The following is a 55,645-nucleotide window of genomic DNA, read 5'->3' as shown; positions in this document are numbered from 1 at the left end:
TTGATGTCCGCCAGCACCACCTGCCCCTGCTCGCCCACCATGCGGGAGAACTTGGCGGCCAGGTCGCCGGTACCGCCGGCCAGATCCAGCACGCGCTGCCCGCGGCGCACGCCGCTGCAGTCAATGGTGAAACGCTTCCAGATGCGGTGAATACCGAACGACATCAGGTCGTTCATCACGTCATACTTTGCCGCTACCGAATGGAAAACGTCCGCCACCATGGCCTGTTTTTCGTCTCTAGCGACGGTGCGAAAACCGAAATCGGTGGTTTCCTGCGATTGATCTGCCATTGTCCTGCCTGCTATTCAGTCAATTTTGTGTGGATGAGTGTACCAGAAGCCCGGTGAATACCCCACCTCGCCACGGCCTCAGCCGTGCGAAACAAAGCCCGATTCCCCGGCGGTATCGTCATCGTCGTTCGTCTGCGGCAGCGCGGCGACATCATCGTCGTTCGCCTCTTCCGCTTCATCGTGTTGCGCGCCGGCTTGCTGCGCCAGCAGCGGGTTTATCGGCCGTTTGACCTCAACCCCCAACGCGCGGAAACCTTCAATTTGGCCGATAAGATTACCACGGCCTTCGCTCAGTTTGTTCATCGCCTGACGATAACTGCCCTGCGCCTTGTCCAGGCTCTGCCCCAGAGCGGACATATCGTCCACGAACAGCCGCATCTTGTCATACAGTTTCGCCGCGCGATCGGCGATGCGCTGGGCGTTCTGGCTCTGATGCTCATAGCGCCACAGGTTGGTGATGGTACGCAGCGCCACCAGCAACGTAGTCGGGCTGACCAGCATGATGTTGTGCTTAAGCGCTTCGCTGATCAGCTCCGGCTCGCGATCGATAGCCAGCAGGAAGGCGGGCTCGACCGGAATGAACATCAGCACATAATCCAGCGAACGCAGCCCCGGCAGCTGCTGATAGTCCTTGCGGCCCAGCATGCGGATGTGGCCGCGCAGCGAGGCGATATGCTCGCTCAGCGCCGCTTCGCGCTCCGCCTCATCCTCGCCGTTGAAATAGCGCTCGTAGGCGATCAGCGACATCTTGGCGTCGATCACTACATCCTTACCCTGCGGCAGGCGCACGATCACATCGGGCTGCATGCGACTCTGATGATCCACCCGCACGTTAACCTGCGTTTCATACTCATGCCCTTCGCGCAGGCCGGAAGCCTCCAGCACCCGGCTCAGCACCACCTCGCCCCAGTTGCCTTGCGTTTTGTTGTCGCCTTTCAGCGCCTTGGTGAGGTTGATCGCCTCGCGCGCCATCTGCGCGTTCAACTGCTGCAGATTGCGTATCTCGTGCGTCAGCGTATGGCGCTCCCGCGCTTCCTGGCCAAAGCTGTCCTGCACCTGACGGCGGAAACCGTCCAGCTGTTCGCGCAGCGGCAGCAGTAAACGATCCAAACTTTGCTTATTTTGCTCGTCAACCTTGCGGCCGCTGTGTTCAAAAATGCGGTTGGCGAGGTTTTCAAACTGGGTGGTGAGACGTTGTTCGCTGTTGATCAGCAGGCGCTGCTTCTCTTCCGCCGCCATACGCGTCTCTTCCAGACGGATGGTGACTTCGCGCAGTTCGGCTTCCTGCGCGCTGTTAACCTCGCGCTGGGCGCGCAGCTCCTGATTGAGCAGTTCGCATTCGTTGCGCCAATGGTTGAGCTGTTGCAGCTTCTCATGTCCGGCCGCCAGTTGGCTGTGCAGATTGCGCAGCTCCAGCTCGCTCTGGCGCAACTGCTGCTCGTGGCGCTGCAGCGTTTCCTGCCGCGCCGCCGTTTCCTGCTGCGCCTGCTGCAACGCTTGCTCCAGCAACCGCAGCTCGGTTTCATGTTGCGCATGCGTCTGCTGCACCCGCAGACTGGCGATCAGCCACCCCAACAGCATGCCGATCGCTACGCCGCCAATCCCATAAATCAGACTGGTATCCACCCTGCCTCCTGTTGCACCTTGCCGTTGCGGCGTTTTACACGCCCATTGCCCGTCACGTTAAGGGGAGGCTGTATGGATGTCCAGCCTGATTTTGCCGGCCGCGCACAATATTGCGCGGCGCTGCGCAATTTAGCGAGAAATCAACCCAGCCACTGGCTGAGCCACTTGATGCCGAACGCCCCCGGCGCCAGAATGCCGAACGCCCAGATCATCGCCGACGTGACGTTGGCCAGTTGGAAGTAGCGCTGCGGCATGCCGCAAATGCCGCCCACCAACGGCACCACGGCGCGCAGCGGGCCGAAGAAGCGGCCGATGAAAATGCCCAGCACGCCCCAGCGTTCAAAGAAGGCGTGGCCGCGCGCCAGCAGCTGCGGATTGCGCGACAGCGGCCACATATGGGCCACACGATCCTGATAGTGATAGCCGATCCAGTAAGAGAGCCAGTCGCCGAAAAACGCCCCGGCGGCGGCGGCGGCCCAAATCGGCCAAAAGGCGATGCCGCTTTCGCCGATCAGCGCGCCCAGCGCCAGCAGGATCACCGTGGCCGGCAGCAGCAGCGACAAAAACGCCAGCGACTCGCCGAACGCCAGGAAGAAGATGATGGGAATGGCCCAGCCTTCGTGCTGACGCACGACGTCGCTGACCCAGTTGATAACGTCATTGAGGCTCAATACGGGGCTCCTGATACGCGATGGTTCGCCGCCTAGGATAAGCCGGGGCGAGTTAAACCCCGGTTAAACACGCGGCGATTTACTCGAGATAGAACGCCTGCAGCGCTTCGCGCTGGGCCACGCCCAGACCGTATTCCGCTTCCAGCCAGCGGTCGGTGGAGCCGTATTGTTGGCGGATGCAGCCCAGCGCCGTCATCAGGAACTCCTCGCGCGCGCTGAGCACGTAGGCGAATTGCTCCAGCGCCGCCGCATTCAGCTTGATAGAGAGCTGATCCAGCATCTGCTCGCGGAAAGTGGCCAGCGTGGTTTCAGTCAGCAGATAATCTTCCAGCACCGTCGCTTCGTCGGCACCCAGCGCGAACAGCACCAGCGCCGAGCCGACCCCGGTGCGATCCTTGCCGACCGCGCAGTGCTGCACGATTGCGCCGCCGCCGGGATTGCTCAGCAACTGCGCCAACCGCTGATAGGCTGCATTGCCGAACGGCAGGCGGCGATACAGTTCCAGCATGAACGCGCGGGCGTCGAAAGCGGCCAACGTTTCGTTGGTGAGCTTCTCCAGGTTGGCGTTGACTTCGCTGCTCAGCGGGTTGGCCGGCACGTGATGATAGTCGGCACCATTCCACAGAATATCCGGTTTGGCCTGCACTTCGTCGGCATCGCGGTAGTCCAGCACCGAACGCACCGGCACGCCGGCGAGAAAGGCGCAGTCGTTTTCCGTCAGCCGCTCGAGGGAACCGGAGCGAAACAGCAGGCCGCGCTTGATGCGGCGCCCGTCGGCCACGCCGTTGCCGCCGAAGTCACGGAAATTAATGCCGCCGTCGAGCGGCGCAAGCGAAGGATGAAGCAGGATCTGGGCGGTCATAAACGTCCTCGTTGTTATTGTTCTGACAACGCGCGGCGGCCATCGGCGCAGCGCTGAGGAGTATCACCGTAACAGATTAGTCGCGAATGGAAAAACGGGCCGCGTCGGCGGCCCGTTCAGTCCGTTGACAAAGGAGGAAAAAGCGTGGTTTTTCCTCCTTTGTGGTTATCAGCCGAAAATCAATAAATTGATTTTCCCTGTTTGTTATCCGCTGCTTTCTGCAAACCGGGCAATGGCATGAGGTTTGTCATCAATCTCAACGGATCGCGTCGGCGGCCCGTTGAGGGAAGGCGATTACAGCAGACGGCGGGCGGCGTCCACCACGATCTGCACCGCTTTGCTTTCGGTGTTTTTCATGGTCTCGGCGTTCGGGATCTCTTGCTGGGTGCGGTTGACGATCACCCCAGCCACCATGCCGGCACGCAGGCCCTGGCTGGCGCACATGGTCAGCAGCGTAGCGGACTCCATTTCATAGTTCATCACGCCCATCGCCTGCCACTCTTCCATCGAGCCTTTAAAACGGCTAACCACACGGCCGGAGTAGGTGTCGTAACGTTCCTGGCCCGGGTAGAAAGTATCGGAAGAAGCGGTTACGCCAATGTGGGTGGTCGCGCCGCTGGCTTTGGCCGCTTCCACCAGCGCGGTGGTGCAGGTGAAGTCCGCAACCGCCGGGAACTCCATCGGCGCAAAGTGCAGGCTGGCGCCGTCGAGGCGTACCGCCGCCGTAGTCACCAGCACGTCACCGACGTTGATATTGGCCTGAATGGCGCCGGTGGTGCCGATGCGCAGGAAGGTGCGAATACCCAGCTGCGCCAGCTCTTCCACCGCGATAGAGGTAGACGGGCCGCCAATACCGGTGGAGCAGACGATCACCGCCTTGCCGTCCAGCTCTGCGCGCCAGGTGGTGAATTCACGATGGGAGGCCAGATGCACCGGATTTTCCATCAGCTTGGCAATCTTCTCTACGCGCTGCGGATCGCCCGGCACGATGGCAAGCTGGGCCCCTTGTAAATCGTTCTTGGTGAGGCCGAGATGAAAAACGTCAGACTGAGACATACGAGACTCCTCATGGATCATGTTTATTGGGAGGAACAAAAAAGCACTCTACTGAAAATCGCCGCTTAATTTCGTGACGACAGTCACTATGAAAAGAGAAACAAATTACATGCTACATATTTTTTGTGATTTTTATCACAAAAAATCACTATAAGGCATCCAGAACGCAACGCTAAACCTCAGTCTAGCCGACAAACCTTGCAGCTCCCTGCCCGTTGGTTGCCGACTGAAACTATTTAGCTCATCAATCCGAAATAACTCCATCTTATCGGTTGCTTAGGGGCAAAAAAGCCCTCTAACGCACCTTATGGCACTTACGCGGGCCAAAACGCGTAATAACATGATAAAAAGCGCTTAAAAATGCCGCAAAGCCAGATAATTAGCCGTTTTTTATCGACTTGTCCGAAAGTGCGCCACGCAGCGCCAATAATGGGTAATCTTTCCTATAGTTAATCTCAGCGCTTTTTTCTATTGCACGGAGACCGCAATGAAAACCGAACATGTGATGACATTAGAACAGGCTCAGGGGGGATTCGCCCCGGCCGCCGCGCCGTTGGCCGCCTCCGCGATTATCACCGACGAACAGGGCATTCATGCCGGGCAAACGACCATCCCTTCTCAGGGCGACGCGCTGCCGGCCTACGTCGCCAAACCCGCCGATCAGAGCGGCCCCTTTCCCATCGTGCTGGTGGTGCAGGAAATCTTCGGCGTCCATGCGCACATTCAGGATCTGTGCCGTCGCCTGGCCAAGCAGGGCTATCTAGCGATCGCGCCCGAGCTCTATTTTCGCCAGGGCGATGCCAACGACTACAGCGATATCGGCGAGCTGTTCCAGCAGTTGGTGACCAGGGTGCCGGATCGTCAGGTGCTGTCGGATCTGGATCACGCCGCGCACTGGGCTATCCGCCACGGCGGCGACGCCGGCAAGCTGGCGATCACCGGCTTCTGCTGGGGCGGCCGCATTACCTGGCTGTACGCGGCGCACAACCCGCAGTTGAAGGCGGCGGTCGCCTGGTACGGCAAACTGGTCGGCGAGAAAACGCTGAATTCACCGAAGCATCCGGTCGATGTCGCCACCCACCTGTCGGCGCCGGTACTGGGGCTGTATGGCGGGCAGGACAGCGGCATTCCGCTGGAGACGGTGGAAACCATGCGCCAAGCGATACGCGCCGCCAACGCCGAGGCCGAAATCGTGGTGTACCCCGAGGTCGGGCATGCGTTCAACGCCGATTATCGTCCCAGTTACAACGCCGAAGCGGCGCAAGACGGCTGGCAACGTATGCTGGCGTGGTTCGCCCAGCACGGCGTCAAGTAACCTCCCTCGCATAAAAAAGGGCGCCGAAGCGCCCAATCATCACACCAGTCAATCTGTAAGCGGCGGAGCTCATCCGCCGCACGCCATCACGCCTGCTCGCGCAGGCGCTGCGCCGCCAATACCATGTTGGCCAGCGACTGCCGGGTTTCCGGCCAGCCGCGGGTTTTCAGGCCGCAGTCCGGGTTAACCCACAGGCGTTCCGCCGGGATGTTCTGCGCCGCTTTACGCAGCAGCGCTTCGATCCATTCCACGCTCGGCACGTTCGGCGAGTGGATATCGTAGACGCCCGGCCCGATTTCGTTCGGGTATTCGAACTCTTTGAAGGCTTCCAGCAGATCCATATCGGAACGCGAGGTCTCGATGGTGATCACGTCGGCGTCCAGCGCGGCGATGGAGTCCATGATGTCGTTGAACTCGCAGTAACACATGTGGGTGTGGATCTGGGTGTCATCCTGCGCCACGGCGGCGTTCAGTTTGAAGGCGTCCACCGCCCAGTTCAGGTAGGCGGCCCAGTCGGATTGGCGCAGCGGCAGCCCCTCGCGCAGGGCGGGTTCGTCGATCTGAATGATGCCGATACCGGCTTTTTCCAGATCTTCCACCTCGTCGCGCAGCGCCAGCGCAATCTGCTTGGCAATCACTTCGCGGGTCACGTCTTCACGCGGGAACGACCAGCACAGGATGGTCACCGGCCCGGTCAACATGCCTTTCACCGGCTTGTCGGTCAACGACTGGGCGAATTTGGCCCATTCGACGGTAATGGCTTCCGGGCGGCTGACGTCACCGATGATCACCGGCGGCTTCACGCAGCGGGAACCGTAGCTCTGCACCCAGCCGTTCTGGGTAAACACAAAACCGTCGAGGTTCTCGCCGAAATATTCCACCATGTCGTTGCGCTCGGCTTCACCGTGTACCAGCACGTCCAGCCCGAGGCGCTCCTGCTCGACGATCGCCTGTTTGATGTGCTCTCCAATGCTGGTGCGGTAGTTGCTGCCGTCCAAACGGCCCTGTTTGAAGTCCAGACGCAGGCCGCGGATCTCGGTGGTCTGGGGGAACGAACCGATGGTGGTGGTCGGCCAGGCCGGCAGGTTGAAACGCTCGCGCTGCGCCCTGGCGCGCTCGGCGTAAGCGCTGTGGCGCTCGCTGTCCTGCGCGGTGATAGCGGCCAGACGGCGCTCAACCTGTGGGTTATGCACACGGCTCGACTGACGGCGGGCGCGGATCGGTGCGCTGTAGGCGTCCAGTTCGGCTTGCTTCGCCGCGTCAGGCGCGTTCAGCGCCGCAGCCAGCAGCGCCAACTCGGCGCATTTTTGCAGAGCGAAGGCGAACCAGCTTTTCACTTCTTCATCCAGACGGCTTTCCACGCTCAGGTCGATCGGGCTGTGCAGCAGTGAACAGGAGCTGCCGATCCACAGTGGGCGGGTGCCCACCAGCGGCTGAAGACGTTCAAACCAGCGGCTCAGATCGGCGCGCCAAACGTTGCGGCCGTTGATCACGCCCAGCGACAGCAGCCAGTCTTGCGGCAATGCGGCGCTCAGCGCGGCGATATCGTCGTGACCGGCGACCAGATCGACGTGCAGCCCCTGCACCGGCAGCGTGCGAACCGTATCGAGGTTGTGGCCGACGCTGTCGAAATACGTGGTCAACAACAGCTTAACCTGCCCCTGCAGCGCGTCGTAAGCCGGTTTAAAGGCGTCCAGCCAGGCCTGCGGCAGCTCCAGCACCAGCGCAGGCTCGTCAATTTGCACCCACTCGACGCCGCGTTTCGCCAGTTCGGCCAGCACCTGCTGGTAAACCGGCAGAATGTCTTTCAGCAGCGACAGGCGATCGAACGGCTCGCCCTTCACTTTACCCAGCCACAGATAGGTCACCGGGCCCAGCAGCACCGGTTTGATGCGGTGACCAAGCGCCAGCGCTTCGTCCACTTCATCCAGAAGTTGGGTCCAGCCCAGCTTGAACTGCTGGCCTTGTTGGAACTCGGGCACCATGTAGTGGTAGTTGGTGTTGAACCATTTGGTCATTTCCGCCGCGGCCGCCGGCTCGCCGGTCGGTGCGCGGCCACGGCCGATGCGGAACAGCGTGTCCAGATCGATCGAGCCATCCGCATTCTGATGACGCGCCGGCACGTTGCCCAGCAGCAGGCTGGTGGTCAACACATGATCGTACCAGGCGAAATCGCCGACCGGCACCAAATCCACCCCGGCCTGCTGTTGCTGTTGCCAATGGCGAGCGCGCAGCTCGCGGCCAACCGCCAACAGCTCTTCCTGCGTTGAGTTGCCAGCCCAGTAGCTTTCCTGAGCTTTTTTCAGCTCACGTCGTAGCCCAACGCGAGGAAAACCCAGTGTGTGATTCAAAATTGCCATCGTCTTATTCCCCATTTAGCCGTCCAGATGTTTACACATCCATAATCAGCAGGTACTGTATTAACCACAAGCGCAATTTATTCACTGTCAATGTGAAGGACTCTCATGATCGAACTGAAACATTTACGGACGCTGCAGGCCCTGCGCAGCAGCGGTTCGCTGGCGGGGGCGGCGGCCCAACTTCATCAGACGCAGTCTGCCCTGTCGCACCAGTTCAGCGATCTTGAGCAACGTCTGGGCTTCAAGCTGTTCGTGCGCAAGAGCCAACCGCTGCGCTTCACCGCCCAGGGCGAGATCCTGCTGCAGCTGGCGGAACAGGTGCTGCCGCAAATCTCACAGGCGCTGCAGGCCTGCCACGAGCCGCACCAGACCACGCTGCGCATCGCCATCGAATGCCACAGCTGCATTCAGTGGCTGACGCCGGCGCTGGACAACTTCCGCCAGCGTTTCCCGCAGGTGGTGATGGACTTCACCTCCGGCGTGACTTTCGATCCGCAGCCGGCCCTGCAACAGGGCGAGCTGGATCTGGTGATGACGTCGGATATTCTGCCGCGCAGCGGCCTGCACTATTCGCCGATGTTCGATTTCGAGGTGCGTCTGGTGCTGGCGCCGGATCATCCGCTGGCCGGCAAGCCGCACATCGAGCCGGCAGACTTGAGCGATGAAACGCTGTTGATTTACCCGGTGCAGCGCCAGCGGCTGGATATATGGCGGCATTTCCTGCAGCCGGCGGGCGTCAACCCGGCATTGAAGAACGTCGATAACACGCTGCTGCTGATCCAGATGGTGTCGGCGCGGATGGGGATTGCGGCGCTGCCGCATTGGGTGGTGGAGAGTTTCGAACGGCAGGGGCTGGTGGTGACCAAAACCCTGGGTGACGGCCTGTGGAGCCGCCTGTACGCCGCCGTGCGCGACGGCGAACAGCGCCAGGCGGTGACCGAAGCCTTTATCCGCTCGGCCCGCCAGCACGCCTGCGATCATCTGCCGTTCGTGCGCGACGCGGCACGCCCCGGCGCGACCGGCGCCAAAGCGTTGGCGGCCGGCGTATAAACTGTCGGCCTCCCGTTTAGCCGAGCTGTTTCGGCGCCACCCAGCGGCGGTGCACCCACAGCGAAGCGACGATCACCGCTCCGCCGATGATAAAGCTCGGCCAGTGCGGCTGTTGCTGCCAGATGGCCAGGTTGACCAACAAGCCGGCCGGCACATGCATGTTGTTCATGATGCCGAGCGTGCCGGCATCCACCTGCGTCGCGCCGTAGTTCCACATGAAATAGCCCAGCCCCGACGCCACCACGCCCAGCCAAACCAGCACGCCCCACTGCAGGTTGGTCGTCGGCAGCTGCTGCGGATTGCCCCACAGGAACCAGGCCACCACCGCCACCGCCGCCGCCCCCAGGTAGAACCAGGAAAAGGCGGTGTGTTGCGGCAAGGGGTGCACTTCCATCAGGCGCTTATAGCCGACCATGCCGATGGCGAAGCTGATGTTCGCCGCCTGCACCAACAGCAGCCCCCACCAGAAGTGTTCGCTCAGTTGGTGATAGCGAATGATCGCCGCGCCCAGCACCGCCAGCAGCGCGCTGAACACATAGCCCCAGCGTAAACGTCGGCCGCTCAGTAAGTCGTAGATCAGCGTGATGTACAGCGGCGTCAACACGGTGAACAGCAGGAATTCGGGTACCGTCAGGTAGAGATAGGCGCGGAAGCTGAACAGATACATGATGCCCAGTTGGAAGGCGCCCACCAGCATATACAGCAGGATCACCCTGGGCTTGATATTGCGCCAACGCAGGAACGGCAGGAACACCAGCGCCGCCAGCCCGATGCGCACCAGCGCCGAAAACCCGCTGTCGACCTGACCCGCCAAATACTCGCCGATCAGGCTGAAAGAAAACGCCCACAGAATGGTGGTTATAACCAAAAGCAGCACGATGGGTTCACCCTAAAAAGACCGAAAGGGCGATTGTAACGGAAGATGGGCACCGCGTTGGCGAAAAGGCGGTTTACATTTGAACAAAATACAAACTACCAGCAAAATTTCACCGCTGGGTTAGGCTTAATAAAAAAGCGAGGTAACCATCATGAAAACGTCTCACATCCTGTTCGCTCTGCTGTTGCTGCCCGGCCTGGCTGCAGCGGCCAACGGCGTAACCGATCTGCGTTCACAGCAGCAGCTTCTCAACCAAAACAGCCAACAGGCGCAGCAACAGCGCTTGTTGAACAACCGGCAGATGGATCAACGCCGCCTGCAACAGCAGCGCCAGTTCGACAATCAACGGCAACAGCTGTTGCAAACCACGCCGAACGGCGGCCAGCTGCTGCCTAACGGCAACCAGCCGCGCGATCCGTTCAACCGCACCGCGCCGGCGGTGCCGCAGGCCCCGCTGCCGGCTACGCCCGCACGCCCATAACGGTGAGGATCAGCGGCGTAGTGATCGCCGCCAGCACGGTGGACATCACCAGGCTGGTGGCGGCCGGGCCGGTGAGCGTATTGAACTGGCGCGACATCAGGTAGACATTTACCCCCACCGCCATTGAGCCCAACAGCACCACCACGCGGGTCTCCATCGGCGGCAGATCCATCATCCAGGCCAGCAGCCAAATCACCAACGGCTGCACCAGCAACTTCAGCACGCAGATGGCGCTGCTCAGCTGCCAGCCTTCGCTGATGCGATACTCCGCCAGGCCCATGCCGAGCACCACCAGCGACAGCGGCGCCGCCACCTGGCCGAGCATGCTGACCGGCCGATCGACGAAGTCCGGCAGCGGCAAGCCGGTCAGGCTAAACAGCGTGCCGGACAAAATGCCGACGATCAGCGGGTTGGTCAGCACGCTGCGCGCGGTTTTAGCAAAGCCCCCCAGCGTCGGCGAGCCGTTGCGCGCCCATTCGATCGACACCGTGACCAGCGTCCACAGGATCAGGCCGTTGAACACCAGCACCAGCGCCACCGACGGGATCGCCGCCTGCCCCAGCATCACGCTGGCGATCGGTAAACCGAGCATCACGTTATTGGAGAAAATACCGCCCAGCGCAAACACCGATCCGGCGACACCATCCAGCCGGAAAAGGTGCCGGGCAACCAGGCGGCCGAGTACGAACACGATCAGGCAACTGCCGAAGAACGCGATCAACAGCCGGGCATCGACCGCCGGGCGCTGCGAGAAGTCGCACATCATGCGAAACAGCATGGCGGGCAAGGCGAGGGAAAACACAAAGCGCGTCAGGCCATCGGTGATGCTGGAAGGCCATTTCCCCCAGCGAATCAGCCCATAACCCAACGCGATCAGGACGAACAGCGGTAATGACAGCACCATCTGGTGCCACAGTGACAGGATAAAGCCAGGCATCGCATTCCTTCCGGTGGTGCGGCGGCAAGGCTTGTCGTCGCAGGATTCATCAGCGCCGGATTAGAACTCCGAGCCAATCAAATCTATCCGGTCGGTGCAAATGCAGTCAACGCCCCAGTCGAGCAGCAGGCGCGCGCGATCCGGCTGGTTAACGGTATACACCAGAATGCGCAGCCCGGCGTCTTTCAACGCTGTCACCCGCTCGGCGGTCAGCGCCTTGTGGTCGATATGCAGCGAGACGCAGTCCAGGCGTTCCGTCAGCTCGCGCCAGTTGTCGTCCCAGTCCTCCAGCAGCAAGCCGCGCGGCAAATCCGGCACGGTGCGCTGCGCCGCCGCCAGCGCTTCCACCGAGAAGGAGGAGAGCAGCGGGTCGGTCTGCCCTTGCCACAGCAGCCGCGCCGCCAGCGCCACCACCCGGCCGGTTTCGTCGTCGCTGCCGGTGGTCGGTTTGATCTCGATATTGGCCATCAGGCCGTGTTCCCGGCAGCGTTCCGCCACCTCCGACAGCAGCGGCAGCCGCTCGCCCTTGAAGGCCGAGCTGTACCAGTTGCCGGCGTCCAACTGCACCAGCTTATCCCACGGCAGCTCGCCCGCCACGCCCCAGCCGTTGCTGGTGCGATCGAGCGTATCATCATGCAGCAGGAAAATTTGCCCGTCCTGCGCCAGCTTGGCGTCGAACTCGATCATCTTGTGGCCGTGGCGCGCGCCGACGTCGATCGCAGCCAGGGTGTTTTCCGGCGCCAGAGAACCGCCGCCGCGATGGGCGACAATATGAGGGTAAGGCCAGGGTCTCGTCATCAATCCATCCGTAATCCGCTGTGGGTGTCAAAGAAGTGCAGCGCCTGAGCAGGCAGCTGCAAATATAGCGTACTGCCCGCCGCCGGCAAGGTTTCATGCGACAGCCGCGCGATCACCCCGTGGCCGCCCCACTGGCCGTGCGCCAGATTGTCGGCCCCCAGCAGTTCCAGCGTCTGCAGCTGCAGCGGCACGCCCTGGCCTTGCGCCACCAGTTGAATATGCTCCGGCCGAATGCCCAGCGTCAACGGCCGCCCCGCCCACTGCGGCTTGGCCGCCGGCAACGGCAGCGCCATGCCGTCCGCCAGCAGCAGCTGGCCGCCGTCGGCGCTCAGGGTGCCGGGCAGCAGGTTCATCGCCGGCGAGCCGATAAAGCCGGCGACGAACAGCGAAGCCGGCCGTTGGTACACTTCGCTCGGGGTGCCGATCTGCTCCGCCACGCCCTTATTCATCACGATCACCCGCTGCGCCAACGTCATCGCCTCCACCTGGTCGTGGGTCACGTACAAGCTGGTGGTTTTCAGGCGTCGGTGCAGCTGTTGCAGCTCCAGGCGCATCTGCACCCGCAGTTTGGCGTCCAGGTTGGACAGCGGCTCGTCGAACAGGAATACCGCCGGTTCGCGCACGATGGCGCGCCCCATCGCCACGCGCTGGCGCTGGCCGCCGGATAGCTCGCGCGGTTTGCGCTTGAGCAGCGGCTCCAGCTCCAGGATGCGCGCCGCTTCCTCCACCCGCTGGCGGATATGCTCCTTGCCGAAACCGCGGATCTTGAGGCCGTAAGCCATGTTGTCGTACACGCTCATGTGCGGATAGAGCGCGTAGTTCTGGAACACCATCGCGATGCCGCGATCCTTGGGCTCCAGATCGGTCACGCGCCGGGTATCGATATAAATATCACCGCTGGTGGTGCGTTCCAGCCCGGCCACCATGCGCAGCAGCGTGGACTTGCCGCAGCCGGACGGGCCGACCATCACGATGAACTCACCGTCCGCCACATCGAGATCGATCTGTTTGATCACCGGCGTTTTACCGTCGTAAGACTTGGTGACCGCCTGTAGTTTTAATCCTGCCATCGTCGTTATTTCTCGCTATCAACCAGACCGCGCACAAACCAGCGCTGCATCAGAAGCACCACCGCCAACGGTGGCAATAAAGTCAGAATCATCGCCGCCATCACCTGGTTCCACTGGGTCGGCGCGCCGGAAGTGGAGATCATGCTCTTGATGCCCGCCACCGCGGTGCCCATCGAGGCGTCGCTGGTGATCAGGATCGGCCACAGGTATTGGTTCCAGCCGTAGATAAAGGTGATGACGAACAGCGCCGCCAGATTGGTTTTCGACAGCGGTAGCACGATGTCCCAGAAGAAACGCATCGGCCCGGCGCCGTCGATGCGCGCCGCCTCCAGCAGCTCATCCGGCAACGTCATGAAGAACTGGCGCAGCAGGAAGGTGGCGGTGGCCGAGGCCATCAGCGGCAGCGTCAGGCCGGTGTAACTGTCCAGCAGGTTGAGGTTGGAGATCACCTCCACCGTCGGGAAAATGCGCACCTCCACCGGCAGCATCAGGGTGAGGAAAATCAGCCAGAAGAACAGGCTGCGCAGCGGGAAACGGAAATATACGATGGCGTAAGCCGACAGCACCGACACCGCGATCTTGCCGCAGGTGATCGCCAGCGCCATGATCACGCTGTTCAGCAGCAGCAACGAGAACGGCACTTTGAGGTTGCCCACGCCGCCCTGCCAGATATTGCGGATGTTCTCCCACAGGTGGCCGCCGGGCACCAGCGTCATCGGCACCTGAAACACCTGTTTGTCGTCCAGCGTGGCGGCGACAAAGGCCACGTACAGCGGGAACAGCACCACCAGCACGCCGATAATCAGCATCACATGGCTGAAGACATCCAGCCCGCGTCGATTCTCAATCATTGGTAGCGCACCTTACGTTCAACGAAGCGGAACTGGATCACCGTCAGGCCGATCACCAGCAGCATCAGGATCACCGACTGCGCGGCGGAGCTGGAGAGATCCAACCCGGCGAAGCCTTCGCGGTAGATCTTGTAGATCAACGTGGTGGTGGACTGCACCGGCCCGCCGCCGGTGGCGGCGTCGATCACCGGGAAGGTATCGAAGAAGGCGTACACCAGATTGACCACCAGCAGGAAGAAGCTCACCGGCGCGATCAGCGGCAGCACCAGATGGAAGAAGCGGCGTACCGGGCCGGCGCCGTCGATGGCCGCCGCCTCCACCAGCGAACGCGGGATCGACTGCAGCGCCGCGAGGAAAAACAGGAAGTTATAGCTTATCTGCTGCCATACCGAGGCCAGCACCACCAGGAACATCGCCTGGCCGCTGTTTTGCGCATGGTTCCAGTTATAGCCCAGCCCATTGAGGAAGTGGGTGATCAACCCGAGACCGGGGTTGAACAGAAAGATCCACAGCACCGCCGCCACCGCCGGCGCCACCGCGTAGGGCAGGATCATCAGCGTGCGATAGAGGCGGCTGCCGCGCAGCACGTAGTCCACCAGCGCAGCGAAGAACAGCGAGACCGCCAGCCCGATGCCCGCCACCAGGAAGCTGAAGATCAGCGTGGTGTAGAACGAGTCGAGGTAGTAAGGATCCTGGAACAGCTGCTTAAAGTTATCCAGCCCGACAAACTGGCTGGACAGGCCGAACGGATCGAGACTCTGCACCGAATACCACAGCGCCTCGCCGGCGGGCCATAAAAAGAACACGGCGGTAATCAGCAGCTGCGGCAGCACCAATGCATAGGGCAACCAGCTGCAGCCGAAACCGGGACGGGAAGATGACATAGCAGTTAAACCATTAATCGGGCACGGAAGGATCGGCGTGAAGACGCGGGCCCGGTCCGCCGGGCCCGCGACGCAGGGTTATTTGGTTGATGCTTCGAAGCGACGCAGCAGTACGTCACCGCGCTGCACGGCCGCGTCCAACGCCTGCTGAGGCGTTTTCTTGCCGGTCCACACGCCTTCCAGCTCCTCATCCACCACGCTGCGGATCTGCGGCATGTTGCCCAGGCGCAGGCCCTTGGTGAACGGCAACGGCGGCTTGTTCAGCATCTGGCGAGTGGCGACGTCGGCGCCCGGGTTCTTGTCATAGAAGCCCTGCTGCTTGGTCAGGTCGTAAGCCGCGGTGGTGATCGGCAGATAGCCGGTCTTCTGGTGCCATTCGGCGGCGATTTCCGGCTGCGCCAGGTACTGCAGGAATTCGGCTACGCCCTTGTAGGTGGCGGCGTCTTTGCCGTTCATCACCCACAGGCTGGCCCCGCCAATGATGGCGTTCTGCGGCGCGTTTTTCGCGTCAGCGTCGTACGGCATCATGCCGACGCCGTAGTTGAATTTGGCGTAGTGCTTGATGTCCGCCAGCGAACCGGAAGAGGCGGTGGTGATGGCGCAATCGCCGTTGTAGAACTTCTCGGTGGATTCGTCTTTGCGGCCGAAGTAGGTGAAATCCCCCTTCTTGTTCATCGCTTCGAGCAGCGCGATATGCTTGACCTGCAGCGGTTGGTTGAACTCCAGCTTGGCACTGGTGCCGCCGAAACCGTTGTTTTCACTGGCGAACGGCACGCCGTGCCAGGCGCTGAAGTTCTCTAGTTGGATCCAACCTTGCCAGCCGCTGGCGTAACCGCACTTCATGCCGGCTTCGCGCAGCTTGGCGGTATCCGCCGCCAGTTCCTGCCAGGTTTTCGGCGGTTGATCCGGGTTCAGGCCGGCCTTTTTGAAGGCGTCTTTGTTGTAGTACAGCACCGGCGTGGAGCTGTTGAACGGCTGCGACAGCAGATGCCCGCTCTTGTTGTCGGTGTAATAGCCGGCCACCGTCGGCACGAACACCGATTCGTCAAAGTTGATACCGGCCTCTTTAAACACTTCGTAGACCGGCTTGATGGCTTTGCTGGCCATCATGGTGGCGGTGCCCACTTCGTAAACCTGCAAGATCGCCGGCGCCTTGCCGGAGCGGTAAGCGGCGATACCCGCCGCCAGGCTCTGTTCGTAGTTGCCTTTATAAACCGGCACAATCTTGACGTCGCTGTGCGACTGGTTGAAGCGATCCGCCAGAGAGTCCACTTCTTTACCCAGTTCGCCTTCCATCGAATGCCAGAACGGGATTTCTGCCGCCGCCAGCGCCTGGGCGCTGACCGCCAGGGTCAATGCGACGCACAGCGTGGTTTTGCGAATAGCGTAGGTGAGCATGCCTAACTCCTGAAAAAGCTGGTGTAAAAGCGCGTGAGCGAAAAGAATCAGTTTTTTGTTCGGAAGCTAACATGCCATGCGCGGATGACAGAAAAATAACCGTTAGATGACAGCCACATGACGGCAAGGTGAAGTGAAGATGGCGGTTTGATGTCGGCGGCGGACATCGGCTCCGCCGCCGCGAGGCTTATAGCGAACGGCGCAGGCGCGCGACCGCTTCTTGCATCTGCTGCTCGGTGGCGGTGGCGAACGACAGGCGGAAGGTCGAACGATCCGGGTTGTCGGAGAAGAAGTATTCCCCCGGCACGAACACCACGCCCTGCTGCAGCGTGGTGTTCAGCCATTCGGTGGCGTTGAACGGCTGGCGGAAACGCGCCCACAGGAACATGCCGCCCTTCGGTTTATCGAAGGTGATGTAGTCGCCCAGCTCCTGCTCCACCAAACCGGCCAGGATCTCGCCCTTCTGTTTGTAGGCGGCGCGGATCTTGTCGATCTGGGCCGGCAGGCGATCCAGACCGAGGTAGCATTCGACGATGCTCTGCGACAGGGCGCTGGCGTGCAGATCCGCCGCCTGTTTGATGATCGCCACTTTATGCAGCAGGAACGGCGGCAGGATCGCCCATCCCAGGCGCAGGCCCGGCGCCAGGATCTTGGAGAAGGTCGAGGTATAGATGATGTGGTCGGTATTGCCCAGCACCCGCTGCGACACCTGATGCAGCGTCGGGTGGCGCTCTTCGGTGAAACGCAGCTCGCCGTACGGATCGTCTTCGATGATCAGGAAGTTATGTTCGGCGGCCAGCTTCACCAGCAGTTCGCGGCGCGCGGCGCTGAGGGTGATGCCGCTCGGGTTGCCGAAGTTCGGCACCACGTACACGCCCTTGATACGCTGGGTTTTCAGCAGCTCGGCCAGCTCTTCCACCACCATGCCGTCGCTGTCGGACGAGACCGACATGATGTTGGCTTCCGCCAGTTCCAGCGTTTGCAGCGCCGCCAGGTAGGTCGGGCGCTCCACCACGAACACGTCGCCCGGGTTGACGATGGCGCGCATCACCAAATCCAGTGCCTGCTGAGAACCGGCGGTCACCATCACCTCTTCCGCGCGAGCGGTGACGCCGCGCTCGGCGCACAGCGCGCAAATGCGCTCACGCAGCAGCGGGCTGCCCTCGGTCAGGCCATACTGGAACGCGCTTTTCGGCTGTTCGGTGATCGCCTGCTGGGTGGCAATGCTCAATCCTTCGAAATCGAACAGCGCATCAGAGGGGATGCCGCCCGCCAGCGAAATGACGTGTTCCATCTTGCTGTGCTTAAGCAATTCACGGATGGCCGAACTTTTTACGTTAACGATGCGCTGCGCGAGTAACCCTTCTGTCTTCATTTCTTCTTCTCGTACCTGATTATTTTAATTCGTAGGGGGGCGGATTAACCGCCCAGATACGCCGACCTCACTGCTTCGTTGGCTAACAATGCAGCCCCCGTATCTTCCAACACCACGCGGCCGTTTTCCAGCACATAACCGCGGTCCGCCAATTTCAGCGCCTGATTGGCGTTTTGCTCCACCAGGAAGATGGTCATGCCCTCTTCCCGCAGTTGCTGAATGATGTCGAAAATCTGCTGGATGATGATGGGCGCCAGCCCAAGCGAAGGTTCGTCGAGCAGCAGCAGCTTCGGCTGGCTCATCAGCGCGCGGCCGATGGCCAGCATTTGCTGTTCGCCGCCGGACATGGTGCCGGCGCGCTGGTTTCGGCGCTCCAGCAGGCGCGGGAACAGCGTGAACACCCGTTCGATGCGCTGTTGATACTGCTGGCGATCGGCGAAGAAGCCGCCCATCGCCAGGTTTTCTTCCACCGTCATGCGCGAGAAGACGCGCCGCCCTTCCGGTACGATCGCCACCGCTTCACGCATGATGCGCGAGGTTTGCCACTGGGTGATGTCCTGGCCCTGAAAGACGATGCTGCCTTCGCTGGCGCGCGGTTCGCCGCACAGGGTGCCGAGCAGCGTGGTTTTACCGGCGCCGTTGGCGCCGATTAACGTCACGATTTCGCCCTGACTTATCGTGAGACTGACCTGATGCAGCGCCTGAATTTTGCCGTAATGGGCGGATACCTGATTGAATGACAACATATTATTCTTCGCCCAAATAAGCCCGGATCACGTCCGGGTTGTTGCGGATCTCCGCCGGTGTGCCCTGCGCCAGCGGCGTGCCCTGATTCACCACGTAAATGCGATCGGAAATGCCCATCACCAGCTTCATGTCGTGCTCGATCAGCAGCACCGAGACCTTATGCCGATCGCGCAGCTCGACGATCAGATGATCCAGCTCGTCGGTCTCTTTCGGGTTGAGGCCGGCGGCCGGTTCGTCCAGCATCAGCAGCTCCGGCCGGGTCACCATGCAGCGGGCGATCTCCAGCCGACGCTGCTGCCCGTAGGCCAGGTTGCCCGCCGAACGGTTGGCCATCGATAGCAGGCCGACGCGCTCCAGCCACTCCGCCGCGCGCGCCAGCGCTTCGGCTTCGGCGCGGCGGAAGGCCGGGGTTTTCAGCAACCCGGCGAACACGCCGCTTTTCAGGTGCTGATGCTGCGCCACCAGCAGGTTCTCAATCACCGTCATTTCACGGAACAGCCGCACATGCTGGAAGGTGCGCACCACGCCCATACGGGCAATGGCCTGCCCCGCCAGCCCTTCCAGATGGCGATCGCGCAATTTGATGGTGCCGCCGCTCGGACGGTAAAAACCGGTCAGGCAGTTGAATACCGTGGTTTTACCGGCGCCGTTGGGGCCGATCAGCGACACGATTTCGCCTTCATTGAGCGTCAACGCCACATTGTTGACCGCCAGCAACCCGCCGAAACGCATCGACAGGCCTTCCACCTGAAGTAAAGGTTGAACGCTCATGCCTGTTCCCCCTTGCCCGCGTGAATGTCCGCCGCCTGCAGCTTCAGCTGCGGCCGTTTCATCGGCAACAGCCCCTGCGGCCGCCAAATCATCATCAGCACCATCAGCGCACCCAGCAGCAACATGCTGTATTCATTCAGATCGCGCATCAGCTCGCGCGACACCACCAGCAGGATCGCCGCCAGAATGACCGCGAACTGCGAGCCCATGCCCCCCAACACCACGATCGCCAATACGAAGGCCGACTCGACGAAGGTGAAGGATTCCGGGCTGACGAAACCCTGGCGCGCGGCGAACAGCGTGCCGGCAAACCCGGCGAAGGCGGCGCTGATGGTAAAGGCGGTCAGCTTGATGCGCGTCGGGCTGAGGCCCAGCGAGCGGCAGGCGATCTCGTCTTCACGCAGCGCTTCCCAGGCGCGCCCGAGCGGCATGCGCAGCAGGCGGTTGATGACGAACAGCGTCAGCACCACCAGCAGCAGCGCCACCAGGTACAGGAACACGATGCGATCGCTCGGATCGTATTTCAGGCCGAAGAAGTTATGGAAGGTATCCCAACCGCCGTCGCGCACGCTGCGGTTGAACTCCAGGCCGAAAAAGGTCGGTTTCGGGATCTGGCTGATGCCGTTCGGCCCGCCGGTGATCTCGGTATTGTTCAGCAGCAGGATGCGCACGATCTCGCCGAAGCCGAGCGTCACGATCGCCAGATAGTCGCCGCGCAGCCGCAGCACCGGGAAACCGAGCAGGAAGCCGAAGGCGGCGGTGACGATACCCGCCAGCGGCAGGCTCTCCCAAAAGCCGAAACCGTAATAGTGATTCAGCAGCGCGTAGGTGTAGGCGCCGATGGCGTAGAAACCGCCGTAGCCCAGCACCAGCAGACCGGACAAACCCACCACCACGTTGAGGCCGAGACCCAGCATCACGTAGATCAGCGTCAGGGTGGCGATATCCACCGTGCCGCGCGACACCAGGAACGGCCAGGCGACCGCCGCGACGATGAGCAGAGCCGCCAGCAGCTTTTGCCGCGGCGTGGTGCCGTCGAAGCTCGGCAGCACGAACGCCGGGCCGGAGACCTTTTTCAGGCCCTGCTGCAGCAGCGGGCGCAACAGCTGGAAGAAAAAGACGATGACGCAGCCGATGCCGATCCACATCCAGCGCACTTCCGCCGCGCCGTGCACCACCAGTTTGGTGCCGTCCAGGCTGAGCTGCATGCCCATCAGGAACGACGCCATCACGAACAGCACCGCCGTGGCGATCAGCGCATTAAGCAGATTGAGTTTCATACTTTCTCAACCTCCGGACGCCCAAGAATGCCGGTCGGCATGATCAGCAGCACCACGATCAGCAACGCGAACGACACCACGTCTTTGTATTCGGTGCTCAAATAAGCGGAGGTCAGCGCTTCCGCCACGCCCAGCACCAGGCCGCCGATCATCGCGCCGGGAATGCTGCCGATGCCGCCCAGGACCGCAGCGGTAAAGGCTTTCATACCGGCCATAAAGCCGATGTAAGGGTTGATGACGCCGTAGAACTGGCCGAGCAACACCCCGGCCACCGCCGCCATCACCGCACCGATGACGAAAGTCAGCGAGATCACCCGGTCGGTGTTGATGCCCAGCAGGCTGGCCATCTTCAGATCTTCCGCGCAGGCGCGGCAGGCGCGGCCCATGCGTGAATAGCGGATAAACAGCGTCAGCGCCAGCATCGCCAGGAAGGTCACGAGCCAGATGGTCAGCTGCATGGTGCTGATGGTGGCGGCGAAGCCGTTGCTTTCCCCCAGCACCCACTGGCCGGTCACCAGGCTGGGCAGCGCCAGATCGCGCGAACCCTGCGTCAGGCTGACGTAGTTTTGCAGGAATATCGACATGCCGATGGCCGAGATCAGCGCAATCAGGCGCTTGGAGTTGCGCACCGGTTTGTAGGCCACCCGCTCGATACTCCAGCCGTAGGCGCTGGCGATGACGATCGAGACCAGGAACGCGGCGCCGATCAGCAACCAGCCGACGTCGATGCCGAGCATCATCAGGGCGGCGATAACGATAAAGGAGACATAGCTGCCGATCATGTACACCTCGCCGTGGGCGAAGTTGATCATGCCGATGATGCCGTAAACCATGGTGTAACCGATGGCGATCAATGCATAGGTGCTGCCCAACGTTAAGCCGTTGAACATCTGCTGCAGAAAATAGAGGAGCTGCTCTGACATACTCTGAACCCTTGGCTGCGAAACCCGCCGGCGGAGAACCGGCGGGTAAAGGGAGACGGGGCCGGCAAGCCGACCCGCCGGGCGCAGCGGGCTGCGCCCCACCCTAATCATTATGGCTTATTTGATCGGTGTGGACGTGCCGTTGGCATGCCATTCGAACACGCCGAACTCGAAGCCTTTCAGATCGCCCTTGTCATCCCAGGTCAGCGGCCCCATCACGGTGTCCACCGGCTTGCCGGTTTTCAGATCCTTGACGATGTCCGCCGGCTCCTGGCTGCCGCTGCGCTCCATCCCGGTGGTCAGCGACTGCAGCGCGGCATAGGTGGTCCAGACGAACGGGCCGGTCGGATCCAGCTTCTTGGCCTTCAGCGCATCGACGATCGGCTGGTTGGCGGGCACCTGATCGTAGCGTTTCGGCAGCGTCACCAGCATGCCTTCCGAGGCGGCGCCGGCGATGTTGGACAGCGAGGAGTTGCCCACGCCTTCCGGCCCCATGAAGCGGGTGGTCAACCCGGCCTGTTTGGCCTGACGCAGGATCTGGCCCATTTCCGGGTAGTAACCGCCGAAATACACGAAATCGATATTCTCTTTCTTCAGGCGCGCCACCAGGGTGGAGAAGTCTTTGTCGCCGGCGGTGATGCCTTCGAACATCGCCACTTCGGTACCCTGTTTTTTCAGGCTGTCGCGCACCGAGCGCGCCAGGCCTTCGCCGTATTGCTGCTTATCGTGCACCACGGCGATGCGCTTCGGCTTGATGTCGCTGAGGATGTATTTGGCGGCGGTCGGGCCCTGATCCGAATCCAGACCGGTGGTGCGCAGGATCATCTTGTAGCCGCGAGTGGTCAGATCGGCGTTGGTGGCCGCCGGGGTAATCATGATCACGCCTTCGTCTTCATAGATATCGGACGCCGGCTGGGTGGAAGAGGAACACAGGTGGCCAATCACGTAGCGAATGCCGTCGTTGATCACCTTGTTGGCGACCGCAACCGCCTGTTTCGGATCGCAGGCGTCGTCGTATTCCACGCCGACCAGCTTGTCGCCCTTGATGCCGCCCTTGGCGTTGATGTCGGCAATCGCCTGGCGCGCGCCGGTAAACTCCATGTCGCCATACTGCGCGACCGGGCCGGACATCGCCCCGACGATCGCCACCTTGATGTCTTTCGCCATAGCCGCCTGGCTCATGGCCATCGCAATGCAACCCGCCAGCAGTGCCTTACCTGTTGTTAATTTCATCCGCAAATCCCCATCTGTCGTTGTGAACGTACCTGTTGTGTTTACCTGCGCCCGATCGTTATTGACCGCTTTTGTTATAAGTAATAATGATTTAGGCGCTTTGTCGGCATTATTTTCTAATAAGACTTTATTTTTCATGCCATTAAACAGGAATTTTCTGCTGCAAATCAACTTCATCAGGCAGAAACAAGCGGTGTAAACAGGATAAAATTCGAATTAAATCTGCGCCGTTTACCTTGAGGCGTAGCGCGTTGTGCTGGTTAACAATCCCTTTACTAACTATTTACTCGGAAAATGCCCCATGCAAAAAACATATTGCACAGTAATCGTACAGAAAAACTTACACAACGCTCTGCACAAGATCTATTACACTGTCGGCATCATTTAGCTGCGCGGAAATTCTGCATGAAACTGACCATCGAGCGCCTGACCGCGCTGTCCCCGCAAGACCTTATCGATCTCGGTAAAATTTGGCCGCATCAGCAGCCGGAACAGTGGCAGAGCTGGTTGAGCGGCGGCAAGGCGCTGTTTGCCGCCCGCTTCAACGAGCGTCTGCTGGGCGCGGTGAAAATTGCGCTGCAGGATGACCGCGCCGAGCTGCAGGACTTGCTGGTGCGCGAAGTGACGCGCCGCCGCGGCGTCGGTCTTTACCTGGTGCAGGATGCGCAGCGTCAGCTGCCGCAGGTCGCTCACTGGCAGCTGTCGACCGCCGGCCTGGCGCCGCGCGAACGCGGGGAAGTCGATAACTTCATGCGCGCCTGCGGCTTCGCACCGCAGGGCGATCTCTGGCAAAAATGAAACGCCGGTTGGCGGCGCTGGTCTTGATTGCACTGGGGCTGGCGGCCGCGTTCCTCGGGCGCCAGCAGGCGCTGCGCCTGGCCTCAGACTGGGATCAGCAGGTTTATGTCTGGCAGCGGGTCTGGACGCCGCAGCACGCCGATGCGCTGGCGCACAGCCGCGATCTGTTCGCCGGGCTGCGGGTGCTGGCGCTGCAGGTGCATCCACGCGAGGGCTGGCGAGAAATCCCGGCCGATCTCAGCCTGCTGAAGCAGGACGGCCGCCCGCTCTGGCTGGTAGCACGCCTCGACGGCCAGCTGCCGCAGCTGGACCAAGAAGCCATTATCCAGCGGCTGCTGGCGCTCGCCCAGCGCTGGCAGGCGGCCGGGCTGCCCGTCACCGGCGTCGAGATCGATCATGACGCCGCCACGGCCCGCCTGCCGGACTACCAACGCTTTCTGCAGCGGCTACGTCAACGGCTGCCCGCCGCTTTGCAACTCGGCATCACCGCCCTGCCCGCCTGGATCGGTTCACCCGGCCTGCCCGGCGTACTGCAACAGGCCGACAGTTCCGTCCTGCAGGTGCATGCGGTGCTCTCGCCGCAGCAGGGGCTGTTTGACGGCTCCTTAGCGCTACGCTGGGTGCGGCAGTACGCCGCCGTCACACCGAAGCCGTTTCGCGTCGCGCTGCCGGCTTATGGCATGGCACTGCTGGGGTTTGATGCACAGGGCGCGCAGGTGGAGAGCGAATCCTCGCTGCGCATGGCGGGCAACGGCCGCGAACTGACGGTCGCGCCGCAGCAGATCGCCGATTTTCTGCAAACGCTGGCGCAGCAAACGCCGCCCCGGCTGCGCGGCATTATCTGGTTCCGCTTGCCGCTGGCGGACGATCGGCGCGCCTGGTCGCTCGCCACGCTGCGAGCGGTGATCGAACGGCGGCCGCTGAATGTCGACTGGCAGGTAAAATTTAGGCCTCAGCCACAGCAAAACGGGCTGTATGATCTGATAATTCATAACAACGGGCCGGTGGACGCCCCGCTGCCGCAAGAAGTCATCATCCGCGCCGACGACTGCCTGGCGGCGGACGCGGTCGGCAACTACCGGCTGGAATCCGCACCGCAACGGCAACGCTTTATTCGCATCAGCGGCGATCAGCTGCGCGCCGGGCAATCCCGGCCGCTGGGCTGGCTGCGCTGCCAACAACTGACGCCAGGAGGCACCCTTGTCACACCTTGATACGCGCGCGGCACGGAACACCCGCCGCCTTCTTCCGCTGGCCATGCTGATCGGCGCCGCGCTGGCGCTGCCGCTGAACGGCTATGCCTGCGGCCCGGATTTTCCTAACCGGCTGCTGATCGACCGCAACGGCACCCTGCTGTATATGCCGGAGGGCAATTTCGCCTTCGAAGCCGGCCGGCTGGTGCCGGCGGACAGTCAGTTGCCGCACTGGCAGGCCCCGCCGCCGCCGATGCCGCCGAAACCGATGCCGCAATCGCCGGAAACGATAGCGATCGGCAAAATGCGCGCCGCCAAAACGGTAGAAGAGGCTGACGCCGTCAATACGCAAGGGTTGTCCAACGCTGCGCGTCTCTATCAACTGGGCGCCGTGGCTTTCGCCAGCCACGATCCGCGCGCCGCAGACTATTTCCAGCAGGTGCTGAAGCTACCGGCCGCCGAGCAGGGCGATTGGGGGCTGCGGGCGCAGTATTCGCTGGGGCGGGTACTGATGGCGGACCACGGAACGCCGGTGAACGAATCCGGTGAAACAGCCCCCGCCGCCGAGCATCCGCCAAAAGCCGCGCTCGAACAGGCGCTGGCAGCATTCCAGCAGGTGATCGATCGGGTGAAAAACGGCGCCGCCGATCCCGATCAGCTGGCGCTGAGCAGCCTTGGGCAGCAGGCGCGCATCCACCTGTGGCTGGGTGACGTCGCCCCCGCCGCCCACCTGTACGCACAGCAGGCGGCGCAGGGCGATCCGAGCGGCGGGCAGTCGCTGCAGTACGTCTCCAGCTTCCTGGTCAATCCCGACCATTTGGACACGCTGAAACAGGTTATCGGCGATCCGTTGATCCAGCAGCTGGTGACCATTGAGCTGTTCGCCCGCAGCGGCAACCTGCAAATGGCGGATACCGATGGCAACGGCCGCTCCGCGCAAATCATCAGCCAGATCCTGACGCTGCTGGACGGCTCAGTGAAAAGCGGCTTCGCCGGCAGCGATCGGCTGGCGGCGCTGGCTTACCGTTCGGGGCAGTACCCGATGGCGGCGAGCCTGCTGAAAAACGCCGGCGACAGCGGCCTGGCGTGGTGGCTGCGCGCCAAAATGGCGCTGCGCGACGGCGATGTGAAAGCCGCCACCGCCGCCTACGCCAAGGCGGCAAGCGCGTTCCCCGCCGACGAAAGCTGGGGCGAACAGCGCAACGCCGACTTCGTTGCGGAAACCATCGTGCCCGAATGCCGGGTGGCTGGCGAACAGGCCATCCTGGCGCTGAACCGCGGCGACTATCTACAGGCGATGGACCTGCTGTATCGCGGCAAGGCGCTCTATTGGGCCGACGTGGCCGATGTGGCGGAGCGGGTGCTGACCGTCGATGAGTTGAAAGGCTTTGTCGATAAGCACGCCCCGGCGCCGACAACACCGCTCAAGCCGGTAAACCCGGACGACTACGGCGGCCAGCAGATCACGCCGGAGGTGCAGCTGCGCGAACTGCTGGCGCGGCGTCTGATGCGCGCCGGAAGAGCGCCGGAGGCGCTGGCCTACTTCGATATCCCCAACTACCGGCAGGCGGCGCAGCAGTATGCCGACGAGCTGAAGGCCGCCAAGGACAAATCCGCCGCACCGCTGGCGCGTGCGCAGGCTTACTATCGCGCCGCCAACCTGCTGCGTTCCCAAGGGCTGGAGTTTACCGGCTACGAAATGACGCCGGACTACGCCATCTATGGCGCCGGCTATTCCTATCTGGGGGATGCGTTCGATACTCGCGAGCTGAAGCACAAAAGTTGGATCGACAGCGCAGAAGCGGCGCGCGCCAAGGCGGCGCTACCGGCGGAAGACAACCGTTTCCTGCACTATCGCTGGCAGGCGGTTGGGCTGGCGCAGCAGGCGGCCGATCTGCTGCCGCCGAAGAGCCAGGCCTATGCCGCCGTGCTGTGTAACGCCGCCAGTTGGGTTATCAAGCGCGACGCCAAAACCGGCCGGGCGCTTTATCAGCGCTACATCAACACCGGCACCCGCTACCCGTGGGCGGCGAAATTCGGCTACGACTGCCCGGCGCCAGACTTTGCCGCCGTGGCGCCATAGCGCCGAATTTCAGGCACTAAAAAGCCCGGCTTGCCGGGCTTTTTTTATCGAATCTCGCATCGACTCAGGCTTCGATCGCCATTTTCAGTTTCTTCATGGCGTTCTTTTCCAGCTGGCGCACGCGTTCGGCGGAAACGCCGTACTGATCGGCCAGCTCCTGCAGCGTCGACTTGTTGTCGTCGTCCAGCCAACGGGCGCGGATGATATGCTGGCTGCGCTCGTCCAGACCTTCCAGCGCATAGGCCAGTTTGTCTGCGGCGTTGCTTTCCCAGTTATCTTCCTCGATGCCTTCGGCGAAGTCCGAGCTCTTGTCCTGCAGGTACAGCACCGGCGCCATCGACTGGCCGTCGCGGGCCTCGTCGTCCGGAGTCGGATCGAACGTCATGTCCTGCGCCGCCATGCGCGATTCCATCTCGCGCACGTCTTTGCTGGTTACGCCCAGCTCACGGGCCACCAGTTCCACTTCGTCCTGGTTGAACCAGCCCAAACGCTGTTTGGTTTTGCGCAGGTTAAAGAACAGCTTGCGCTGCGCTTTGGTGGTCGCCACTTTCACGATGCGCCAGTTGCGCAATACGTACTCGTGGATTTCCGCCTTAATCCAATGCACCGCAAAGGAAACCAGACGCACGCCGACTTCAGGGTTGAAGCGGCGAACGGCTTTCATCAGGCCGATATTGCCTTCCTGAATCAGATCCGCCTGCGGCAGACCATAGCCTGAATAGTTGCGGGCAATATGAGCGACAAAGCGCAGGTGAGACAGGATGAGCTGCTTAGCGGCATCCAGATCGCCCTGATAATGCAGCCGTTCAGCCAGCTCCCGCTCTTCCTCTGCCGTCAGCATCGGATAGGCGTTGGCTGCCCGGATATAGGCTTCCAAGCTACCTTGGGGTACTAAGGCTAAAGTTTGCATTTCTTTGGTCATTCAAACCCTCTCTATGAGAATACAAAATCATGCAGGTGATTATTACAGCGGGGAAATGATTGATTCTACGGCAGTTGCTGAAGCAAAAGCGGTTCCACACGCCGGGCACCTTAACATTTGCTGCAATTTTTGACCGTACTCCGCCCCAGAAGTTCACCCTTTTTTGCAAGCATTGTTGCTGACAATACGTGACGAAGGTGCAGGCCGATAGGGAATTTGTGCGCTAAGAAGAGAGGGATGGTGCTGACTTCGCTTGAGGTCACTCTTCTCCCGCAACGCGATCAAAAGCAGCAGGAGAAGAGTATACCAAAAAAATCTTACTGTGGTGTAAATCGGCGTAAATGTTGCACCGTCGCCAGCCAGGCGGCGATCCAGCCGATCATCGCGGAGATGATCAGCAGCAGCAGCGCCTCATCCCAGCCCAGCCCGTGCAGGGTGAAGGTGGTGCCGAATACCTTGGCCACGCCGGCGACCACCGACTCCAGCTGCCACACCAGCGCCCCGGACAGCACCAGCGACAGCAGCGCGCCGGCAAAGCCCAGCATCGCCCCGCCGTTGAGGAACGGCCGCAGGATAAAACCGTCGGTGGCGCCGATCAGTTTCATCACGTTGATGGTGTCGCGGCGGCTGAAGATGCTCAGACGCACGCTGTTGCCGATCACCAGGAACACCGCCACGATCATCAGCACGCCGATGATCGCCGCAATCTGGCCCGCCAGCCCGGTCAGCGCCGCCAGGCGGGCAAACCAGCTGTCATCCATACGCACTTCTTCCACGCCCTGCACCGCCGCCACGCGATCGCGCAGGGTGTTGAGGGTGTCCGAACTCTGGAAGCTCAGCTTCGGCGTGACGATCGCCACCGCCGGCAACGGGTTCTCTTCCAACATGTCCAGCGCGCCGCCAAAGCCCGACCAGTTGCGGAACTCGCCGCGCGCTTCTTCACGCGACAGGTAATTGACCTTCTCCACGCCGGCTTCCGCCTTGATGGCGTCGAGCACTTTCAGCGCGGCGTCGTCATCGAGCGATTTATCCAGATAGACGGTCAGCTGCGGCGTCGGATACCACTGGCTGGCCGCGGTGCTGACGTTTTTCCACACGATGTAGCACACGCTCGGCAGCGTCAGGGAAATAGCGATCACCATCACCGTCAGCAGCGTCGCCAACGGCTGACGCAGCATGTCTTTGATGGCGTTCATCCAGGCGTAACGCCACTGTTCGCGCCAGCCGCCGCGCAGCGCCTTGCTCTTGGCGGTTTTTGCGTTATTGGCCATGGTGAGCGCCTCCTTGCATGCGGCCCTGGCTCAGCGTCAGGATGCGGTAATTGCGGCGGGCGATAAGCCCGGTGTCGTGCGTCGCCATCAGTACGGTCACGCCGACGCGGTTGAATTCTTCAAACAGGCGCAGGATGCCTTCCGACAGCGCATCGTCCAGGTTACCGGTCGGTTCATCCGCCAGCAGCACCGCCGGCTTGTTCACCACCGCACGGGCGATGCCCACACGCTGCTGCTCACCGCCGGACAGCTGAATCGGGAAGTTCTTCGCTTTATCCAGCAGACCGACCTTGTCCAGCGCGGCGGAGACGCGGCGACGGATGTCTTCGGTGCTGGCGCCGGCGATGATCAGCGGCATCGCCACGTTGTCATACACCGTGCGATCCAGCAGCAGGTGGTGATCCTGGAAGATCATGCCGATCTGCCGGCGCAGGAACGGCACCTCGCGGTTTTTCAAACGGCTGATGTCGTGGCCGCCAAACCAGATGTGGCCGGCGCTGGGCCGTTCGATACCGCAAATCAGTTTCAGCAGGGTACTTTTCCCCGCGCCGGAATGGCCGGTCAGAAACGCCATTTCCGCCGGGCGCAGATGGAAATCAACCCCCTGCAGCGCTTGCCGTCCGCCCAGATAAGCTTTACTGACCTGTTCAAAGCGAATCATCCGTATTAATCCTCTCGGGCAAAAAGTGCCTCAATAAAATCGTCAGCCTTAAACGGCCGCAAATCTTCGATGCCTTCCCCGACGCCGATATAGCGGATCGGGATACCGAACTGATCGGCGATGGCGAAGATCACCCCGCCCTTGGCGGTACCGTCCAGTTTAGTCAGCGTGATGCCGGTTAAGCCCACGGCCTCATTAAATAATTTCGCCTGACTGACGGCATTCTGGCCGGTGCTGGCATCGAGCGTCAGCATAACCTCATGGGGGGCCTGGTCGTCCAGTTTTTTCATGACGCGGACGATCTTCTTCAGCTCTTCCATCAGGTGCGATTTGTTCTGCAGACGGCCGGCAGTATCGGCGATTAACACATCGATGCCGCGCGCCTTGGCGGCCTGCACCGCATCGAAGATCACCGAAGCGGAATCCGCACCGGTATGCTGCGCCACCACCGGAATGCGGTTGCGTTCACCCCACACCTGCAGCTGCTCCACCGCCGCGGCGCGGAAGGTGTCCCCCGCCGCCAGCATCACCGACTTGCCTTCCGCCTGGAACTGGCGCGCCAGCTTGCCGATGGTGGTGGTTTTACCCACGCCGTTCACGCCGACCATCAGGATGACATACGGGGTTTTCCCGCTGACATCCAGCGGCTGATCGACCTTGGCCAGAATTTCGGACATTTCCTCCTTCAGCTTGCCGTACAGCGCTTCGGCGTCTTTTAGCTGCTTGCGGCTGGCGTGCTGAGTCAGGGAGGTGATGATCTTGCGCGTGGTGTCCACGCCAACGTCGGCGATCAGCAGCTGTTCTTCCAGCTCGTCGAACAGGTCGTCGTCGATCTTTTTACCGCGGAACAGCCCCATAAAGCCGGAGCCGAGGTTCTGCTTGGTCTTCAGCAGGCTGCGCTTCAGGCGCGCGAAGAAGCCCTCTTTGGTCGGGCGCTCCTGCTCTTGCGCAGCGGCCGGCACGCCGAGTTCCAGCGGCTCTTCTTCCGCTTCCGGCTCGGGTTCGATGACCGGTTCGGGTTCGACGACCGGCTCAGGTTCGACGACCGGCTCAGGTTCGACGACCGGCTCAGGTTCGACGACCGGCTCGGGTTCGACGACCGGCTCGGGTTCAACGACCGGCTCAGGCTCAACGACCGGCTCGGGTTCGACGACCGGCTCAGGCTCAACGACCGGCTCAGGTTCAACGACCGGCTCAGGTTCAACGACCGGCTCAGGTTCAACGACCGGCTCAGGCTCAACGACCGGCTCGGGTTCGACGACCGGCTCAGGTTCGATGACCGGCTCGGGTTCGACGACCGGCTCGGGTTCGGTGACAGGTTGCTGCTGCGCCGCCACCTGTTCAGTTACGCTGACGATCTCTTCGGCCAGCGCTTGCGCCGCCGGATGCTCGGCCGCCGCAGGCAGATTTTCCGCGATTTGCTCGCCGGCCTGACCGTTATCCCACTCTCCCGGGGTGTCGACGGAGGCGGCAGGTTCAGATTCCTGGGCGGGGAGCTTGTCGTCCAGCTTGGCGGCGACCGGTTCAGCCGGCGTCTCCGCGGCCTGAGGTTCCGCCTGCTCTACCGACGGCTCAGGTTGCTGTTGCTCTTCTTCCTTCTCCTTCTGGCCAAAGCCCAGCCAGGAGAAAAACCCACGTTTCTTATCTTTTGCCATGTTATGACTCTACTCCGTACCGAAGGCTCGCTTACCCTCCATACCTGAAGGATATATGCTGACAATAATCCGCCGAGTCTATCACTTTCCCTCGCCCAGCAACACGCATCCGGCATGCTTTCCGGCGTGAAATCAGACAACAACGTTTTACCGTTCCCCCCGACGCCCGTCACCGGTAGAATAGGGACAACTTTTCGTTAACCTCGGCGGCCCCGCGCCGCGAAAGAAACCAAACAACGCTTATGACAAGACTCTCGCCACGGGCGGCGGCCAAAAAACCGCCCCAGGCCGCAGCCGGACAGATCCGCATCATCGGTGGCCAATGGCGCGGTCGCAAACTCCCGGTGCCGAACAGCCCGGGGCTGCGCCCCACCACCGATCGGGTACGCGAAACCCTGTTCAACTGGCTGGCGCCGGTGATTCAGGGCGCGCGCTGCCTCGACTGTTTCGCCGGCAGCGGCGCATTGGGGCTGGAAGCGCTGTCGCGCTATGCCGGCAGCGCCACGCTGCTCGAATTCGAACGGCCGGTGGCGCAGCAGCTGGAAAAAAATCTGGCGCTGCTGCAGGGCAAAGGGGTGGTTATCAACACCAACGCGCTGAGCTGGCTGGCGGGCGATGGCCAACCGTTCGACGTGGTGTTCCTCGATCCGCCGTTTCGCAAAGGCCTGCTGGCGGAGACCGCCCTGTTGCTGGAGCAACGCGGCTGGCTGGCCGACGAGGCCTGGATCTATGTAGAAGCCGAGGCGGAAAGCGCCGCGGCGGACGTGCCTGCCAGCTGGCAGCTGCACCGGGAGAAGGTCGCCGGCCAGGTGGCCTATCGCCTTTATATTCGTTCGCAAGAGAAAACCGACCATGTTGATTAATCTGGGCCGCCTGCTGATGCTGTGCGTGTGGGGCTTCCTGCTCTCTAACCTGTTCCATCCGTTTCCCAAGCCACTGAAGTATTTCATCGACGTGGCGCTGTTCTTTATGGTGGTGATGCACGGCCTGCAGCTGGTGCTGTTGAAATCCACCCAGCCGAAGGATCAGCCGATCAGCTACTGGCAAGAGGCCAAGATCTTTATCTTTGGCGTGTTCGAGCTGCTGGCCTGGCAAAAGAAACAGCCGCCCATCAAGAAGAAGTGACCGCTACGGCTGAGCGGTGAACGAGACGAAGCGCGTGCCCTGCATGTTCAACGTGCCCTGCGCGCCCTTTTCTATCGGGTTGTACTGCCATTGCTTCAACCGCAGCTGGATGTCTTCACCTCCCTGTACCGGGCTGAACACCACCTCGTAATTCATCGGTTCATTGACCAACGGCTCGCGCTGCGGCGCGCGGGTCTTGGTGACCGGCACCGCGCGTTTGTCGCTCACCGTCACCTGCAGACTGCGCATCGGCGCGCGATCGTTTTCCGCCTCCTGCTGCCGCTGCTTGAAGTAGCGTTGCGTGGCCAGCACGGCGATCAGCGCAATCACGGCGACAAAAAATAACGGTGGCTTACTCATCGGTTTCCCATTTCCTTCGCGGCTAAATCAGCGTAAACATAGCATTCTCAAGAAAGCATTGTCGATCGCCGGCAGGCTACCTACACTGAAATGAAGAAGTGACATGGGTGACAGTTTGGAGCCGGTGGTTGCGGCTCCCTCATACATAAGGAAGACATAAATGAGTTGGCCGTTCCTTGCCGTATTCTTTTCCGGTTGGCTGTTCGTCGACGCCTCTTACCGTGGGCCGCGCTGGCAGCGCTGGGTGTTCAAACCCGTCACGCTGCTGCTGCTGTTGCTGTTGGCCTGGCAGGCGCCGGTGCTCAGCGCTGCGGGTTATCTGATCGTACTCGGCCTGCTGGCGACGCTGATCGGCGACGCATTGCTCCTGTTGCCGCGCGAACGGGTGCTGTATGCCATCGGCGCCTTTTTCCTGTCCCACCTGCTGTACACCCTGAGTTTCGCCAGCCAGATGACGTTCAGCCTGTTCTGGCCGCTGCCGCTGGCGCTGCTGGCGATCGGCGCACTGCTGCTGGCCACCGTCTGGACCCGGCTGGAAGAGATGCGCTGGCCGATCGTTACCTACGTGGCGATGACGCTGCTGATGGTCTGGCTGGCGGGCGAACAATATTTCCTGCGCAGCACCGATTTCGGCTTCTCGCTGCTGACCGGCACCTCGCTGCTGCTGCTGGCCAACGTGGTTTGGCTGCTCAACCGCTACCGCTTCACCTTCCGCGCGGCGGACGCCATCGTGGCTTTCTGTTACTTCTCCGGCCACTTCCTGATCGTGCGTTCGCTCTACCTGTAGAGGCCTGCCGCGGGTTCGGCGCGCCGAACCCGTTTCTTCATCAAGCCAGCGCTTTCAACGTCAGGGCATCACCCGCACCCAGTTGATTGCGGTACAGATCGCCGTCGCGCGAGAAGAACGCCAGCGTGCTGCCATCCGCCCGCAGCAGGGCGATGCCGTCCGGAGCCGGGCGCCAGCCCACGACTTCCGCCGCAAACACGCTCTGCAAACACTGTTGCCGATCCACCAGCTGATAGCCGTTGGTCTCGTTTTGTTCATGCGCCAGAAACTCGATTTGGCATTGCCGTTCGCTGTCGGCCACCTGCCATTGTCCCGCCAGCGACTGCGCGGTCGGCAATGCCAAACTGCCGGCCATCACCGCACTCGTCACCATCATGCCACCCGCCGCCAAAGCGGTGCGCGCTAAAGTACCTTTCATACCGGGCTCCTGCATCACGCCCGGCCGAGACTGCGCCGGGCGTTCCGTTGCTGTGTTACACGATAAAGTCCGTGGCGACGTCTACCTGGCCGACGATTTTCACCAGGAAGTCCGGCGCCTGATGCCCGCCGATGTTCACCGACAAATCGGTCACGTTGCTGGACGCGTTGTAGCTCAGCAGCGCCTCACCGGCCGTGCCGCTGAAGTGATCGACGAAGTGAATGAAATCGCTGCTCTGCGCTTCTTTATTGAAGAACGACAGGTCGATCTTGTCGATCCCTTTCTGGAAGTCGCGGATCCAGTCGGAAGCACCCGGTGCGGAATCGCTGGCGGCAGAGAACACAAAGATGTCTTTGCCGGCACCGCCCCACAGTTCATCCGCCCCGCCGCCGCCGAACAGCACGTCGTTACCCGCGCCGCCTTTCAGCACGTTGTTGGCCGCGTTGCCGACGATCACGTCGTTGCCGGAACCGCCAATGGCGTTCTCAATGGTCACACCGGCGGCGATCGAGACGTTGCCCTTCAGGCCGCCCACGTCGGAGAACGATTTCTCATTCAGGTTGATGCGCTGGTTAGCGGTATAACCGGAGAAATCGAAGGTATCGTTGCCACCCGCATCCCAGGCCGCAAAGATCACTTTCTGCGAATTGCTGGTGGTGCTGAGGAAGTCACGACCGGTATTGGAGTTAAAGCCGTACACGGTGTCGCCGGTGCGGGTCGACAGGTTCGCGCCATACAGATGCTGAATGGCGGCAATGTCATCCAGCAGCGGAGCTGCGGCGTAATGACCGCCGTTATCGCCACCGGTGTTGGTTTCGCTCCAGTAGCTCATCAGGCTGAACTGGCGGGTGTCTTCCGCATAGGTAACGTCGCGATAGGTCGGGTTGCCTTCACCGGCGTTGTAATCGCCCGGATGGCTCAGACCCAGAGCATGGCCAATCTCATGGGTGAACGTCTGGCGGCCGTAGTCTTCGGTCGCCGGATGCTTCACGTTGGATTGGTTGACGTTGTACCAGGTCTGGCCGCCCAAATCCTGGCCCTGCCAAATGGTGTTCGGCAGGAAGGCGTAGGCCTGGGTACCATAATCATAGTGGCCGGGACGATCCTGGCTGTAATTGCCGAAGGTGATATTGGCCTTTTGACCGGCCGCCACTTCGGTGAAGGTGATATTGGCGACGTCGGCCCAGGACTGCAGCGACAGCTTAGCCTGCTGCTGCTGTTCCGCGCTGAACTTGCTCAGCCCGGTATCGCCGGCGACGTTGGTGGAAGAGAACTTATAGTCCGGGAAGGAGAAGGTTAATTTGACCGGCTGGCCAAATACCTTGTAACCGTTCCAGGTTTGGTTCTCGCGGGTAATAAACAGCCCAGCTTGCTCGTTAGAAAATGAATCCTTGCCATTAATCTGAATCCCGTTACCCCGCTCATGATAATGCAGCAGGTCATCTACAGCATCGTAGCCGGTTGTCGCGGCCGCAAGGCTGGATTCAGTAATTTCAATTGCCTTTTTAGTAGATTGCATTGGTTCGATTCCACTCATTACCTGATTGATACCAATCAGACAGATAGACATAACCTCCCCGTAAGCCACGGTTAATGAACCTTAAGCTTGCTGGAAGGGGCTTATGCGCCGTTACCGGCAGTGTGTTAGGTAGAATTAATGCATATATATCAGCAAATAAGATCACCATTAAAAATGGTAATCGATTCCAATTATAGGCAGGGTCGCAAAACTGCACATAAAATAATCAACTATTTATTATCGCAACGAAAGTTTGTTATGCTGCTTTTTAGGCTTATTTACAAAACAAATGAAACTTGGTGAGGATAAGTTGGCACCAAACTTCAATAGCAATGCGGCCTGCAGACTCAAGCGAATCATGCTGGCTTTACTCAGGGGAAAAGGTAAATTTTGCTAAAGCGTTATAGATTAATAACTCTTTATTATTAGGTCAGGCGATTTTTTAGTTTCTATAGGAATATTATTTTCTTATTTAAACTAACGGTGGCGAGCCTTTTCGCCCCAAGAGGGGATAAGAAAAGCCGATAGATTAAAATCCGCATTATTCATTATTGAATGAATACCCCCTTCTCTACGCTTGAACGCCGTTAGCAATAATTCTCATCCGGCGCTTGACTCTGGAGTGGACTCCAGGGTGTAGAGTCAGTTGAGCAAACCCGTTTAACAGCCCGAAGGGGGACGTTATGCACAATCAGCAAAACCATAATCATCAGGAACATCACCACGCCGAAGGCGGATGCGGCTGCAACCACAGCCACAGCAAAACTCAGCACGGCTGCAGCAGCGAACCGAAAAACGCCGCCGCACAGGCCGAACACGCCCACCATCATCACGATCATGGCGATAGCGGCTGCTGCACCGCCGCACCCGACGATCCGGACGAGGAAAGCGACAGGCTGGCCGCCGCTCCCCCTTCCGGCAGCCAACGTTTCAGCTGGAAAGTCACCGGCATGGACTGCCCCAGCTGCGCCAAGAAAATCGAAAATGCCGTCACCGCACTCCCCGGCGTCGACAGCGCGCGCGTGTTGTTCGCCACCGAGAAACTGGTGGTCGACGCGCAGTCCGACCTCAGCCTGCGGATCCAGGACGCGGTCGCCCAGGCCGGCTTTACCCTGCTCGGCGCTCAGACCGCCAAAGCCGCCGCGCCCAAAACCTCACGCTTCGGCGAATTCGCGCCGCTGCTGCTGTTAACCACCCTGATGGTCATCAGTTGGGTGCTGGATCGGGTTAACCCGGAGCTGGGCCGCATCGCCTTTATCGCCACCACGCTGGTCGGGTTGGCGCCGGTCGCCGCCAAGGCGCTGCGTTTGATTCGTTCCGGCACGCCGTTTGCCATCGAAACGCTGATGAGCGTGGCGGCCATCGGCGCGCTGTTCATCGGCGCCACCGCCGAAGCGGCGATGGTGCTGCTGCTGTTTATGGTCGGCGAACTGCTGGAATCCTACGCCGCCAACCGCGCACGGCGCGGGGTGAAGGCGCTGATGGAGCTGGTGCCGGAAGATGCGCTGCTACTGCAAGGCACGGAACGCAAACGCGTGCCGGTCGCCAGCCTGCGCCCCGGCGACGTGATTGAAATCGCGCCCGGTGGGCGCCTGCCGGCCGACGCCGAGCTGCTCAATCCGTTCGCCAGCTTCGATGAAAGCGCCCTGACCGGCGAATCGGTGCCGGTCGAGCGCCAACAGGGGGAGAAAGTGGCCGCCGGCAGCCTGTCCGTCGATCAGGCGGCGCAGATGAAGGTGATCTCCGAGCCCGGCAAAAACGCCATCGACCGCATCCTGCAGCTGATTGAAGAGGCCGAAGAGCGCCGCGCGCCGATCGAACGCTTCCTCGATCGCTTCAGCCGCTATTACACACCGGCCATTATGCTGCTGGCCGTCGCGGTGATCCTGGTGCCACCGCTGCTGTTCTCGCAGCCGTGGGATACCTGGATCTATCGCGGCCTGACGCTGCTGCTGATCGGCTGTCCATGTGCGCTGGTGATCTCAACGCCGGCGGCCATCACATCCGGGCTGGCGGCCGCCACGCGGCGCGGCGCGCTGATTAAAGGCGGCGCGGCGCTGGAGCAACTGGGCCAGATTCAAACCATCGCCTTCGATAAGACCGGCACCCTGACCGAAGGCAAGCCGACGGTCACCGACGTGCTGCCTATCGGTGTGCTGACCGAACAACGGCTGTTGCAGCTTGCCGCCGCGGTGGAAGCCGGTTCACATCACCCGCTGGCGCAGGCGATCATCAACCGCGCCGCCGCAAGCGGGGCTGAGTTGCCGCTGGCGCAGGCGCGCCGCGCGCTGGCCGGCGTCGGCGTGGAAGGGATCGTGGACGGCAAGACCGTGCTGATCAGCGCGCCGGGCAAGCTGGCGCCGGGCCTGCTCGCCACCCCATGGCAGAGCCAGGTAGACAAGCTGGAAAACGCCGGTAAAACGGCGGTGGTGGTGCTGGAAGACGGCGCGCCCATCGGCTTGCTGGCGCTGCGCGATACGCTGCGCGGCGACGCCAAGCAGGCGATAGCCGAACTGAACGCGCTGGGCATTCGCGGCGTGATGCTGACCGGCGACAACCCGCGCGCCGCCGCCGCGATCGCCGGCGAGCTGGGCCTCGACTATCGCGCCGGTCTGCTGCCGGAAGATAAGGTCAGCGCGGTCACCGAACTGAGCGAACTGCGCCCGACGGCGATGATCGGCGACGGCATCAACGACGCCCCGGCGATGAAAGCCTCCAACATCGGCATCGCCATGGGCAGCGGCACCGACGTGGCGCTGGAAACCGCCGACGCCGCCCTGACCCACAACCGGCTGGTGGGCGTCGCGGAGATGATCCGCATCTCACGCGCCACCCACGCCAATATCCGGCAAAACATCACCATCGCGCTGGGGTTGAAGGGGGTCTTCCTGATCACCAGCCTGCTGGGGCTGACCGGTTTGTGGCTGGCGGTACTGGCTGACTCCGGCGCCACCGCGCTGGTCACCGCCAACGCGCTGCGGCTATTGAGAAAGCGCAGCTAAGCTCTGAAACAAACACGGGCGCGGCATACCGCGCCCGTTGTCATTTGGGGGAGGGAACTTTTAACTCGGCCGCGCCGCCGTTAGACGCCTTTACGTAACAGATAACGGTATGGCACCTGTTCGGTCTCCTGCGCCACCAGCGTGTGCTCCATAAAGCGGCAGAACCCCGGGATATCGCGGGTGGTGGCCGGATCGTCGGCGATAATCAGCAGCGTTTCGCCGTTGTCCATATGGCGCACGGTTTTACGCACCATCATCACCGGTTCCGGACAGCGCAGCCCCAGCGCGTCGAGCGTCTGGTCTGCCTGGGCAAATAAGTCAGTCATGCAATTTTTCTCGTTCAAAAACGATCGGCGAACGCTCGCCGCATCTCATTAGCGCCTAGTTTACGCCGGTAGTTTTTCTGCGCAAGATGCGTTAACGTTTGCGTTAAATTTAACCATTGCATTGGTTGCGCAAACGCGTATCATGCCGCCGCGCAGCGTTTTTTGCTGTTTTGACAAGACACACTGGGTTCCCTCACCCCACTGCTAAAAAGGCTACAACATGTATTCGTTTACCGCACAGCAGCGCTTTACCGCGTTGGTCTGGCTTTCGCTGTTTCATATCGCCATCATTACCTCCAGCAACTACCTGGTGCAGCTGCCGATCACCGTTTTCGGCTTCCATACCACCTGGGGCGCCTTTACCTTCCCGTTTATCTTCCTGGCGACCGATCTGACCGTGCGCATCTTCGGCGCGCCGCTGGCGCGGCGCATCATCCTGGCGGTGATGGTGCCGGCGCTGTTCATCTCTTATGTGATCTCCACCGTCACCTATCAGGGAGAATGGCAGGGCTTTGCGGCGCTGAACAGTTTTAACCTGTTCGTGGCGCGCATCGCCGTCGCCAGCTTTATGGCCTATGTGCTCGGGCAGATCCTCGACGTACACGTCTTCAACCGCCTGCGTCAACGCAGCGCCTGGTGGGTGGCGCCGGCGGCGGCGATGTTCCTCGGCAACATCAGCGATACGCTGGCGTTCTTCTTCATCGCCTTTTATAAGAGCAGCGATCCCTTCATGGCCAACAACTGGGTGGAGATCGCGCTGGTGGATTACAGCTTCAAGGTGATGATCTGCCTGCTGTTCTTCCTGCCGATGTACGGCGTGTTGCTGAACATGCTGCTCAAACGCATCGCGGCGCGCAGCGGCGGCCTGCAGCCGGGCTGAGTCGTGTTATTCTGGGCGGCCCTATCCTTTGGAGGCCGCTCATGACCCCAATCGTCCGCACCGCCACGCTTGAAGACATCCACCGCCTTTACCAACGCATCCCCGAATTCGGCGGCCTGCATAGCCTGGCCGATCTGCAGCGGCGCATCGGCACCGCCCCCGCCAGCCTGTTGATCGCCGAGATAGCCGGGCAACCGGCCGGTTTCAAACTCGGTTATCAACGGCAGGAAACGGTGTTTTACAGCTGGCTGGGCGGCGTGCTGCCGGCATTTCGTCGCCACGGCGTGGCGCAGGCCTTGTTGGCTGAACAGGAACGCTGGGCGCGGGCGCAGGGCTATCGCCAACTGACGATCAAAACCCGTAACCGGTTCCGCGCCATGCTGACGATGCTGATCGCCCACCACTATCAGATTGTTCAGCTGGAAAAGAAAGGCGAAGTGGCTGATTATCGGCTATTACTGGAAAAAAACTTGTGACAACATCTGCCTTGCATTTCAACCTGGAATAGGTTGCGATACGACAGTGAATCCCTACCGGAAAGGAAGAAGGAAGCCCGATGCGTAAAGTAGCGAAATTGATGGGTATCAGCCTGCTGGCGCTTGGCCTCGCGGCCTGCGACGGCGAAACCAAAGACACCAAGGCGGCAACGGACGGCACGGCGGCCAGCGCGCCGGCCGGGCAACAGGTGAGCCTGCTGGACGGTAAACTGGCGTTCACCCTGCCGGTCGGCATGGCGGATCAGAGCGGCAAGCTGGGCAACCAGGCTAACAACATGCATGTTTACGCAGACAGCACCGGCCAGCGCGCGGTGATTGTGATCCTGGGTGACAAGACCGCCGACAGCCTGGAGACCCTGGCCAAGCGCCTGGAGAATACCCAACGCGCGCGTGACGCCAACCTGCAGGTGATCACCAACAAAGCGCTCGACGTCAACGGTGTGCCGCTGCGTCAGCTGGACAGCATCATCACCAGCGGCGGCGAGAAAGCCTATTCTTCCGTCCTGATCGGCTCGCTGAACAACAACATGCTGACAATTCAGGTAACGCTGCCGGCGGACAATCAGCAGCAGGCGCAGACCGAAGCCGAAGGCATCATCTCCACCCTGAAGCTGAAGCAGTAATCCCACAAAGGGCCGGCTTGCCGGCCCTTTCGTTTTATGCCAGCGCCTGCGCCAGCAGGGTGATCGGATGTTCGCAGCGTTTGCTGGTGGACATTTCTATCTGCCATTTGCAGGTCTCGCAGTCGGTCACCACCAGATCCACCCCGCTCTCTTCTATCTGCCGGAACAGCGGCGCGCCGATGCCCTGCGACGTGGCGTAGTTCTCCGATTTGAACCCGTAGGTGCCGGCGATGCCGCAGCACTGCGAATCCAGCACCACCAGCTCCAGCCCCGGTATCTGCCGCAGCAGCTCCAGAGTGTAGGCGGTCCAGCCCATCTTCTCCATATGGCAAGGCGTGTGATAAGCCACCCGCAGCGGCGTGCGTTTCAGCGGCAGGCTGCGCCCCTGATTGATCAGACGATAGAGATAGCGCGTCGCCAGCTCCACCCGATCGCGCACCGGGGTGGTGTCTACGTCCAGCAGATGAGGGTATTCGTCACGCAGGGTGAAGGTGCAGCTCGACGAAGTGGCCACCACCGGAATGCCGCGCTCCAGCACCGTTTCATGCAGCGATTCGGCATTGACCCTGGCCTGCTTTTTGGCCTGCTCGATAAACCCGTTGGCGATCAGCGGCACGCCGCAGCATTTCTCGCGCTTCAGCAGCTGCACGCCGATATCCAGCGCATTGAACACCCGGATCAAATCCTTGCCCAGCTGCGGGTGGTTATAGTTGACGAAGCAGCCGTGGAAGAACGCCACCTGCTCGGCGTAACGCTGCTGCGCCTGCGCCTGTTGCCGGTACCAGCGGCGGAAGGTGCCGAAGGAATATTTCGGCAGTTCACGACGGTGATCGATCTTCAGCGCCTTGTCCAGCAGCTTGCGCACCGGTTTCAGCCCGGTGGCGGCGTTGACGATCGGCGCGAACGGCGTCGACAGCGATCCCATGATATCGGTGTGGCTGAGGATGGCGTCACGCAGCGTCGGCTTGCTCTGGGCAAAGTCGGCGCGGGCGCGCTGAATGATGTCGCCGATTTTGACGTCGGACGGGCAGGCCACTTCACAACGCTTGCAGTTGGTGCAATATTTCAACGCCTCGTCGTACAGCGCCGGGTCTTTCAGCCGCAGCCGCTCGCCGTCTGGCCCCGCCTGTTTCGGCCCCGGGTAGAGCGGGTTCACTTTGGCGACCGGGCAGTAGGTGGTGCAGACGGTGCATTTGATGCAGCTTTCAAAGCTGTGATCCTGATGCAGACTCATGCGTTCTCCTCCGCGGCGATCTGCTGCGCAACGTGCAGCGCACCGATCAATGACACGCCGGCGCCGCAGCCCTGCTGCAGCGGATCGTAGCCGCCGGCGACCGCACCGATGGCATACAGATTGTCGAACGGCATTCCCTGCTTCATCGCCCGCAGTCTGCCGTCGGTACGCACGCCAAACTGCAGATAAGGCTGTGGCGCGAACAGCTCGCGCCGGCTCCAGTCGGCGCGATCGGCGCGGCTGTGCACGTCCAGCCCGAAGATCGGCTCACGCACTTCATCGAAATCCGCTACCAGCCCATTGCTGAAGAAGCTGCCGCTGGCCAGCACCACCTGCTGCGCCCGCAGCGGAATATCGCCGTGGTTGCGGGTGTACAAACCGGTGACGCGGCCGGCTTCGCTCTCGGCGCGCAGCACGCTGTCGCCCGGCATGAAAACGCCGCCCAGCTGCTGGAAACGCCGCCGCAGCGCCTGATGCAAGCGCATGCCGGGCACCGAAGGCGGCAGCGTCGGCAGCAGCCGGATCGGCTTACCGACCGCATCCTGCAGCACCGCCAGCGACGCGTCGTCCTCCAGGCCCAGACAGGCCGGCAGGAAGAGCGCCTCGGCCTCGCCCGCCAGCCGCCGCAGCTCTTCGGCCATCGGCGGCAGGCTTTCCATCAAATCCAGTACCCGGGCAATGTTCACCGCACGGAACTCGCTGGGGTTATTGCGCAATCTGTCCAGCGCCGGCATGTGCAGATAGGCCACATCCGCCTCTACGCCGAGCTCGCGGCTCAGAGAGTCGGCGGCCATCTGCGGTTGGAAGTCGAGGAACCCTTCGATGCCGATCACCGCAATGCGCCGCCAGGGCAGTTGGCCGGTCAGCGGCAGCGTCGGGATCGCCTGCGGGCTGAGCCAGGTAGCGCGGCGCGTGCCGAGCGGCGTAATGCGCAGATGGTTGTTCACCCCCTCGCCCTGCAGATTCAGCCCGCAGCGTTCCAGCAGCCGCTGCGCGGCGGCGGACAGCGCCGCCACCCGGCCGGGGCCAATCAGAGAATACGGATGCTCCGGCGCCTGTTGCGCCAGCTGCGGCAGCGCCGCCAGCGGCATCTCGACCGGCGTGCCGTCCGGCAATCTCGCCAGCAGATCGAGCGAGCCGGAGGAGAAGTAGAGCGCGCTCTGGCCGGAACTGACCACCGCACAGCGTTTGCCCTGTTCGGCCACGGCAATGGCGCAGCTCAAGCCCGCCAGGCCGCCGCCAATCACCACTACGTCAAATCGCATCATCCGCCTCCTGCTCTTTGTCTGCCTGGGCCTCAAGCCCGCATAACCCTTGGTAAACCCAACTGGTGAATTCGCTCTCGCGCAGCGCATCGCCCCAGGCGATCGGCCGCACGCCTTTCCAGCGTTCGTTGAGGAACTGCGACAGCTGCGCGATGGATTGCTGCGGCGTGCTGACCTTGAAGCGCGTCAGCAGCCCGGCGGCGCGGCAGGCGCAGAGTTCACCCTGGCAGGTGCCCATGCCGACGCGGGTGCGGCGGCGCAGATCCACCAGGTTATTGACGGTCAGCGAATTGACCGCATAGCGCACTTCCCCGGCGGTCACCGCCTCGCACTCGCACACCAGGCTGGTGTCGAGCCGATCGGCCGCCGGCACCTGGCTGGCGCGATCGCCGTGCCGGTAAATCGCCGAGCCGCGAATGCTGGCGGGCAGAGAAACCACGCTGCGCACCGTTTCCTCCGCCGACTGACGGGATCCGGGCAACGCGTCCTGCGCGGTGGTGCACGGGCGGTTTACCCCGAGCTTTTCGCACACCTTGTCGGTGGCCCACTCCGCCATCAGGCGGTAGGTCATCAGCTTGCCGCCGGTGATGGTGATAAACCCTTCCAGCCCGTCGCGGGCGGCGTGATCGAGCAGCACGATGCCGCGGCTGACGTTGCGCCCGCTGGGATCGTCGTCGCTGGCCACCAGCGGCCGCACCCCGGCATAGGCGCGCAGAATGCGGGTCTGCGCCAGGGTGGGCGCCAGCAGCGCCCCCTCGCGGATCAGAATGTCCACCTCCTGCGGCGTCACCAGCATGTTATCGATTTGGTCGTAGTCGATATGGGTCGAGGTGGTGCCGATCAGCGAGATGGTGTCGCCCGGCACCAGGATGTCGGCGTCCGCCGGTTTGCGGCAACGGTTGATCACCATGTTGTTGATGCGGTGACCGAGGATCAGCAGCGCTCCCTTGGCCGGGAACATGCGGATACGCAAATCGGCGTATTCGGCGATCTGCTGGCCCCAGATGCCGGCGGCGTTGACCACCACCGGCGCGTGCAGCTCATAGCGCCGCTGATTCTGATGGTCGTAAACGCGCACGCCCGTCACCCGGTCGCCGCTGCGCAACAATCCGACCACCTGGTGGTAAGTCAGGATCTGCGCGCCGTGCTCGCGCGCATCCAGCATGTTGGCGGCGGTCAGCCGGAAAGGATCGACGGTGCCGTCCGGCACCCGCACCGCGCCAATCAGCGCCGGATTAGCCGCCGGCTCCAGCCGCAGCGCCAGCTGCGGGTCGATCGCTTCGGCGTCGATGTCGGCCTGGCGACAGGCGGCGATAAACTGTTGCTGATACTCCAGCGAGTCCTGCGGCAGGGTGATGAACAGCCCATCGGTGCGCTCGATACAGTGATGCGCGATGCGTTTCAGGATGCGGTTCTCTTCGATGCACTCGCGCGCCGACTCGCCGTCGGTCACCGCATAGCGCGCGCCGCTGTGCAGCAAGCCGTGGTTGCGGCCGGTGGCGCCGGTGGCGATGTCGTGACGCTCCAGCAAAATGCAGCGCAAGCCGCGCCGCGCACAATCGCGGGCAATGCCTGCGCCGGTGGCGCCGCCGCCGATGATGATCACATCCGTTTCGCCGCCGTCAAAATAGCTGCTCATGTCGCTCCCTCAGGATCGGTAGTTATGAGCCTATTGAGCCACGGTTATTAGGGTCTTTGTTTGATAAGGAACAAGAACGAACATAAAACGAAATAAAAATGTCCACAAAAAACCATCAATGTGATCATAATCACGATTTTTGGACGTTTTTCTATTTCATAACGTTAACGAATCGCTCAAAATCCGCCGTGGTTTCATGAAAGTGTAACAATTGCGCCATTCGTCACAGCGACACCAGGCGTATTTGTCGACAATGGCGCTCGTTATGGAACACAAAAACACCACATTCGATATCCGCTCAATCATCAAATGAACGTAAAAGGTCATATTGATGTGATAACAGATAAAGCCATCGGAGGCGCTCATGTTGAGTATTTTTAAGCCGGCCGCACACATCGCCCGTGTGCCGAGCGATAAGGTAGACCCGCTCTACCGTAAGCTGCGCTGGCAAATTTTCCTGGGGATCTTCTTCGGTTACGCCGCTTACTATCTGGTGCGTAAGAACTTCACCCTGGCCATGCCTTACCTGATCGAACAAGGCTTCAGCCGCGGCGACCTCGGCTTCGCGCTGTCGGGCATCTCCATCGCCTACGGTTTCTCCAAATTCATCATGGGTTCGGTCTCCGACCGTTCCAACCCGCGAGTGTTCCTGCCTGCCGGCCTGATCCTGGCGGCAGCGGTGATGTTGTTCATGGGCTTCGTGCCGTGGGCCACCTCCAGCATCGCGGTGATGTTCGTTCTGCTGTTCCTGTGCGGCTGGTTCCAGGGCATGGGTTGGCCGCCGTGCGGCCGCACCATGGTGCACTGGTGGTCGCAGAAAGAACGCGGCGGCATCGTCTCCATCTGGAACTGCGCCCACAACGTGGGTGGCGGCCTGCCGCCGCTGCTGTTCCTGCTGGGCATGGCCTGGTTCAACGACTGGCACGCGGCGCTGTACATGCCGGCCTTCGGCGCCATCCTGGTGGCCCTGATCGCCTTCGCCCTGATGCGCGATACCCCGCAATCCTGCGGCCTGCCGCCGATTGAAGAGTACAAAAACGACTATCCGGACGACTACAGCGAAAAAGACGAAGAAGAGCTGACCGCCAAGCAGATCTTCATGCAGTACATCCTGCCGAACAAGCTGCTGTGGTACATCGCGGTCGCCAACGTGTTCGTCTACCTGCTGCGTTACGGCATTCTGGACTGGTCGCCGACCTACCTGAAAGAAGTGAAGCACTTCGCGCTGGACAAGTCTTCCTGGGCCTACTTCCTGTATGAATACGCCGGTATCCCGGGCACTCTGCTGTGCGGCTGGATGTCGGACAAAGTGTTCAAAGGCAACCGCGGCGCCACCGGCGTGTTCTTCATGACGCTGGTGACCATCGCCACCGTGGTGTTCTGGATGAACCCGGCCGGTAACCCGACCGTGGACATGATCTGTATGCTGGTCATCGGCTTCCTGATCTACGGCCCGGTGATGCTGATCGGCCTGCACGCGCTGGAGCTGGCGCCGAAGAAAGCCGCCGGCACCGCCGCGGGCTTCACCGGCCTGTTCGGCTACCTGGGCGGCTCGGTCGCGGCCAGCGCCATCGTCGGTTACACCGTGGATTTCTTCGGTTGGGACGGCGGCTTCATGGTGATGATCGGCGGCAGCATCGCAGCGGTCATCCTGCTGCTGCTGACCATGCTGAACGAGAAGAAACACCACGCGGAAATCGCCGCCAAGCGCGGTTAAGCGTCACACGACTTTTGCATGATTTAAAGGCCGCCCTGCGGCCTTTTTACTACCCTGCCCCCAACAACACGGAGAAAACGGAATGCGGACTCAAGTCAAAGCCCTGCTGACAGGGATCATTCTCGCCACCTCGATGGTCAGCGCCGCGCAGGCGGCGGACAAAGTGGTCATCGCCCACCGCGGCGCCAGCGGCTACCTGCCGGAACACACCCTGCCGGCGAAGGCGATGGCCTACGCGCAGGGCGCCGATTATCTCGAACAAGATCTGGTGATGACCAAGGACAACGAGCTGGTGGTGCTGCACGACCATTACCTCGATCGCGTCACCGACGTCGCCGAACGCTTCCCGGACCGCGCGCGTAAAGACGGCCGTTATTACGCCATCGACTTTACGCTGGCGGAGATCAAATCGCTGAAGTTCACCGAAGGCTTTGAAATCGAAAACGGCAAGAAGGTACAGGGCTACCCTGGCCGCTTCCCGATGGGCAAATCCGACTTCCGCGTGCACACCTTCCAGGAAGAGATCGAGTTCGTGCAGGGTCTGAACCATTCGACCGGCAAGAACATCGGCATCTACCCTGAAATCAAGGCGCCTTGGTTCCACAAACAGGAAGGCAAAGACATCTCCAGCAAAGTGCTGGCGGTGCTCAAGCAGTACGGCTACACCGGCAAGAACGACAACGTCTACCTGCAGTGCTTCGACGCCAACGAGCTCAAGCGCATCAAGAACGAGCTGGAGCCGAAGCTGGGCATGGATCTGAAGCTGGTGCAGCTGATCGCCTATAACGACTGGCAGGAAACCTACGAGCAGAAAGCCGACGGCAAGTGGGTGGAATACGACTACGACTGGATGTTCAAACCGGGCGCGATGAAGAAAATCGCTCAGTATGCCGACGGCATCGGGCCGGACTACCACATGCTGGTGGTGGCGGAAAAATCCAAGCCGGGCCACATCGTGCTGACCGACATGGTGAAAGAAGCGCACGCCAGCAAGCTGGCGGTGCATCCGTTCACCATCCGCGCCGATGCGCTGCCGAAGTACGTGACCGACGTGAACCAGCTGTATGATGTGATTTACAACCAGGCCGGCGTCGACGGCGTGTTCACCGACTTCCCGGACAAGGGCGTGCAGTTCCTGCAGAAGCAGGGCCAGCACAAGTAATGCCAAGGGCGCCGCGAGGCGCCCTTATTATTTAATGGTTATTTCAGAGGAACATCTTGCGCAGGTAGTGCGGCACCGCGTTATCGACGTTGGAGCCGATCACTTCCAGCTCCGGCAGCATGTCCTTCAGGCGCTGATGCGCGTCGCGCATGATGCAGCCCTTGCCGGCCATCGACAACATCTCCAGATCGTTCATGCCGTCGCCGAAGGCGATGCACTCTTGCAGCGTATAGCCGATGATCTTGGCCACTTCTTCCAGCGCATGCCCTTTCGACACGCCGCCCGCCATCACTTCCAGGCAGGTCGGGAACGAGAAGCTGACGTTGACCCGATCGCCCCAGCGCGCGTTGATGGCGTCTTCCACCTGCAGCAACCGCTCGTGATCTTCACAGGTGAAGTAAACCTTGCAGACGCCGTCGGTTTCCAGCAGGCCCGGCTCAAACAGCTGATATTTGAACACCGACTCCTGGAAGAACTCTTCCTGCTCCGGGCTTTCGCGGTTGGTAAACCAATCGTCGTTACGGTAGACGTTGGTGGTGATATCCGGATCGTCGTGCAGCATGCCGTACAGATCGCGGGCGATATCCCCGTCCAGGTTGTGGCTGAAAATCAGTTCGCCGGCGGTGTTGTGCACCCGTGCGCCGTTGGAGGTGATCATAAAGGCGCTGATCTCCAGGCTGTCGCGGATCTGCGCCACGTCGATATGGTGGCGGCCGGTGGCGAACACGAAATGCACGCCGCGCTGAGTCAGCAACTTCAGCGTTTCTTTAGCGTACGGCGACAGGGTATGGTCGGGAGACAGCAGCGTGCCATCTAAATCGGAAGCGACGACGTGATACATAGCGTTATGTTCTAACCTCTGATGGAGTTGTCGGCGGCAGCGCACCGCCTAAGTGTTGAGCAAAGAAGCGCAGAATTGCGTTCAGTGCTTCGGCGCGCAGCGCGTCCCGCTCGAACAGGATCTCATGGCGTGCGCCGTTGATAACCCACGGGAGCCCCCCTTCGCAAGGGCGCCCCGCGTCTGACAGAGCCTGACAAAAAGCCTGGTGCGAACGGTTGTCGACTACCCGTTCTTCACCGGCCTGCAAAAGCAACAGCGGCGTGGTGATCTTCCCGGCCCGCGCGATAATCTGCCGGCCGGCGCGGATGCTCTCCCGCACCCAATGGTAGGTCGGCCCGCCCACCTGCAGCTCGGGGTAATCGGCATAATAACGCAGGCTGCGCCGGTAACGCTCGCGGCTATGGGTCAACACGTTGACCACATAGGGCAACGGACGCCACTGGCCGGTGCCCACCGCGTAATAGTCGCGGATCGCCGGGCGGGTCTCCGCCCAGTCGAGAATGCGATCGGCCAGCCAACCCGGCATCGGCAACCGGATGCCGAACATCGGCGCGCAAAACGCCGCCGCGTCGAACGCCTGCGGCCGGCGCTGCAGGAACTGCGCCAGGATCGCGCCGCCCATCGAATGCGCCAGCGCGAAGCGCTGTCGATAACCGTGCGATTCGACCTCGCGCAGCCACAGCTGTTCGAAATCGTCCACGTAGTCGGCGAAGTTTACCACATGACCGCGGTGCGTATCCGCCAGTAAACGCCCGGAACGCCCCTGGCCGCGATGATCGACGATCACCACGTCGTAGCCGCAGTGGAACAGATCGTAGGCCACCTCAGGGTATTTCACGTAGCTTTCGATGCGGCCGGGGCTGACCACCACCACTCGCTGATGCCGCGCAGAACTGAAGCGCACAAAGCGGATCGGCACGCCGTCCACGCCGCTGAATTCGCCTTCTTCGCGCTGCCGCCAGAAATCCAGCAGCGGCCCGGTGGCGAAGGCAGCGAACTGCGTTTCACGCGTTAACCAGTCATCGGAGCTGAGAGTGAACGAGGTCATCGAGAGCGTTTTCCCTGTGGGGCCGGCGGAAAATGTGACCGCTGGCACAAGAAATCATACTAGCGTATTGTGATTCAATTCTGACAAAAACGGCGCCGCCTCGGCGCATTGTGGCACAAAACGACACTTTCAGGGAGCCGAAGCACCATGACCTTGGACTGGTGGTTAACCTATCTGCTGACCACGCTTATCCTGAGCCTTTCCCCCGGCTCAGGCGCCATCAATACCATGAGCACCGGCATCAGCCACGGCTATCGCGGCGCCGCCGCCTCGATCGCCGGGCTGCAGGTCGGGCTGAGCGCGCACATCGTGCTGGTGGGCATCGGTCTCGGCGCGCTGATATCGCAATCGCTGCTGGCGTTCGAACTGTTGAAATGGTTGGGCGCCGCCTACCTGGTGTGGCTCGGCATCCAGCAGTGGCGCGCCGCCGGCGCGCTGGATCTGCATGCGCTGGCGGGCAGCATGCCGCGCCGCCGTCTGTTCCGCCGCGCGGTGCTGGTCAACCTGACCAACCCGAAAAGCATCGTGTTTCTCGCCGCGCTGTTCCCACAGTTCATCTTGCCCAATCAGCCGCAGGCCGAGCAGTATCTGGTGCTCGGCGTCACCACCGTGGTGGTGGATATTCTGGTGATGATCGGTTACGCCACTCTGGCGACGCGCATCGCCGGCTGGCTGAGAACGCCGCGCCAGATGCAGTTGCTCAACCGACTGTTCGGTTCGCTGTTCATTCTGGTGGCGGGGCTGCTGGCGACTGCCCGCAAAGCCTGACAAAAAAGGCCGGGCATCGCTGCTCGGCCTTGGGCATGTCACCGCCGATCAGCGGGTAAAGATCAGGTGTAACCCGAAGCCGGTAAACAGCACGCCCGCCACCCCGTCTATCCACTTGGCCAACCGCTGATAGCCGCGGCGCATCGCCGGCAGCGCGAACACCACCGCCACCAGGCTGAACCAGACGAAGGTCTCGGCGACGATCAGCAAGAACAGCCCCCAGCGCGCTCCGGCGCCAACGCTGTCGCCGACGAACAGCGAGAACACGCTGCCGAAATAGATCACCGCTTTCGGGTTGGACAGATTGGTCAGGAAGCCGCGAATAAAGCTGCGCCCGGCCTTCGGCAAGGCCACCAGGGCCTCCGCCACCGGCGAAACTTGCTGCGCCCGCGCGGAACGCAGCAGTTGCCACCCCATCCAGCACAGGTAAATGCCGCCGCCAACCATGATGATCTGATGCAGCCAGGCCATCTTCTGCAGGATCAGATGCAGCCCCATCAACGCCACGCCGGCCCATACCACGATGCCGAGCGAAATGCCGACCACGCCCATCATCGCCTCGCGGCGCGAGCGGCTGGCGGCGGTTTGCGACACGAAAAAGAAGTCCGGCCCCGGGCTCATCAGCGCAATCAGATGCACCAGCGCCACGGTGAGAAACAGCATCAGCATGATATATCGCCCTCAGTCTTCATCATTGTCGAGATGGTCGCGGATCATCGCCATAAAGGGCGCGCCGAAACGCTCCAGTTTGCGCTGGCCGACGCCGTTGACGCTCAGCAGATCGCCGGCCTTGATCGGCATCTGTTCGGCCATTTCCAGCAGCGTGGCGTCGTTGAACACCACGTAGGGAGGAATGTTTTCTTCGTCGGCGATCGATTTGCGCAGTTTGCGCAGCTTGGCAAACAGCTTGCGATCGTAATTGCCGCCGTAGGATTTCTGGTTGGCGCTGCTGCGCGACTTCAGGCTCTGAATGCGCGGCACCGCCAGCTGCAGCGCCACCTCGCCGCGCAACACCGGGCGCGCCGCCTCGGTCAATTGCAGCGCCGAGTGCATGGCGATGTTCTGGGTGATAAAACCCAGGTGGATCAGCTGACGCAGCACGCTGGTCCAGTGTTCGGTGGTCTGATCGCGGCCGATGCCGTACACCGGCAGCTTGTCGTGGCCATATTCGCGAATACGCTGGTTGTTGGCGCCGCGCAGCACTTCCACGATGTACCCGAGGCCAAAGCGCTGGCCGACGCGATACACGCAGGACAGCGCCTTGCGCGCGTCCTCCAGCCCGTCGTAGCGCTTGGGCGGATCGAGGCAGATATCGCAGTTGCCGCAGTTCTCGTGCTTGCCTTCGCCAAAGTAGTTGAGCAGCACCAGGCGGCGGCAGGTTTGTGCCTCGGCGAACGCCCCCATGGCGTTCAGCTTGTGGCGCTCGATGTCCAATTGCTGCCCGGCGGGTTTCTCCTCCAGGCAGCGGCGCAGCCAGGCCATATCGGCCGGATCGTACAGCAGGATGGCTTCGGCCGGCAGGCCGTCGCGCCCGGCGCGGCCGGTCTCCTGATAATAGGATTCGATATTGCGCGGGATGTCGAAATGCACCACGAAACGCACGTTGGGTTTGTTGATGCCCATGCCGAAGGCGACGGTGGCCACCACCACCTGCAGATCGTCACGCTGGAACGCTTCCTGCACCTGGGCGCGGCGATCGTTGTCCAGCCCGGCGTGATAAGCGCCGACGCTCAGCCCGCGGCTTTGCAGGCGCGCGGCGGTGTCTTCCACCTTGGCGCGGCTGTTGCAATAGATAATGCCGCTCTTGCCGCGCTGATCCTGCACGAAGCGCCACAGCTGATCGAGCGGTTTGAATTTTTCCACCAGCGTGTAGCGGATGTTCGGCCGGTCAAAGCTGCTGACCTGCACCAGCGGGTCCTGCAGCGACAGCAGGCGCACGATATCGCCGCGGGTGGCCTCGTCGGCGGTGGCGGTCAGCGCGATCACCGGCATCGACGGGAAGCGCTGTTTCAGCTGACCCAGCGCGCGATATTCCGGCCGGAAGTCATGGCCCCATTGGGAGATGCAGTGCGCCTCATCCACCGCCAGCATCGCCGGCGGGCAGTGATCGAGCAGGTTGAGGAAGCTTTCCATCATCAGCCGCTCCGGCGCGATGTACAGCATCTTGATGGTGCCGTTGCGGCAGCCGGCCATGACGTCCAACTGCTCCTCGCGGGTTTGCGTCGAGTTGTAGCAGGCGGCGGAAACGCCGTAGGCCAACAGCTGATCGACCTGGTCCTTCATCAGCGAGATCAGCGGGGAAACCACCAGGGTCAGGCCGTCCATCACCAGCGCCGGGATTTGGTAGCACAACGACTTGCCGCCGCCGGTCGGCATCACCACCAGGCAATCCTGCCCGCCGATCGCGGCGTTGATAATCGTTTGTTGGCCCGGACGGAATTGCTGGTAGCCGAAGGTATCGCGCAATACCTGCTCGGCCAGCAACTCTCTGTTAATCACTGCTGCGGTTGACACACACTTCCCCATTTTTTCATCGGTACACACCCACCGGGTATGATTACATAATATCGTTCAGCATGACACCAACGCCCACCCGTGTCTGCCGGAAGTTGTAGTCGATCAGCGATTCGCCGTAGCCGCTGAACACCTGGGTATAGAAACGCACGTTGCGGGTGATCGGGTAACTCCAGCCCAGTTCCGCGCCGCCGTAGCCGCTGTTCCAGTTGTAGTGGCTGTCGACGCTGAACACGCTGTCGCCCCAGGCGTAACCGACCTTCAACCGGTAGTATCCCATGTATTTGGTGATGTCCGGGTTGTCGTCGTTGCTCGAGCTCTCCGAGAAGCGGAACCAGGGCTTGAGATCCACCTGCCAGTTGCCATTTTGCGCCATCAGCCGCGCATAGCCGCGATTCCAGCTGCGCGACGTCGGATCCGAGCGGCCGTTAGACTGATGGTTAACGCCGATTTCAACATCGCGCAGCGTCCAGCCGGCAAAGCGGTAATCGGTCGCCCACCCCACGAACAGCTGCGGCTCGTAGTTGGTCTCGCGGAACGGCGAAGACTCGCCGCGGTTGGACAATTGCCACCAGGAGCGCTGAGTATAAGACGCGCCGAGCACCGAGTTGTCGCCGGCAATGCCCCGCCACAGCGGAAACGCCAGGCTAAGCTGGTATTTCACCTCGTCCTTGCGCGCCTTGTCGGCCCAGTTGTACGTCTTGATGGCTTCTTTGTTGATATCGCTGGTGTCGGTGTACAGCAGGTAATTGGGATCGTAAGGATACAGCGTGAATGGATTATCGTGCTCCTGCAGCAGGTTGGCGATAATGCTGCCGCGCACCGCCGGCTTATCGTGAATCTGCTGCTCTTTGGCTTCCTCAGCCAATGCCAGCGCCGGCATCAGCAGCGTGGCGGAAACGATCCCTGACAAAATGCGCATAACCTCTCCTTACTCCAACGAAAAAGGGCAAGCCCGGAAAAAATCAGGCCATTTTACACACAAAGGAGGATTTACCGCAGCGCGGTCCGGTTTTATTGGAATAGTCTGGAAAGCAACAAAGGTTAAGCATAAAATCAACATTCCATTAACCTGGACTGACCAGTTAGCTCCCTTAAAACGCAAAAGAAAAACGGAACCCCGCTATGTCGACCACTGCTCTGACCCTGGAAGCCGCCCGCCGCAAGATCGGCGAAATCTTTGTCTACCACATGCCGTTCAACCGCGAGCTTGGCCTGGAGCTGCGCCGCTTCGACGATGACTACGTCGAGCTGAGCTTTACCAACCAGCGCAAGCTGGTGGGCAACGCCGCGCAGGAAATTCTGCACGGCGGCGTGATCGCCGCGGTGCTCGACGTCGCCGCCGGGCTGGCTTGCGCCGGCGGCGTGCTGACGCGCCTGGAGCCGCTGATCGAAGAAGAGATCGCCGCCAAACTGTCGCGTATGGGCACCATCGATCTGCGCGTCGACTATCTGCGCCCCGGCCGCGGCGAACACTTCGTCGCCTCCGCCAGCGTGCTGCGCAGCGGCAACAAGGTCGCCGTCGCGCGCGTAGAACTGCATAACCACGACGGCCTGCATATCGCCACCGCTACCGCCACCTATCTGGTCGGCTGATGATTGTGTGCGGTGAGCGACTTCAGTACACTCACCGCATCTTACGTTCCCCACCAGAGTGACGTCATGGACGCAAAGCAAACGCGTCAGGGCATTTTCTTCGCCCTGGCCGCCTATTTTATGTGGGGCATCGCCCCGGCCTATTTCAAACTGATCCAGCAAGTATCCGCGGACGAGATCCTCACCCACCGGATCATCTGGTCGTTTTTCTTCATGCTGGCGCTGATCACGCTGGGCCGCAACTGGCAGAAAGTGCGCGCCGCCTGCCAAAACCGCAAACGGCTTCTGTTGCTGGCGGTCACCGCGCTGTTGATCGGCGGCAACTGGCTGCTGTTCATCTGGGCGGTGAACAACCACCATATGCTGGAAGCCAGCCTGGGCTACTTCATCAACCCGCTGGTTAACGTGCTGTTGGGGATGCTGTTTCTCGGCGAACGTTTCCGCCGCATGCAGTGGGTGGCGGTGGCGCTGGCGTTCACCGGGGTGCTGGTGCAGCTCTGGCAGTTCGGTTCGTTGCCGATCATCGGTCTGGGCCTGGCGTTCAGCTTCGCCTTCTACGGCCTGCTGCGCAAGAAAATCGCCATCGACGCGCAGACCGGCATGCTGATTGAAACGCTGTGGCTGCTGCCGGTGGCGGCGGGCTACCTGTTCCTGTTCGCCGACAGCCCCACCAGCCACCTGAGCGCCAACCCGTGGTCGCTGAATCTGCTGCTGGTCGCCGCCGGCATCGTCACCACCGTGCCGCTGCTGTGCTTCACCGCGGCGGCTACCCGGCTGCGCCTGTCGACGCTCGGTTTCTTCCAGTATCTCGGCCCGACGCTGATGTTCCTGCTGGCGGTCACCTTCTACGGCGAGACCGTCGGCCAGGACAAGCTGGTGACCTTCG

At 61.5% G+C, this 55,645-nt stretch carries 53 protein-coding genes (2 of these 53 only partly in view); 18 read left to right on the top strand and 35 right to left on the bottom strand.

The window, feature by feature from the left end; translation table 11 throughout:
* The 5 genes from ubiE to udp form a co-directional block, all read right to left on the bottom strand.
* Positions 1-290 carry the start of a bifunctional demethylmenaquinone methyltransferase/2-methoxy-6-polyprenyl-1,4-benzoquinol methylase UbiE gene (gene ubiE / locus ACJ8OK_RS15405; RefSeq protein WP_004934443.1) on the bottom strand. Its footprint begins 466 nt before the window's first position, so 290 of the gene's 756 nt are visible here — the first part of the coding sequence; its start codon is at positions 288-290; its stop codon lies beyond the left edge, outside the window.
* A 78-nt stretch (positions 291-368) separates the two neighbouring features.
* Positions 369-1,916 carry a DNA recombination protein RmuC gene (rmuC, locus tag ACJ8OK_RS15400; protein WP_004934441.1) on the bottom strand — a complete coding sequence of 516 codons (1,548 nt, stop codon included), beginning with the start codon at positions 1,914-1,916 and terminating at the stop codon, positions 369-371.
* Between the two features lie 140 nt (positions 1,917-2,056).
* On the bottom strand, positions 2,057-2,587 hold the full coding sequence (locus tag ACJ8OK_RS15395; protein ID WP_004934438.1) for a DedA family protein: 531 nt from the start codon (positions 2,585-2,587) through the stop codon (positions 2,057-2,059).
* Positions 2,588-2,666: 79 nt separating this feature from the next.
* Positions 2,667-3,449, bottom strand: coding sequence for a tyrosine-protein phosphatase (locus tag ACJ8OK_RS15390; protein WP_033631517.1), 783 nt, complete (start codon positions 3,447-3,449; stop codon positions 2,667-2,669).
* A 294-nt stretch (positions 3,450-3,743) separates the two neighbouring features.
* Positions 3,744-4,505, bottom strand: a complete 762-nt coding sequence (gene udp, locus ACJ8OK_RS15385; protein ID WP_060558189.1) for a uridine phosphorylase — start codon at positions 4,503-4,505, stop codon at positions 3,744-3,746.
* A gap of 487 nt (positions 4,506-4,992) precedes the next feature.
* Between udp and ACJ8OK_RS15380 the strand changes: the two genes are divergently transcribed.
* Positions 4,993-5,820, top strand: a complete 828-nt coding sequence (locus ACJ8OK_RS15380) for a dienelactone hydrolase family protein (RefSeq protein ID WP_442530663.1) — start codon at positions 4,993-4,995, stop codon at positions 5,818-5,820.
* Between the two features lie 86 nt (positions 5,821-5,906).
* Here ACJ8OK_RS15380 and metE read toward each other — a convergent pair whose 3' ends face one another.
* Entirely contained in the window at positions 5,907-8,195 is a 2,289-nt protein-coding gene (gene metE, locus ACJ8OK_RS15375) for a 5-methyltetrahydropteroyltriglutamate--homocysteine S-methyltransferase (RefSeq protein WP_072010080.1), read from the bottom strand.
* A gap of 90 nt (positions 8,196-8,285) precedes the next feature.
* Between metE and metR the strand changes: the two genes are divergently transcribed.
* A complete protein-coding gene (metR, locus tag ACJ8OK_RS15370) occupies positions 8,286-9,230 on the top strand; it encodes an HTH-type transcriptional regulator MetR (protein ID WP_015376299.1) in 945 nt (314 codons plus the stop codon).
* Between the two features lie 16 nt (positions 9,231-9,246).
* On the opposite strand, the gene ACJ8OK_RS15365 is transcribed toward metR, so the two are convergent.
* On the bottom strand, positions 9,247-10,107 hold the full coding sequence (locus ACJ8OK_RS15365) for a carboxylate/amino acid/amine transporter (RefSeq protein ID WP_033631514.1): 861 nt from the start codon (positions 10,105-10,107) through the stop codon (positions 9,247-9,249).
* A gap of 151 nt (positions 10,108-10,258) precedes the next feature.
* On the opposite strand from ACJ8OK_RS15365, the gene ACJ8OK_RS15360 reads away from it, so the two are divergent.
* The gene (locus ACJ8OK_RS15360; RefSeq protein WP_016929457.1) at positions 10,259-10,588 is read left to right on the top strand and encodes a hypothetical protein; all 330 of its coding nucleotides are present in this window, start codon (positions 10,259-10,261) and stop codon (positions 10,586-10,588) included.
* On the opposite strand, the gene ACJ8OK_RS15355 is transcribed toward ACJ8OK_RS15360, so the two are convergent.
* The 12 genes from ACJ8OK_RS15355 to ACJ8OK_RS15300 all read right to left on the bottom strand — a co-directional run bounded on the left by ACJ8OK_RS15355 (position 10,569) and on the right by ACJ8OK_RS15300 (position 22,855).
* Positions 10,569-11,525 carry an AEC family transporter gene (locus tag ACJ8OK_RS15355; protein ID WP_033631513.1) on the bottom strand — a complete coding sequence of 319 codons (957 nt, stop codon included), beginning with the start codon at positions 11,523-11,525 and terminating at the stop codon, positions 10,569-10,571. The genes ACJ8OK_RS15360 and ACJ8OK_RS15355 overlap by 20 nt on opposite strands.
* Positions 11,526-11,585: 60 nt before the next feature.
* Positions 11,586-12,323 (bottom strand): glycerophosphodiester phosphodiesterase, encoded by a 738-nt coding sequence (ugpQ, locus tag ACJ8OK_RS15350; protein WP_082997355.1) that lies wholly within the window; start codon positions 12,321-12,323, stop codon positions 11,586-11,588.
* Positions 12,323-13,393 carry a sn-glycerol-3-phosphate import ATP-binding protein UgpC gene (locus ACJ8OK_RS15345; protein ID WP_197799053.1) on the bottom strand — a complete coding sequence of 357 codons (1,071 nt, stop codon included), beginning with the start codon at positions 13,391-13,393 and terminating at the stop codon, positions 12,323-12,325. Before ACJ8OK_RS15345 ends, ugpQ begins: the two co-directional genes overlap by 1 nt.
* A 5-nt stretch (positions 13,394-13,398) precedes the next feature.
* Complete coding sequence (gene ugpE, locus ACJ8OK_RS15340) at positions 13,399-14,244, bottom strand: sn-glycerol-3-phosphate ABC transporter permease UgpE (RefSeq protein ID WP_033638989.1); 846 nt, start codon at positions 14,242-14,244, stop codon at positions 13,399-13,401.
* The gene (gene ugpA, locus ACJ8OK_RS15335) at positions 14,241-15,128 is read right to left on the bottom strand and encodes a sn-glycerol-3-phosphate ABC transporter permease UgpA (RefSeq protein ID WP_015376293.1); all 888 of its coding nucleotides are present in this window, start codon (positions 15,126-15,128) and stop codon (positions 14,241-14,243) included. Before ugpA ends, ugpE begins: the two co-directional genes overlap by 4 nt.
* Positions 15,129-15,206: 78 nt before the next feature.
* Positions 15,207-16,526, bottom strand: a complete 1,320-nt coding sequence (gene ugpB / locus ACJ8OK_RS15330) for a sn-glycerol-3-phosphate ABC transporter substrate-binding protein UgpB (protein ID WP_033631510.1) — start codon at positions 16,524-16,526, stop codon at positions 15,207-15,209.
* A 187-nt stretch (positions 16,527-16,713) separates the two neighbouring features.
* Positions 16,714-17,901 (bottom strand): aminotransferase-like domain-containing protein, encoded by a 1,188-nt coding sequence (locus tag ACJ8OK_RS15325; protein WP_004934394.1) that lies wholly within the window; start codon positions 17,899-17,901, stop codon positions 16,714-16,716.
* A 44-nt stretch (positions 17,902-17,945) separates the two neighbouring features.
* Positions 17,946-18,647: a high-affinity branched-chain amino acid ABC transporter ATP-binding protein LivF gene (gene livF / locus ACJ8OK_RS15320; RefSeq protein WP_085058463.1), complete on the bottom strand. Its 702-nt coding sequence runs from the start codon at positions 18,645-18,647 to the stop codon at positions 17,946-17,948.
* Position 18,648: 1 nt separating this feature from the next.
* The gene (gene livG / locus ACJ8OK_RS15315; RefSeq protein WP_015376291.1) at positions 18,649-19,419 is read right to left on the bottom strand and encodes a high-affinity branched-chain amino acid ABC transporter ATP-binding protein LivG; all 771 of its coding nucleotides are present in this window, start codon (positions 19,417-19,419) and stop codon (positions 18,649-18,651) included.
* Positions 19,416-20,699, bottom strand: a complete 1,284-nt coding sequence (locus ACJ8OK_RS15310) for a high-affinity branched-chain amino acid ABC transporter permease LivM (RefSeq protein ID WP_049241602.1) — start codon at positions 20,697-20,699, stop codon at positions 19,416-19,418. Before ACJ8OK_RS15310 ends, livG begins: the two co-directional genes overlap by 4 nt.
* On the bottom strand, positions 20,696-21,622 hold the full coding sequence (gene livH / locus ACJ8OK_RS15305; RefSeq protein WP_015376290.1) for a high-affinity branched-chain amino acid ABC transporter permease LivH: 927 nt from the start codon (positions 21,620-21,622) through the stop codon (positions 20,696-20,698). Before livH ends, ACJ8OK_RS15310 begins: the two co-directional genes overlap by 4 nt.
* 117 nt (positions 21,623-21,739) lie before the next feature.
* Positions 21,740-22,855 (bottom strand): branched-chain amino acid ABC transporter substrate-binding protein, encoded by a 1,116-nt coding sequence (locus ACJ8OK_RS15300; protein WP_004934358.1) that lies wholly within the window; start codon positions 22,853-22,855, stop codon positions 21,740-21,742.
* 405 nt (positions 22,856-23,260) lie between these two features.
* On the opposite strand from ACJ8OK_RS15300, the gene panM reads away from it, so the two are divergent.
* The 3 genes from panM to ACJ8OK_RS15285 are packed head-to-tail and all read left to right on the top strand — an operon-like array spanning position 23,261 to position 26,929.
* Positions 23,261-23,653 carry an aspartate 1-decarboxylase autocleavage activator PanM gene (gene panM, locus ACJ8OK_RS15295; protein ID WP_004934355.1) on the top strand — a complete coding sequence of 131 codons (393 nt, stop codon included), beginning with the start codon at positions 23,261-23,263 and terminating at the stop codon, positions 23,651-23,653.
* Positions 23,650-24,867, top strand: a complete 1,218-nt coding sequence (locus tag ACJ8OK_RS15290; protein ID WP_033631506.1) for a DUF3142 domain-containing protein — start codon at positions 23,650-23,652, stop codon at positions 24,865-24,867. The genes panM and ACJ8OK_RS15290 overlap by 4 nt, the downstream gene beginning before the upstream one ends.
* A 43-nt stretch (positions 24,868-24,910) precedes the next feature.
* Positions 24,911-26,929 carry a hypothetical protein gene (locus ACJ8OK_RS15285; RefSeq protein WP_099032714.1) on the top strand — a complete coding sequence of 673 codons (2,019 nt, stop codon included), beginning with the start codon at positions 24,911-24,913 and terminating at the stop codon, positions 26,927-26,929.
* Between the two features lie 64 nt (positions 26,930-26,993).
* On the opposite strand, the gene rpoH is transcribed toward ACJ8OK_RS15285, so the two are convergent.
* The 4 genes from rpoH to ftsY all read right to left on the bottom strand — a co-directional run bounded on the left by rpoH (position 26,994) and on the right by ftsY (position 31,438).
* A complete protein-coding gene (gene rpoH, locus ACJ8OK_RS15280; RefSeq protein ID WP_004934345.1) occupies positions 26,994-27,851 on the bottom strand; it encodes an RNA polymerase sigma factor RpoH in 858 nt (285 codons plus the stop codon).
* Between the two features lie 317 nt (positions 27,852-28,168).
* Positions 28,169-29,122 (bottom strand): permease-like cell division protein FtsX, encoded by a 954-nt coding sequence (gene ftsX, locus ACJ8OK_RS15275; RefSeq protein WP_004934340.1) that lies wholly within the window; start codon positions 29,120-29,122, stop codon positions 28,169-28,171.
* Positions 29,112-29,783 (bottom strand): cell division ATP-binding protein FtsE, encoded by a 672-nt coding sequence (gene ftsE, locus ACJ8OK_RS15270; RefSeq protein ID WP_004934337.1) that lies wholly within the window; start codon positions 29,781-29,783, stop codon positions 29,112-29,114. Before ftsE ends, ftsX begins: the two co-directional genes overlap by 11 nt.
* Positions 29,784-29,788: 5 nt before the next feature.
* On the bottom strand, positions 29,789-31,438 hold the full coding sequence (ftsY, locus tag ACJ8OK_RS15265) for a signal recognition particle-docking protein FtsY (protein WP_306403299.1): 1,650 nt from the start codon (positions 31,436-31,438) through the stop codon (positions 29,789-29,791).
* 242 nt (positions 31,439-31,680) lie between these two features.
* Here ftsY and rsmD point away from each other — a divergent pair, with 242 nt between their 5' ends.
* Together rsmD and ACJ8OK_RS15255 are read left to right on the top strand one after the other, a co-directional pair.
* The gene (gene rsmD, locus ACJ8OK_RS15260; protein WP_015376284.1) at positions 31,681-32,301 is read left to right on the top strand and encodes a 16S rRNA (guanine(966)-N(2))-methyltransferase; all 621 of its coding nucleotides are present in this window, start codon (positions 31,681-31,683) and stop codon (positions 32,299-32,301) included.
* A complete protein-coding gene (locus tag ACJ8OK_RS15255; protein WP_004934327.1) occupies positions 32,291-32,563 on the top strand; it encodes a DUF1145 family protein in 273 nt (90 codons plus the stop codon). Before rsmD ends, ACJ8OK_RS15255 begins: the two co-directional genes overlap by 11 nt.
* Before the next feature lie 3 nt (positions 32,564-32,566).
* Here ACJ8OK_RS15255 and ACJ8OK_RS15250 read toward each other — a convergent pair whose 3' ends face one another.
* Entirely contained in the window at positions 32,567-32,923 is a 357-nt protein-coding gene (locus ACJ8OK_RS15250; protein ID WP_015376283.1) for a DUF2500 domain-containing protein, read from the bottom strand.
* A 160-nt stretch (positions 32,924-33,083) separates the two neighbouring features.
* Between ACJ8OK_RS15250 and ACJ8OK_RS15245 the strand changes: the two genes are divergently transcribed.
* A complete protein-coding gene (locus ACJ8OK_RS15245; RefSeq protein WP_015376282.1) occupies positions 33,084-33,710 on the top strand; it encodes a lysoplasmalogenase in 627 nt (208 codons plus the stop codon).
* Between the two features lie 40 nt (positions 33,711-33,750).
* Here the strand turns inward: ACJ8OK_RS15245 and ACJ8OK_RS15240 are convergent, their stop codons facing one another.
* Complete coding sequence (locus ACJ8OK_RS15240; protein WP_213929457.1) at positions 33,751-34,128, bottom strand: AprI/Inh family metalloprotease inhibitor; 378 nt, start codon at positions 34,126-34,128, stop codon at positions 33,751-33,753.
* A gap of 55 nt (positions 34,129-34,183) precedes the next feature.
* A complete protein-coding gene (locus ACJ8OK_RS15235; protein ID WP_016929476.1) occupies positions 34,184-35,647 on the bottom strand; it encodes a serralysin family metalloprotease in 1,464 nt (487 codons plus the stop codon).
* A gap of 683 nt (positions 35,648-36,330) precedes the next feature.
* On the opposite strand from ACJ8OK_RS15235, the gene ACJ8OK_RS15230 reads away from it, so the two are divergent.
* Positions 36,331-38,649, top strand: a complete 2,319-nt coding sequence (locus tag ACJ8OK_RS15230) for a zinc/cadmium/mercury/lead-transporting ATPase (protein WP_338910712.1) — start codon at positions 36,331-36,333, stop codon at positions 38,647-38,649.
* 80 nt (positions 38,650-38,729) lie between these two features.
* Here the strand turns inward: ACJ8OK_RS15230 and tusA are convergent, their stop codons facing one another.
* A complete protein-coding gene (gene tusA, locus ACJ8OK_RS15225; protein ID WP_004934314.1) occupies positions 38,730-38,975 on the bottom strand; it encodes a sulfurtransferase TusA in 246 nt (81 codons plus the stop codon).
* Between the two features lie 220 nt (positions 38,976-39,195).
* Here tusA and ACJ8OK_RS15220 point away from each other — a divergent pair, with 220 nt between their 5' ends.
* From ACJ8OK_RS15220 to ACJ8OK_RS15210, 3 genes are all read left to right on the top strand, one after another.
* Positions 39,196-39,855 carry a 7-cyano-7-deazaguanine/7-aminomethyl-7-deazaguanine transporter gene (locus ACJ8OK_RS15220; protein WP_004934310.1) on the top strand — a complete coding sequence of 220 codons (660 nt, stop codon included), beginning with the start codon at positions 39,196-39,198 and terminating at the stop codon, positions 39,853-39,855.
* A 41-nt stretch (positions 39,856-39,896) separates the two neighbouring features.
* Positions 39,897-40,331, top strand: a complete 435-nt coding sequence (locus tag ACJ8OK_RS15215) for a GNAT family N-acetyltransferase (RefSeq protein ID WP_033631500.1) — start codon at positions 39,897-39,899, stop codon at positions 40,329-40,331.
* A gap of 80 nt (positions 40,332-40,411) precedes the next feature.
* Entirely contained in the window at positions 40,412-40,975 is a 564-nt protein-coding gene (locus tag ACJ8OK_RS15210; RefSeq protein WP_004934304.1) for a DcrB family lipoprotein, read from the top strand.
* 34 nt (positions 40,976-41,009) lie between these two features.
* On the opposite strand, the gene glpC is transcribed toward ACJ8OK_RS15210, so the two are convergent.
* Genes glpC through glpA form a run of 3 tightly spaced genes read right to left on the bottom strand, consistent with a single transcriptional unit; the run spans position 41,010 to position 45,113 of the window.
* Positions 41,010-42,209 (bottom strand): anaerobic glycerol-3-phosphate dehydrogenase subunit GlpC, encoded by a 1,200-nt coding sequence (glpC, locus tag ACJ8OK_RS15205; RefSeq protein ID WP_016929482.1) that lies wholly within the window; start codon positions 42,207-42,209, stop codon positions 41,010-41,012.
* Positions 42,206-43,474: a glycerol-3-phosphate dehydrogenase subunit GlpB gene (gene glpB, locus ACJ8OK_RS15200; RefSeq protein WP_060558171.1), complete on the bottom strand. Its 1,269-nt coding sequence runs from the start codon at positions 43,472-43,474 to the stop codon at positions 42,206-42,208. Before glpB ends, glpC begins: the two co-directional genes overlap by 4 nt.
* Positions 43,464-45,113: an anaerobic glycerol-3-phosphate dehydrogenase subunit A gene (gene glpA, locus ACJ8OK_RS15195; RefSeq protein ID WP_033631498.1), complete on the bottom strand. Its 1,650-nt coding sequence runs from the start codon at positions 45,111-45,113 to the stop codon at positions 43,464-43,466. Before glpA ends, glpB begins: the two co-directional genes overlap by 11 nt.
* Before the next feature lie 364 nt (positions 45,114-45,477).
* Between glpA and glpT the strand changes: the two genes are divergently transcribed.
* Positions 45,478-46,830, top strand: a complete 1,353-nt coding sequence (glpT, locus tag ACJ8OK_RS15190) for a glycerol-3-phosphate transporter (RefSeq protein WP_015376273.1) — start codon at positions 45,478-45,480, stop codon at positions 46,828-46,830.
* Positions 46,831-46,912: 82 nt separating this feature from the next.
* Positions 46,913-47,992 carry a glycerophosphodiester phosphodiesterase gene (gene glpQ, locus ACJ8OK_RS15185; RefSeq protein WP_004934292.1) on the top strand — a complete coding sequence of 360 codons (1,080 nt, stop codon included), beginning with the start codon at positions 46,913-46,915 and terminating at the stop codon, positions 47,990-47,992.
* Positions 47,993-48,035: 43 nt separating this feature from the next.
* Here the strand turns inward: glpQ and yigL are convergent, their stop codons facing one another.
* A complete protein-coding gene (gene yigL / locus ACJ8OK_RS15180; RefSeq protein ID WP_004934290.1) occupies positions 48,036-48,833 on the bottom strand; it encodes a sugar/pyridoxal phosphate phosphatase YigL in 798 nt (265 codons plus the stop codon).
* Positions 48,834-48,837: 4 nt separating this feature from the next.
* On the bottom strand, positions 48,838-49,881 hold the full coding sequence (gene pldB / locus ACJ8OK_RS15175) for a lysophospholipase L2 (protein WP_048326585.1): 1,044 nt from the start codon (positions 49,879-49,881) through the stop codon (positions 48,838-48,840).
* A gap of 147 nt (positions 49,882-50,028) precedes the next feature.
* Between pldB and rhtB the strand changes: the two genes are divergently transcribed.
* A complete protein-coding gene (gene rhtB, locus ACJ8OK_RS15170; protein WP_004934282.1) occupies positions 50,029-50,649 on the top strand; it encodes a homoserine/homoserine lactone efflux protein in 621 nt (206 codons plus the stop codon).
* A gap of 48 nt (positions 50,650-50,697) precedes the next feature.
* On the opposite strand, the gene rhtC is transcribed toward rhtB, so the two are convergent.
* From rhtC to pldA, 3 genes are read right to left on the bottom strand one after another with little or no spacing between them, the layout of a single operon-like run.
* Positions 50,698-51,318 (bottom strand): threonine export protein RhtC, encoded by a 621-nt coding sequence (gene rhtC / locus ACJ8OK_RS15165; RefSeq protein WP_442530662.1) that lies wholly within the window; start codon positions 51,316-51,318, stop codon positions 50,698-50,700.
* A 12-nt stretch (positions 51,319-51,330) separates the two neighbouring features.
* Positions 51,331-53,163: an ATP-dependent DNA helicase RecQ gene (gene recQ / locus ACJ8OK_RS15160; protein WP_004934274.1), complete on the bottom strand. Its 1,833-nt coding sequence runs from the start codon at positions 53,161-53,163 to the stop codon at positions 51,331-51,333.
* A gap of 43 nt (positions 53,164-53,206) precedes the next feature.
* Positions 53,207-54,085 carry a phospholipase A gene (pldA, locus tag ACJ8OK_RS15155; RefSeq protein WP_004934270.1) on the bottom strand — a complete coding sequence of 293 codons (879 nt, stop codon included), beginning with the start codon at positions 54,083-54,085 and terminating at the stop codon, positions 53,207-53,209.
* A 203-nt stretch (positions 54,086-54,288) separates the two neighbouring features.
* Between pldA and ACJ8OK_RS15150 the strand changes: the two genes are divergently transcribed.
* The gene (locus ACJ8OK_RS15150; RefSeq protein ID WP_033631494.1) at positions 54,289-54,759 is read left to right on the top strand and encodes a thioesterase family protein; all 471 of its coding nucleotides are present in this window, start codon (positions 54,289-54,291) and stop codon (positions 54,757-54,759) included.
* 66 nt (positions 54,760-54,825) lie between these two features.
* Positions 54,826-55,645, top strand: partial view of an EamA family transporter RarD gene (rarD, locus tag ACJ8OK_RS15145; RefSeq protein ID WP_033631492.1) — the 5' portion only. It continues 68 nt past the right edge of the window; 820 of the gene's 888 nt are visible here — the first part of the coding sequence; the start codon lies at positions 54,826-54,828; the stop codon falls past the right edge of the window.

Origin of the sequence: Serratia sp. CY71090 (assembly GCF_052166845.1) — a bacterium.
GTDB classification, from domain to species: Bacteria; Pseudomonadota; Gammaproteobacteria; order Enterobacterales; family Enterobacteriaceae; genus Serratia; species Serratia nematodiphila.
Note: the sequence above shows the minus strand (reverse complement) of the source record. Positions and strands in the feature narration are given on the sequence as shown.

What these genes read in the sequence shown, in the direction of transcription:
- ACJ8OK_RS15390 (WP_033631517.1), bottom strand. Translation starts at nt 3,449, where the DNA reads ATGACCGCCCAGATCCTGCTTCATCCTTCGCTTGCGCCGCTCGACGGC.
- udp (WP_060558189.1), bottom strand. Translation starts at nt 4,505, where the DNA reads ATGTCTCAGTCTGACGTTTTTCATCTCGGCCTCACCAAGAACGATTTA.
- ACJ8OK_RS15380 (WP_442530663.1), top strand. Translation starts at nt 4,993, where the DNA reads ATGAAAACCGAACATGTGATGACATTAGAACAGGCTCAGGGGGGATTC.
- metE (WP_072010080.1), bottom strand. Translation starts at nt 8,195, where the DNA reads ATGGGGAATAAGACGATGGCAATTTTGAATCACACACTGGGTTTTCCT.
- metR (WP_015376299.1), top strand. Translation starts at nt 8,286, where the DNA reads ATGATCGAACTGAAACATTTACGGACGCTGCAGGCCCTGCGCAGCAGC.
- ACJ8OK_RS15360 (WP_016929457.1), top strand. Translation starts at nt 10,259, where the DNA reads ATGAAAACGTCTCACATCCTGTTCGCTCTGCTGTTGCTGCCCGGCCTG.
- ACJ8OK_RS15355 (WP_033631513.1), bottom strand. Translation starts at nt 11,525, where the DNA reads ATGCCTGGCTTTATCCTGTCACTGTGGCACCAGATGGTGCTGTCATTA.
- ugpQ (WP_082997355.1), bottom strand. Translation starts at nt 12,323, where the DNA reads ATGACGAGACCCTGGCCTTACCCTCATATTGTCGCCCATCGCGGCGGC.
- ACJ8OK_RS15345 (WP_197799053.1), bottom strand. Translation starts at nt 13,393, where the DNA reads ATGGCAGGATTAAAACTACAGGCGGTCACCAAGTCTTACGACGGTAAA.
- ugpE (WP_033638989.1), bottom strand. Translation starts at nt 14,244, where the DNA reads ATGATTGAGAATCGACGCGGGCTGGATGTCTTCAGCCATGTGATGCTG.
- ugpA (WP_015376293.1), bottom strand. Translation starts at nt 15,128, where the DNA reads ATGTCATCTTCCCGTCCCGGTTTCGGCTGCAGCTGGTTGCCCTATGCA.
- ugpB (WP_033631510.1), bottom strand. Translation starts at nt 16,526, where the DNA reads ATGCTCACCTACGCTATTCGCAAAACCACGCTGTGCGTCGCATTGACC.
- ACJ8OK_RS15325 (WP_004934394.1), bottom strand. Translation starts at nt 17,901, where the DNA reads ATGAAGACAGAAGGGTTACTCGCGCAGCGCATCGTTAACGTAAAAAGT.
- livF (WP_085058463.1), bottom strand. Translation starts at nt 18,647, where the DNA reads ATGTTGTCATTCAATCAGGTATCCGCCCATTACGGCAAAATTCAGGCG.
- livG (WP_015376291.1), bottom strand. Translation starts at nt 19,419, where the DNA reads ATGAGCGTTCAACCTTTACTTCAGGTGGAAGGCCTGTCGATGCGTTTC.
- ACJ8OK_RS15310 (WP_049241602.1), bottom strand. Translation starts at nt 20,699, where the DNA reads ATGAAACTCAATCTGCTTAATGCGCTGATCGCCACGGCGGTGCTGTTC.
- livH (WP_015376290.1), bottom strand. Translation starts at nt 21,622, where the DNA reads ATGTCAGAGCAGCTCCTCTATTTTCTGCAGCAGATGTTCAACGGCTTA.
- ACJ8OK_RS15300 (WP_004934358.1), bottom strand. Translation starts at nt 22,855, where the DNA reads ATGAAATTAACAACAGGTAAGGCACTGCTGGCGGGTTGCATTGCGATG.
- panM (WP_004934355.1), top strand. Translation starts at nt 23,261, where the DNA reads ATGAAACTGACCATCGAGCGCCTGACCGCGCTGTCCCCGCAAGACCTT.
- ACJ8OK_RS15290 (WP_033631506.1), top strand. Translation starts at nt 23,650, where the DNA reads ATGAAACGCCGGTTGGCGGCGCTGGTCTTGATTGCACTGGGGCTGGCG.
- ACJ8OK_RS15285 (WP_099032714.1), top strand. Translation starts at nt 24,911, where the DNA reads ATGCTGATCGGCGCCGCGCTGGCGCTGCCGCTGAACGGCTATGCCTGC.
- rpoH (WP_004934345.1), bottom strand. Translation starts at nt 27,851, where the DNA reads ATGACCAAAGAAATGCAAACTTTAGCCTTAGTACCCCAAGGTAGCTTG.
- ftsX (WP_004934340.1), bottom strand. Translation starts at nt 29,122, where the DNA reads ATGGCCAATAACGCAAAAACCGCCAAGAGCAAGGCGCTGCGCGGCGGC.
- ftsE (WP_004934337.1), bottom strand. Translation starts at nt 29,783, where the DNA reads ATGATTCGCTTTGAACAGGTCAGTAAAGCTTATCTGGGCGGACGGCAA.
- ftsY (WP_306403299.1), bottom strand. Translation starts at nt 31,438, where the DNA reads ATGGCAAAAGATAAGAAACGTGGGTTTTTCTCCTGGCTGGGCTTTGGC.
- rsmD (WP_015376284.1), top strand. Translation starts at nt 31,681, where the DNA reads ATGACAAGACTCTCGCCACGGGCGGCGGCCAAAAAACCGCCCCAGGCC.
- ACJ8OK_RS15255 (WP_004934327.1), top strand. Translation starts at nt 32,291, where the DNA reads ATGTTGATTAATCTGGGCCGCCTGCTGATGCTGTGCGTGTGGGGCTTC.
- ACJ8OK_RS15250 (WP_015376283.1), bottom strand. Translation starts at nt 32,923, where the DNA reads ATGAGTAAGCCACCGTTATTTTTTGTCGCCGTGATTGCGCTGATCGCC.
- ACJ8OK_RS15245 (WP_015376282.1), top strand. Translation starts at nt 33,084, where the DNA reads ATGAGTTGGCCGTTCCTTGCCGTATTCTTTTCCGGTTGGCTGTTCGTC.
- ACJ8OK_RS15240 (WP_213929457.1), bottom strand. Translation starts at nt 34,128, where the DNA reads ATGAAAGGTACTTTAGCGCGCACCGCTTTGGCGGCGGGTGGCATGATG.
- ACJ8OK_RS15235 (WP_016929476.1), bottom strand. Translation starts at nt 35,647, where the DNA reads ATGCAATCTACTAAAAAGGCAATTGAAATTACTGAATCCAGCCTTGCG.
- ACJ8OK_RS15230 (WP_338910712.1), top strand. Translation starts at nt 36,331, where the DNA reads ATGCACAATCAGCAAAACCATAATCATCAGGAACATCACCACGCCGAA.
- tusA (WP_004934314.1), bottom strand. Translation starts at nt 38,975, where the DNA reads ATGACTGACTTATTTGCCCAGGCAGACCAGACGCTCGACGCGCTGGGG.
- ACJ8OK_RS15220 (WP_004934310.1), top strand. Translation starts at nt 39,196, where the DNA reads ATGTATTCGTTTACCGCACAGCAGCGCTTTACCGCGTTGGTCTGGCTT.
- ACJ8OK_RS15215 (WP_033631500.1), top strand. Translation starts at nt 39,897, where the DNA reads ATGACCCCAATCGTCCGCACCGCCACGCTTGAAGACATCCACCGCCTT.
- ACJ8OK_RS15210 (WP_004934304.1), top strand. Translation starts at nt 40,412, where the DNA reads ATGCGTAAAGTAGCGAAATTGATGGGTATCAGCCTGCTGGCGCTTGGC.
- glpC (WP_016929482.1), bottom strand. Translation starts at nt 42,209, where the DNA reads ATGAGTCTGCATCAGGATCACAGCTTTGAAAGCTGCATCAAATGCACC.
- glpB (WP_060558171.1), bottom strand. Translation starts at nt 43,474, where the DNA reads ATGCGATTTGACGTAGTGGTGATTGGCGGCGGCCTGGCGGGCTTGAGC.
- glpA (WP_033631498.1), bottom strand. Translation starts at nt 45,113, where the DNA reads ATGAGCAGCTATTTTGACGGCGGCGAAACGGATGTGATCATCATCGGC.
- glpT (WP_015376273.1), top strand. Translation starts at nt 45,478, where the DNA reads ATGTTGAGTATTTTTAAGCCGGCCGCACACATCGCCCGTGTGCCGAGC.
- glpQ (WP_004934292.1), top strand. Translation starts at nt 46,913, where the DNA reads ATGCGGACTCAAGTCAAAGCCCTGCTGACAGGGATCATTCTCGCCACC.
- yigL (WP_004934290.1), bottom strand. Translation starts at nt 48,833, where the DNA reads ATGTATCACGTCGTCGCTTCCGATTTAGATGGCACGCTGCTGTCTCCC.
- pldB (WP_048326585.1), bottom strand. Translation starts at nt 49,881, where the DNA reads ATGACCTCGTTCACTCTCAGCTCCGATGACTGGTTAACGCGTGAAACG.
- rhtB (WP_004934282.1), top strand. Translation starts at nt 50,029, where the DNA reads ATGACCTTGGACTGGTGGTTAACCTATCTGCTGACCACGCTTATCCTG.
- rhtC (WP_442530662.1), bottom strand. Translation starts at nt 51,318, where the DNA reads ATGCTGATGCTGTTTCTCACCGTGGCGCTGGTGCATCTGATTGCGCTG.
- pldA (WP_004934270.1), bottom strand. Translation starts at nt 54,085, where the DNA reads ATGCGCATTTTGTCAGGGATCGTTTCCGCCACGCTGCTGATGCCGGCG.
- ACJ8OK_RS15150 (WP_033631494.1), top strand. Translation starts at nt 54,289, where the DNA reads ATGTCGACCACTGCTCTGACCCTGGAAGCCGCCCGCCGCAAGATCGGC.